Source organism: Sediminibacillus dalangtanensis (genome assembly GCF_017792025.1).
GTDB lineage: Bacteria > Bacillota > Bacilli > Bacillales > Amphibacillaceae > Sediminibacillus > Sediminibacillus dalangtanensis.
In genome coordinates, this window is sequence record NZ_CP046956.1 from 1,843,645 (window position 1) to 1,901,315 (window position 57,671).

Consider the following 57,671-nt stretch of genomic DNA (forward strand, 5'->3'; position numbering starts at 1 on the left):
CCTGTTTTGGGCTGTCAGCCTGATCAGCCAATGCTGCTACTGAAACAGATGCATTATACAGAAAGTGATGAACCAGTATTGTATTCATGTAATTATTTCAGAGCAGACGTATTTAGCTTTTACGTAATCAGGAAGCGCATGTAAAGAGAAGATATTTTAAGGGGGTGATGTGCCGGCGCCGTTTCGCAGGTGAGTTTAGGCAATACAAAATAAAAACTAACATTGATGGGGGTAGGAATGTTGAAAACAAATCGTTTGCTATTATTGATAGCTTTGCTATTTGCAGCGGGAATTATTCTAAGTGCTTGCGGGTCTTCTAATGATGAAGGCAGCGGGGAAGAAAGCGGAGGAGAAGCTTCCGATTCCGGTGAAAACCAGGAAGGTGGAGGAGATTCCGATTTTAAAGTAGGTATGGTAACCGATGTCGGCGGTGTAGATGACAAATCGTTCAACCAATCTGCATGGGAAGGTCTTAAGGCTTTCGGTGAAGAGAACGGGCTGGAAGAAGGCGAAGGGTTCGATTATGCTCAGTCGGAAAGTGATGCAGATTTTATGCCGAACTTGAACAGCTTAGTGAAAGCAGATTATGATTTGGTATTCGGTATTGGTTTTAAACTGACAGATGCGTTAAATAAGGTAGCTGGGCAAAACCCGGATACACACTTTGCATTGGTTGATGCGGTGGCAGAAGCAGATAACATTGCAAACATCACCTTTAAGGAACACCAAGGTTCTTTCCTTGTCGGGGTGGCGGCAGCAATGAAAACTGAATCCGATAAAGTAGGTTTTGTCGGCGGTGAAAACAGTGAATTGATCAAAAAGTTTGAATCAGGCTTTCGGGCTGGCGTTGCTTCTGTAAACCCGGATATCGAAGTCGACGTACAATATGCCGAATCGTTCGGTGCTCCGGATAAAGGGAAAGTAATTGCCTCTAATATGTATAATAGCGGAGTGGACGTCATTTATCATTCCTCCGGTGCAACTGGTAATGGAGTATTTGCCCAAGCTAAGGACATTAAGAAGAATGACCCTTCCAAAAACGTATGGGTTATCGGGGTAGACCGAGATCAATACGAAGAGGGAGCGATCGGTGATGACAATGTCACACTGACATCTATGGTCAAGCGTGTTGATATCGCTGTACAAGAAGTCGCTGCACAATCAATGAACGGTGAGTTTCCAGGTGGAGAGATCCTGGAATTCGGTTTAGAAGATGAGGGTGTTTCAGTAGCTAAGACGAACGAAGAGGCATTGACTGATGAAATGGTAGAGGAAATTGACAATTGGAAACAAAAAATCATTGATGGTGAAGTGGAAGTACCTAGTACAGAAGAAGATTTAGAAGCTTACCTTGATTCTTTATAAGAAAACCAGAAATGTGGATAGAAAAAGGCTAGAAAAATCTAGCCTTTTTCTTCTGAAAACGGAATGTTATAAAGAAGGTTAAACCTCGACCGCATGTTAGGGAGTGAAATACACTTGGAGAATTATGTTGTAGAAATGCTGAATATCCGCAAAGAATTTCCGGGTATCGTTGCGAATGATAATATAACCCTTCAGGTCCGGGAAGGGGAAATACATGCCCTGCTCGGGGAAAATGGAGCGGGAAAATCGACGCTAATGAACGTGTTGTTTGGTTTGTATCAACCTGAAAAGGGAGAAATTCGGGTTAATGGCAAGGCCGTGAAAATTACGGATCCCAACGTAGCCAACAATTTAGGAATTGGGATGGTTCATCAACACTTTATGCTTGTCGATACGTTTACCGTTACCCAAAACATCATACTGGGCAGTGAACCGAAAAAGGGCGGCAAAATAGACCTGAAAAAGGCAGAACAGGAAGTGGCGGAACTTTCCGACCGCTATGGTTTGAAAGTAGATCCCAGAGCAAAAATCAAAGACATTTCCGTCGGAATGCAGCAGCGTGTTGAAATATTGAAAACTCTATACCGGGGAGCAGAAGTCTTAATTCTGGATGAACCGACGGCTGTGCTTACTCCTCAAGAAATCAAAGAATTGATCGAAATTATGAGGTCCCTAATTAAGGAAGGGAAATCCATTATTTTGATTACACATAAATTAAAGGAAATTATGGAAGTTTGCGACAGGTGTACAGTCGTGCGGAAGGGCCAAGGTATCGGTACAGTCAATGTCAAAGAAACAAGCCCTGATGAACTTGCTTCGTTGATGGTCGGAAGGGAAATCAGCTTTACGACAGAAAAGACGGAGGCTGCACCAAAAGGCCAAACTCTTTCCGTGAAAAACCTCCACGTCCAGGACAGCCGGAAAGTAGAAATGGTGAAAGGACTGGATTTGGAAGTTAGAGCGGGTGAAATAGTCGGGATTGCTGGAGTTGATGGCAATGGACAATCAGAATTGATCGAAGCAATCACCGGGCTGCGAAAAGTCGAATCAGGTGCTATTCTTCTTAATGGGAAAGCAATTACCAATCTACCACCAAGAAAAGTGACCGACTCTGGTGTGTCGCATATTCCACAAGATCGCCATAAATTTGGCTTGGTGTTGGACTTTCCAATCGGTGAAAATATGGTTTTGCAAACCTATTATAAAAAGCCTTTTGCAAAGAATAGCGTGCTTTCCTATAAAAATATCTATTCCCATGCTAAAAGATTGATAGAAGAATATGATGTCAGAACACCAAGTGAATACACCAAAGCGAGGTCCTTGTCAGGTGGGAACCAGCAAAAAGCAATCATCGGCCGTGAAGTGGACCGATCTCCTGATTTGTTGATTGCTGCACAGCCGACGCGTGGGTTGGACGTTGGTGCAATCGAATTTATCCATAAAAAATTGATTGAGGAACGTGATAAAGGGCGTGCAGTATTGCTGTTATCCTTTGAACTAGATGAAATCCTCAATGTAAGTGATCGGATTGCTGTGATGTTTGACGGCAAAATAGTGGCAAATGTCACTCCATCCGAAACAAATGAACAGGAATTGGGATTGCTTATGGCTGGAAGTTCCGTAGAGAAGGAAGGTGGGCGTTGATGTTTACCAACCGTATGTTCAATATTCTGGTGCCTGTTATTTCAGTACTATTGGGCTTGATAGTTGGTGCTATTATCATGGCCGCATTCGGTTACAACCCGCTGAGTGGTTATCAAGCCTTATGGGACGGTTCCTTTGGTGACATTTATTACTTCGGAGAGACAGTCCGCCAGGTAACCCCATACATATTTACCGGGTTGGCTGTGGCTTTTGCTTTTCGTAGTGGACTGTTCAATATTGGAGCTGAAGGTCAAGTCATCGTAGGATGGCTCGCCGCAGTATGGGTTGGTGCCGCTTTCGATGCACCGATGATTATCCATCTGCCTCTGGCGCTTTTGGCAGCTGCTTTAGCTGGAGCGATTTGGGGATTTATTCCGGGCTTATTGAAAGCCAAACTCGGTGTTCACGAAGTTATTATCACGATTATGATGAACTATATTGCACTGCATGTATCGAATGGATTGATACGGTCTGTTTTAAGTGAAAACCAGGATTCTTCCGATCCTATCAAAGAATCTGCTTCGCTTGCATCGAATTGGTTGATGGAAATGACCAGCTTTTCCCGATTGCATTATGGAATCCTGATCGCCTTGTTTGCAGCAGTTATCATGTGGTTTTTACTAGAAAAGACAAGTGCGGGTTTTGAATTGCGATCTGTGGGCTTCAACCAGCATGCTTCCCAATATGCTGGCATGAATGTCGGTAAGAATATCATCCTCGCCATGGTGATTTCTGGAGCGTTTGCGGGTCTTGGGGGAGCGATGGAGGGACTCGGAACATTTGGTTATATGCCAACACACTCCGCTTTTACCAATCTCGGTTTCGACGGGATCGCGGTTGCGCTTCTTGGTGGCAATAACGCTTTTGGTGTCGTGCTAGCTGCGTTATTGTTCGGAACACTGAAAATCGGAGCGCTTAATATGCCGACCGCAGCAGATGTTCCTTCTGAGCTTGTAGAAATCGTGATAGCCCTGATTATCTTTTTTGTGGCCTCAAGCTATATTATTCGCTGGGTGCTGCTTCGTTTTAAGAAGGAGGGAAAATAAGTGGGTATCCTGGATATTTTGCAATCAATCATTCCTCCAGCAATGTTCTTCTCCGCTCCACTGATTTTTACAGCCCTCGGAGGTGTGTTCAGTGAGCGCTCCGGTGTCGTCAATATCGGCCTGGAAGGTTTAATGGTAATGGGAGCTTTTGTCGGAGTAGTATTCAACCTTACTTTCGCCGATGTATTCGGTGCTGCTACCCCATGGATTTCCATTTTGGCTGCAATGGTTGTTTCCGCAGTTTTTTCGCTGATTCATGCAGTTGCATCGGTAACGTTCAGAGCGGATCAGGTTGTGAGTGGTGTAGCGATCAACTTTCTGGCACTAGGTTTGGGTGTTTTCCTGACCAAACAATGGTATGACAAGGGACAAACAGATATGGTTTCCCAGCCTTTCTATACCTTGGATATTCCGGTATTAGGCGATATTCCGGTTCTGGGTCCCCTGTTCTTTCAGAACATGTACCTGACCTCTTACCTTGCCATCATATTAGCGATTATCGCCTGGTATATTTTGTATAAGACGCCATTTGGTTTGCGATTGCGTTCTGTCGGCGAGCATCCGATGGCTGCTGACACAAACGGGATCAATGTTTATGCAATGCGTTACGTGGCTGTCATGATTTCTGGAGCCATGGGCGGACTTGGCGGTTCCGTATTCGCTTTGACGATCGCCTTGAACTTTTCGCAATCAACCATTGTCGGACAAGGGTTTATGTCACTGGCTGCCGTGATTTTTGGTAAATGGCATCCACTTGGAGCAATGGGGGCAGCATTGTTTTTCGGTTTTGCCCAGAGTTTAAGTGTGATTAGCTCCAGCATTCCATTGTTAGAAGATGTACCGCAAATTTATTTATTGATTGCCCCGTATGTGTTGACCATTCTGGCCCTCGCAGGATTTATCGGCAGGGCGGAAGCTCCGAAAGCAAACGGAGAACCATATATAAAAGGAAGCAGATAAAAATTCACTTTTTACAAACCTGGTATTTGTTACCGGGTTTGTTTTTCGTTAAACTAGCTAATACAGGGGAAACCATACATACGAGGATAGTTTTAGGCTAAAGTCGAATGCTATACCTATATTTCGCCAAGGGAGGAAAATGAATGGACGTCATTCAAGAAAAACGAGTGGATAAAAAGGGTTACCGTTTACATGTAATTCCTAGTAAAAAATATAAAACAACCAATGTTGTTGTAAAGCTTAAAGCTGGCCTGGAAAGGGACACGATAACCAAGAGGGCGCTGCTTCCTTACATTCTTCAGCAAGGAACTAACAAGTACCCGAGTGCCCGGGAGCTTCGTACAGCGCTTGATGACTTATATGGTGCAGTGCTTGGTGTTGATGGCTCTAAAAAGGGGGAAAACCATGTTATTACTTTACGGTTGGAAACGGCCAATGAGGCATATTTGGCTACCGATGAACAAATATTAGAACGTGCAGTGGAAATGCTGAGCAGTATTTTGTTCGATCCTAAATCAGACGGAAATAGCTTTGATGCTTCGATTGTAAGACGAGAAAAGCAAACCTTAAAGCAGAAAATCGACTCGATAATCGATGACAAAATGAGCTATGCAAATATGCGAATGATCGATGAAATGTGCAAGGATGAAGCATATCGTCTGCATGTACATGGATATGCAGAGGATTTAGAAGACATCAATGAAGAGACCTTGTATCAATATTATCAGAATATGTTGGCGGAAGACCAAATGGATGTGTATGTTCTGGGAGATGTGTCTGTTGAGAAAGCAGAACGTCTGATTGAATCGGCATTTGCTGATAAACAAAAAGCAAGTTCGCCAGAGTCGAAAAAGACAATAGTGGAACAATCAGTTGAAGAAGTGAACACAGTCGTGGAAGAACAAAATGTGCAGCAGGCAAAGCTTCATCTCGGTTATCGCACCAATATTACGTTTGGTGATCCGCTATATTATGCCTTGCAGGTATTCAATGGATTGTTCGGTGGTTTTCCGAGTTCAAAACTGTTCATGAATGTACGGGAAAAACACAGTCTTGCTTACTATGCTGCATCCCGTTTTGAAAGCCACAAAGGCTTGCTGCTCGTTTTCAGTGGGATTGCCCCGAAAGATTTTCAGCAGGCACGAGATATCATCAATAAACAAATGGTATTAATGAAAGAAGGAGAATTCTCTGAAGAAGAATTAAAAGATACAAAAGACCTGGTTGTCAATCAATTGTTGGAAACGATGGATCATCCCCAAGGATTGATTGAAATTCTTTACCATCAAGTACTAGCCGAAACGGAAGTTTCACCTGATCAAATGATTGAAAGAGTAAAACAAGTGACCAGAGAAGATGTATTACATGTTGGCGAAAAAATTGAACAGGATACCGTGTATTTCTTGACTAGCAAAGGGGGAAGCGGAAATGAATAAAACAAGCTACGACCAATTAAAAGAAACGCTATATTCAGAGAAGCTTGCCAACGGTTTGCAGGTGTTCCTTCTGCCAAAGCCTGAAATGGCAAAAACATTCGGTATTTTTTCCACTGATTATGGTTCCATCGATCAGACATTTGTTCCGCTGGGAGAAAAAGACTTCATAACAGTGCCGGATGGTATAGCCCACTTTCTAGAACATAAATTGTTTGAAAAAGAAGATCGAGATGTTTTTCAAGATTTCACCAAACAGGGGGCATCTGCAAATGCCTTTACTTCTTTTACCAAGACAGCTTACTTGTTTTCCGCTACTAGCAATATTAAAGAAAATGTCACAACGCTGCTTGATTTTGTCCAAGATCCATTTTTTTCTGAACAGTCGGTAGAGAAGGAAAAGGGGATCATCGGGCAGGAAATTGAAATGTACAATGACCAGCCGGATTGGCGTTCATTCTTTGGCACGATTCAGAGTCTCTATGAAAACCATCCGGTTCAAGTCGATATTGCCGGAACGGTAAAATCAATCAGTGAGATCACGAAGGATGATTTATACACTTGCTATAATACTTTTTATCATCCTTCAAACATGACTTTTTTCCTTGCTGGAAACTTTGAGCCGGAAGAAATGATGAAATTGATCAAACAAAATCAGGACGCTAAACAATTTGAACCTGCTTCGGAACTAAAGCGTCAGTTTCCTGAGGAACCCGAGCATGTAGCAATGAAAAAAAACGTCATCGAGATGCCTGTCTCTGTAGCCAAATGTATGGTTGGGATAAAAGAGCGAACAGATCGAAGTTCCGACGAAGCTTTCTTAAAGGAAGAATTGCTGACGGAAATGCTGCTTGATTATTACTTTTCCAAAAGCGGTGAATACTATCAGGAATTATATGAAGCGGACTTGATCGATAACAGCTTCCAATTTGAAACCAACATTGAGCGTTCGTTCGGATTTTCCGTTATCGGGGGGAACACAACAAAACCAGACGAACTAGCTGAAAGAGTGAAGCAGATGCTCCACGATTTGAAAGAAAATAAACTAACGGAAAAAGAATTCAACACCATGAAAAGAAAAAAAATCGGCCAGTTTCTTCGGGCGATGAATTCATTGGAGTTTATTTCAAACCAGTTTACCCATTATCATTTGCTAGGCATCGATTTATTCAAAATACTGCCAGTAATTGAAGCCCTGACTGTCAAGGAAGCAAATAAATTTATGGAAAACTGGGTCGATGAAGACCGCATTTCCGTTTGTCAAATCGTTCCTGAGCAAGGGTGAAAGGGAAGAAACGGTGAATATGAAAGGTAATTGTCTGATCATTGGGGCAAGTGGAGATATTGGAAAGGCCATCGCTCTGAGGGTGGTGGAAGAAGGCTATCAAGTGCTTTTGCATTACAACGGTAATAAACAGGCGGTAGATGAACTTGCGTCAACCTTGCCCGACGAGGCGGTACTAGCCGTCCTTCATGGTGACCTGCGCACGAATGAAGGGATCACCATGTTCTTGCATAAGCTTGATTTACCTGTGGACGCCCTGGTGTTTGCAAGTGGAACTAGTCATATCGGCTTGTTTCAGGATACAGAAGAGGCCATAATGGATGTGATGCTGACCATGCAAGTAAAGGCATTGTGGATGATCAGCAGACATGTGATACCTTCCATGATTGAAAAACAATCCGGGCATATAGTGGTTGTGTCTTCGATATGGGGAGATATCGGTGCAAGCTGTGAAGTCGTTTATTCTTCTGTAAAAGGTGCTCAGAACAGTTTTGTGAAATCGCTCGGTAAAGAACTTGCGCCAAGCGGAATCAATGTTAACGGGATTAGTCCTGGTTTTATCGATACCAGAATGAATGAACATTTTTCTTTCGAAGACAGGCAATCAATAGTATCGGAAATACCGGCAAGCAGGGCTGGAAATCCGCAAGATGTCGCCCATGCGGCCGCATTTTTACTGGACTCCCGTTCTAGTTACATTCAAGGAGAAATCATCAATGTTACCGGCGCATGGTAAAGGGCTGAAATTCTTCTTCAACTAATGTATAAAGTTCTGCATAAATCAAATGCTAAGCTTGAAAGTTGAGATTGAAGGAGGAAAAAAGATGTCAGTTCTCGATAATTTTGAATCTTGGAAGGATTTTCTTGGGGACCGTCTTCATCAAGCACAAGGACAGGGAATGGATCAAAACACCATTTCTGATCTCGCCTTTGAGATTGGCGGATACTTATCCAAGCAAGTGGATGCTGAAAATGACCAGGAAGCAATATTGCGTGATTTGTGGAACGCAGCTTCTAAAGATGAACAGCGTGCCATTGCTAATACCATGGTGAAGATGGTCCAAAACGAAGGTACAGGCCAATAACTGATTTTTAAGTAATCAAAAAGCCTGTCGCTACATAGCGGCAGGCAAAAAGCTTGTAGAAAAACGAGTGTTTTCTACAAGCTTTTTACTTTTTTTTTCTTCCACAAAGACAATTCCCGTTATAAGGATGCAGTACCGAGAAATCTCAGAGAAGCAGGCTTCCTCTTTTTTGGAATTTTCAAGTAGATGACGTTATGCAAAAATGATTATTGCCTCAGGTTCTTTCCTCTTATTATTTCTCCTGGTTAAAAGGTTGAATTAAAAAACGATTTGGAGATCACCTAAATGATAAAACTGGTTGGTTTGGTGCTCTTAGGTCGTTTAGGCTGAAAAAATTGTGGAATTTATAAACAGTAAACCGAATAATGTCCTTTTCTAATTGTGAAAAATCATTTATGATAAGAGTAAATCCATTTATAAACAGAATGAATAGCGTCCTGTTATAGATGAAGGAGCTTTTTCTATGGACAAAACCGAATGGTATCTTGAATATGAAATTCAGCATAATCGTCCCGGTTTATTAGGCGATATATCCTCTTTATTGGGGATGTTATCGATTAATATCATATCGATAAACGGTGTAGAAGATTCTCGAAGAGGGATGCTGCTATTATCAAGACAAGACGAACAGATCACTAGGTTGAAATCAATTTTGGACACAATGGAAACTATTAATGTGACAAAAATAAGAAAACCTAAGCTCAGAGACAGGTTGGCTGTCAGACACGGCAGGTACATACATAGTGATATTGACGACAAAAAGACATTTCGCTTTGTGCGCAATGAACTGGGTCTTCTTGTCGACTTTCTGGCGGAATTATTTAAAAAAGAGGGGCATAAGCTAATAGGCATCAGGGGGATGCCGCGCGTTGGCAAGACAGAGTCGATTGTCGCTTCGAGTGTCTGTGCAAATAAGCGTTGGTTGTTTGTATCAAGCACGTTATTAAAACAAACAATTCGCAGCAAATTAATCAAGGATGAATACAACCTGAATAATATCTATATCATCGATGGGATTGTCTCTACCCAGCGTGCAAGTGAAAAACACTGGGAGTTGGTGCGTGAAATCATGCGTCTGCCAGCTGTGAAGGTAGTGGAGCATCCGGATATATTTGTTCAGCAAACAGAATACAGCTTGAATGATTTTGATTACATTATTGAGTTAAGAAATGATGAGAACGAGGAAATTAAATACGAACCAATTGAAAAGTCCAAGTTTGATGATAGCGGGGGCTTTTCCATGTTTGATTTTTAGAATTGGAAGGTGTTTTTGACTATGGAAATTGGAGAACGGCTAAAAGAAGCAAGGGAGGCCAAAAATCTCTCGTTAGAAGAAATACAACAGATGACAAAGATTCAGACTCGTTATCTGCAAGCAATTGAAAAAGGAAATTTCAGTGTCATGCCTGGTAACTTCTATGTTCGGGCGTTTATTAAGGAATATGCCACAGCAGTGGATTTAGATCCGGATGTTTTAATGGAAGAGCACAAAGGCGAGCTTCCGGCTACCAGTGATGAAAGTGCTGTTCAGTACACAAGGGTGCAGCGTAGCAGAAAAGAAAGCTCTGCGTCCACCAAAAGTCCTGCCGTACTTTCTTTTTTGCCGACCGTTATTGTCGTATTACTGGTGATTGGTATCCTTTTCACTGTTTGGTATTTATACCAACAGTCCCAAGGGGATGATCCTAGTCAATCGAATCAGCAGAATGAAGAGCAGGACGAAGTCTATGTTGGCGATCCGGATTCTTCTGAAACAGAAGAGAATGACGATAGCGGGAATAATGATGCTGCTGAAGAACAGACAGAAGAGGAAACACAACAAGAGGACTCAACGAATGAAGAAGAACAAGCAGAGCCGGAACTGAATGTGGTCGATCAGGGCACGCAGGGGAATGATCAGGTGACGAATATCGAACTGGTCAATCCTGGAGAAGATATCGTCGTAGAAGTGGCTTCAGAAAGTGACCATTGGCTGGAAATAACTGAAGGTGAAGACAACGACTTGTATAGTGGCATGTTCGGTGAAAGTGAATCTCCATTGGAAGAGGATTTATCCGGAGCAGATCAGTTTATGATCCGCTTTGGCAATCCAGAGCCGATTGAAATAACAATCGCAGGCGTTCCGCTGGAAATTCCGGAAATGTCTAGTAACACGGTACAACGAGTCTTCGTTGAGGTTGTAGACGAAACAGAACAGCAAGAGTAAGTTATTGGAATGTCGGGGGCTGTTCCCAGTCGATAACTGTCGTCAGTAGACAGTTGTGGTAGGGAATAGTCCTTCTTTTGACTAACAGATTATGTTTACATTGAATTGGAGGATACCATGATGAATATACCTAACAGAATCACGATGTCACGCATTTTTCTGATCCCTATTTTTATCCTGCTTTTGTCCATCCCGTTTGATTGGGGAAGCTGGGACATCGGTAATCAGGAATTGCCTATTTCCCACTTTATGGCAGGTTTGTTGTTCATTTTAGCCTCGACTACTGATTGGGTCGATGGTTTTTATGCCAGGAAGTACAACCTTGTGACCAATTTGGGGAAGTTTTTGGATCCGTTGGCGGATAAGTTGCTGGTTGCCTCTGCTTTGATTCTTTTAGTGGAGATGGGAAGCGCACCTGCTTGGGTCGTCATCATCATTATAAGCCGTGAATTTGCCGTTACCGGTCTTCGACTTGTAGCTGCAGGAGAAGGGCTTGTTCTTGCTGCAAGCCAAATGGGAAAGCTGAAAACAGTGTTACAGATTGTAGCTATTTCCGCCCTTTTGCTGCACAATTATCCATTTTCATACCTGAGTTTTCCATTCGGAATCATTTGTCTTTACGCTGCTATGATTATAACGATCGTCTCCGGTTACGATTATTTCCGCAAAAATTGGCATGTAATGAGGGATTCTAAATGACAAAGAAACAGGTAAGCGCAGAAATTGTTGCGGTTGGGACAGAGCTATTACTTGGCCAAATATCCAATACGAACGGTCAGTGGTTATCCAAACGGCTTGCAGATTATGGTGTTAATGTTTACCACCACAGTGTGGTCGGTGATAATCTAGAGAGAGTCAAACAAGTTTTTACCACTGCTGCAAAACGATCCGATATCGTATTGGTTACCGGAGGTCTTGGTCCGACCGAGGATGATATGACACGAGATGCCTTTCAGGAAATCTATGGGGTGGATGTAGTAACGGATGAACCATCTCTTCAAAAAATTATTTCCTATTTTAAAAATAACCACAGGAAAATGACTCCTAATAATCGTAAACAGGCATTGATATTCAACGGCTCACAAGCGCTGCCGAATCACGTCGGGATGGCTCCCGGAATGGCAATGGAGACAGAGGATGTCACCTGGATTTTTATGCCTGGAGTTCCAAGAGAAATGAAACAAATTGCAGAAGAATATGCATTCCCTTATATCAAAGAAAAATATCAGCTTGATAGAGTAATACAATCACGGATGTTAAGATTTGTCGGTATTGGCGAATCACAGCTTGAGCATCAGTTGCAATCGTTAATTGCCGTTCAAACAAATCCTACGATTGCTCCGTTGGCATTAGAGGGAGAAGTAGCAGTTCGGTTGACAGCTAGCGCCTCAACTAGTCAAGCAGCAGAACGATTGATCAGGGAAGCCGAAAAACAGATTCTGGAACTGGTTGGCGACTTCTTTTACGGATATGATGAGGAGAACTTGGAAGCCAAAACGGTGGAAATGCTGGCGGAAGGTAAATTGAAAATAGCTGCAGCAGAGAGTTTGACAGGAGGAATGTTCACTAGCAAACTTGTTTCTGTTCCAGGTGCTTCCCAAATCGTGGCGGGGAGCGTTGTTTGTTATTCTCCAGAAGTGAAACAATCGGTTGTTAAAGTCCTTCCTGAAACAATTGACAGGTTTGGGACGGTCAGTAAGCAGTGTGCAGAAGAAATGGCGGAAAACATTCTTTCGTCGTTTCATGCGGATATAGGAATTAGCTTCACAGGAGTTGCTGGCCCTGGGGAATCGGAAGGAAATCCTCCCGGAACTGTGTTTATCGGCATTTCCCAACAACAAAAAGAGACGAAGGTTTATCAGTTCCAGTTTAACGGAAATCGTGAGACGATTCGTGCCCGCACTGTGAAAAAAGGGCTGGAGTTATTGTATCGTCTTAATAACAATATGATTTAAAAGGATTGGGCTGACTCAGGCTTGCAGGAAAAAAATCACTTTTTTCTGCAAGCCATTTACTTTTTAACTGTTATAACAAAAATAAGCTGAACATCAAAATTTGAAAGTTGTCGTTTCCTCTGAGCATTAAGATGAATGTTTCCCTAATTAATAAGCCATTTTAGCAATAAATTACTAGTAGAAAAAAAGGGAACATTTATTCGCTTTTCACTTGTTAAATCTCATAAAACGAGTTATGATGGTAATAGCTTAATATTAAGGAGGAAATAATTTGAGTGATCGAAAACAAGCCTTAGATATGGCGTTGAAACAGATAGAAAAACAATTTGGCAAGGGCTCTATTATGAAATTGGGTGAACGTGCGGAGCAAAAAGTTGCCACAGTTCCGAGTGGTTCGTTAGCCTTGGATGTAGCGCTTGGGGTGGGCGGCTATCCAAGAGGACGTGTAGTGGAGATTTACGGTCCTGAATCCTCTGGTAAGACAACCGTTTCCTTGCATGCTATCGCTGAAGCGCAGCGTCAGGGTGGACAAGCTGCATTTATTGATGCTGAACATGCATTAGATCCGGTATATGCCAGAAAGCTTGGTGTAAATGTCGATGAGTTGCTGCTATCTCAGCCCGATACAGGGGAACAAGCCCTGGAAATAGCCGAGGCGCTTGTCCGAAGTGGAGCTGTCGACATGGTGGTAATTGATTCGGTTGCAGCTCTCGTACCAAAAGCAGAGATTGAAGGGGAAATGGGAGATGCACACGTTGGTTTACAGGCACGCTTAATGTCTCAGGCGCTGCGAAAGCTTTCGGGAGCCATTAACAAATCGAAGACGACAGCTATCTTTATCAATCAAATAAGGGAAAAAGTAGGAGTCATGTTTGGTGAGAATGCTGCTTAAGTAAATGTGCGGGAAGCAGGCGGTTTAAATGCCGTCCATTCCGGACAATAAGCAGCTTGCCGTCTGGAAAAGAAATTTTCCAGATTATCAATGCGGAATGAAGCGGGGATACTGAGAAGTAAATCCGAACCGAAGGCTGTAAGTAATAGTACAGTCAGGGGCAACGCATAGAAGGTGAACCTGTCGCAGGCAGAATATAATCCTTCCACGAGTCCGCATCATCTTAACGAGTGAGTCGAAGATGAAAAGATATGCTGAGCTGGGTCAGAAAAGACTGGCCGTATTCCTGTAAAGGATATGAGGGAAAGAAACCTCCAGAAACAAGAGATAAAAAGCTCTTGTGATAACAAAACTGAATCCGGAAACGACTCCTGGCGGGCGTGCTTTGAAATTCTATTCATCTGTAAGACTCGAAGTGCGCAGAGCTGAAACGCTGAAACAAGGAAATGACATGGTTGGTAACAAAACAAAAATCAAAGTAGTAAAAAACAAGGTAGCTCCTCCGTTTAAACAAGCAGAAGTAGACATCATGTACGGAGAGGGTATATCCCGGGAAGGCGAACTATTGGACATTGGTTCCGATCTCGACATTGTACAAAAAAGCGGTGCCTGGTACTCCTATAACGAGGAACGTCTCGGACAAGGGCGGGAAAATGCCAAGCAGTTCCTGAAAGAGAATGAAGATATCCGTATGGAAATCTACAATACTATTCGCAGCCATTATGAAATGGATACTGCCCCGGAAACTTCCGAAGAAACGGAAAACCAGGAAACAATGGACATGTAAGTGATGAATCCCCAAGCCGAGACCGGTTGGGGATTCATTTGTAGGAAGGATCAGTCCCATCTGCATAGTTTGCGCAATTTGCCAAAAGATTATGACATAAATTTGACGGTTCCTTGACAATATAAAATTCCAAGATTAAAATTGATATGTATAATTCTTCTTATTATTATACACTTTTTTGCAAACAAACGATTTTTTTATTGAAAGACACTGTACATGCCGACTAAAAGTGATTGTACAAATTTATAGCAAGAGGAGGTGAACTCATGGAAATAGTTACCTTAATAATCATCTCCATTTTGCTTACCCTTATCGTCGGTATTGTTGTTGGTTATCTGATTCGTAAATCTATTGCGGAGGCAAAGATTTCAAGTGCGGAAGAATTGGCAAAGCAAATAGTAGAAGAGGGTCATCGGAATGCCGATGCAGCCAAAAAAGAGGCGCTTCTTGAAGCGAAAGATGAAAATCATAAGCTTCGTCAGCAGGCGGATCAGGAGCTCCGAGAGCGTCGAGCGGAGCTGCAAAGACAGGAAACACGCCTGATGCAAAAAGAAGAAAATTTGGACCGAAAAAGTGAAACGCTGGACAAGCGTGAGCTGATGTTAGAATCAAGGGAACAAACTCTGACAGAAAAACAACAACAAATTGAAGAAATGGAAAGCAAAGTGGAAGCTATGTTAGGTGAACAGCAAGCTGAACTTGAGCGCATTTCCGGATACACTACTGACCAAGCCAAGCAAGTGATCTTAGAACGAGTCGAGCAAGAGGTTACACATGAATCGGCAATCATGATTAAAGAAGCAGAGAACCGTGCGAAGGAAGAAGCTGATAAAAAGGCTAAAAGCATTTTGTCGCTGGCTTTACAACGTTGTGCCGCAGATCATGTGGCAGAAACAACTGTATCGGTTGTCAACCTTCCGAATGACGAAATGAAAGGCCGGATTATTGGTCGTGAAGGCCGTAATATCAGAACACTTGAAACCTTAACAGGGATTGACCTGATCATTGACGATACACCAGAAGCTGTTATCCTTTCCGGTTTTGATCCAATCCGCAGGGAAACTGCACGGATTGCTTTGGAAAAACTTGTTCAGGATGGACGGATTCACCCGGCGAGAATTGAGGAAATGGTTGATAAATCAAGAAGAGAAGTGGATGAGTATATTCGGGAAGTCGGTGAACAGACCACTTTTGAAATCGGTGTACACGGTTTGCATCCTGACCTTATCAAAATTCTCGGTCGTTTGAAGTATCGGACAAGCTATGGACAGAACGTGTTGAAGCATTCTACGGAAGTGGCGCATCTGGCCGGTTTACTAGCAGCAGAGCTTGGCGAGGATGAAACCCTTGCTAAAAGAGCCGGCTTACTCCACGATATCGGAAAGGCTATCGACCATGAGGTAGAAGGCAGTCACGTGGAGATTGGTAAAGAATTGGCTATGAAATACAAGGAAAATGACGTCGTCATTAATTCTATCGCCTCTCACCATGGTGATGAAGAACCGACGTCCATTATTGCCGTTCTGGTTGCTGCGGCAGATGCTTTATCAGCTGCCAGACCTGGCGCAAGAAGCGAAACACTTGAGAATTACATCAAACGGCTGGAGAAACTTGAGGAAATCTCGGAGTCATATGATGGTGTAGAAAAATCGTTCGCCATTCAGGCAGGACGTGAGGTCAGAATAATGGTGAAGCCGGACGAAATTGACGATCTGGAAGCACTGAAAATAGCAAGAGAAATAAGGAAAAAAATTGAAGATGAACTGGATTACCCCGGTCACATAAAAGTGACGGTCATCCGGGAAACACGTGCAGTGGAATATGCAAAATAAAGCGGCTTTTGGCCGCTTTATTTTTGTGCTTTTTCATAAAAAACCGAGAATCATATATATTATCTACAAGAACCTGCATTTATTGAATGATCTATTTTGACATGGATACACATCTATGTGAAACTGAAACTAACTAACAAGATAGGATGGTTGAAGCTGATGAGGATTTTATTTATAGGCGATGTGGTCGGTTCACCAGGAAGAGAAATGGTACGCGACTATCTGCCTCGTTTAAAGCAAAAATACCAGCCGCATGTAAGCATCGTTAATGGTGAGAATGCAGCTGCAGGAAAAGGTATAACAGAGAAAATCTATAAACAGTTCCTGGAATCGGGAGCACAGGCTGTAACACTGGGGAACCACGCTTGGGATAAAAAAGAAATATTTGAATTCATCGATGAAGCCGAGTATATGGTCAGGCCTGCTAATTTTCCAGAGGGAACGCCTGGGAGAGAAATTGTTTATGTACGCAGCAACAAGGCTGAAGTAGCTGTGATAAATCTGCAGGGGAGAACGTTTTTGCCGCCGCTTGATGACCCTTTTCGGAAAGCGGATCAATTGATTGCTGAAGCAAAAAAAAGAACCAATCTTATATTCGTCGACTTCCATGCGGAAGCTACCAGTGAAAAACAGGCAATGGGCTGGTATCTTGATGGGAAAGTCAGCGCTGTAGTCGGAACCCACACCCATACGCAAACGGCAGATGAGCGGATATTACCAAAGGGAACTGGATATATTACCGATGCAGGAATGACCGGACCTTATGATGGAATTTTGGGTACAGACAAAGAAGCGGTACTGAACCGGTTTCTTACCAATCTTCCGGTACGTTTTGAAGTGACCAAAACGGGAAGAACACAATTAAACGGTTTTATTGTCGATCTTGATGAAAGCACCGGTTTTGCCAAGAAAGTAGAACGGATATTAATCAATGATGACCACCCGTTTTTTGGATGATTATTTGAATTTTTAGAATAATTACCGCATAATAAAAGGGAATATCTATCAACTCCAAGAATATAGTAAAAGTGGAACAACTTTAGTAAACGAAGGAGGTACTAGGAATGGACATATTAAAAGTTTCAGCTAAATCAAATCCCAATTCAGTAGCAGGTGCACTCGCGAATGTGCTAAGGGAACGCGGCTCAGCAGAAATACAGGCAATCGGTGCTGGTGCATTAAACCAGGCCGTTAAAGCGGTTGCAATCGCCCGAGGATTTGTCGCCCCCAGTGGAGTTGATCTAATATGTATTCCGGCTTTTACTGATATAATGATTGATAATGAGGAACGGACTGCTATTAAACTGATAATAGAGCCTAGATAAATCCCTTTACCTGTTTGCCATAGCAAGCAGGTTTTTCTTTTATAGATTTGTGACGAATATCTGTCGTCTAATTTTAATGGACCCGTAAGGAGGAAGAAAATGATAATCGATGCCCATTGTGATGCTTTATATAAGATGTGGGAATATCAGCTGCCCTTCGAATCGAGTGAACAACTGCAGGTGAATTATCAAAAATGGATGGAAAGTCCAGTTAAAATTCAGTGCTTTGCTATTTTTGTACCTCCCGAAGTATCAGAGGAAGCACAATTTTCAGCAGCATTAGAGATGGTGAATTTATTTTATGAACAAATCATCGAGCCTTACGACCATATAAAACGGATTACATCCCGCCGTGATATAGAAACATTAAAGGAGCATGAAAAAGGTGCGATGCTTACACTGGAAGGTTGCCACGTAATTGGGTCTGACATAAACAAATTGAAAACCCTGCTGCACTTAGGAGTCAAAGCGGTCGGGCTTACGTGGAATCAGGCAAATGCGGTATGTGATGGTATTGAAGAACAGAGAGGAGCCGGTTTAAGCTCTTTCGGACACGAAGTGGTCAAGCTACTCAACAAGGAAAAAATATGGACAGACGTATCTCATTTATCCTATCAAGGTTTTTGGGATGTTATCGATTTAGCTGAATTTCCGATGGCAAGTCATTCCAATGCGATCGAACTGGCTTCCCATAAACGAAATTTGGACAAACAGCAAATTCAACAGCTGATTAAAAAGAAGGCATGGATCGGCATCACTTTTGTACCGGATTTTCTGAATGATGGAAAAGAGGCTACCTATCTGGATGTCCTGAATCATATCTCCTATTATATAAGTGAGGGAGCTGAAGACTGCCTGGGCTTGGGTTCAGATTTTGACGGAACCAGTGAGTTTGTAAAAGGTCTTTTCGACCCAACGGACTATCATGCCTTTAATCAGGAGCTTTTACATAGATGGCCTAGAAACGTAGTTCACAAGATAACCAATCAGAATTTCATAAAAAAATTTCCGTGCAACGGTTAGGTGTTTCCTTGCCAGTCTGATGGCAATACAGAATCAAAGGATAAACGGTTGCTTCAGCAGCGCTCAAATGTCCATTCCAAATAGACACAGGAGATTGATTAATATTTTTATCATGTTAAAATATGAATATATCAATCTACAATGTATCTTCATGTGAGGAGTTGTGTTCACAGTGAATGGAACTATGAAAGCGTTAGTGAAAAGCAGAAAGGAAAAAGGTGCGGAAATTCAACAGGTGGAAATACCTTCTATCGGGGATCGGGAGGTGCTAATAAAAGTAAAGGCAACTTCTATCTGCGGCACAGATGTCCATATTTATAACTGGGACGAATGGTCGCAAAGCAGGGTTCATCCTCCATACGTATTTGGCCACGAATTTGCGGGCGAAGTGGTGGAAACGGGTGAAAAAGTGACAAAGGTTGCAGTAGGCGATTATGTCAGTGCAGAGACCCATATTGTTTGCGGACACTGTCCTCAGTGCTTGACTGGAAAGTACCATATTTGCGAAAATACACAAATCATTGGTGTGGACCGGGATGGTTGCTTTGCTGAATATGTAGCTTTGCCGGAAGATAACATGTGGAAGAATCCAGAAGATATGCCAGTGGAAATTGCCTCCGTCCAAGAACCGATGGGGAATGCTGTCCATACTGTATTAAGCGGTGATGTGGTCGGTAAATCAGTGGCTGTCATAGGTTGTGGCCCCATTGGAATGATGGCTGTAGGTGTGGCTAAAGCAGCTGGAGCTTCCCAAGTAATTGCATTTGATTTAAATGATTACCGACTCGATTTGGCAAATCAAATGGGAGCAACGACCATAATCAATTCAGCAAAAGAGAATCCGGTCGATCGGGTCAAAGAGCTTACCGGAGGCCATGGGGTCGATGTCGTTTGTGAAATGAGCGGTCATCCGACAGCGATAAACCAGGGTTTTAAAATGGTGACCAACGGGGGAAGAGTATCGATTCTCAGTCTTCCGACAAAACCGGTTGAAGTCGATATTACGGACGACATCGTGTTTAAGGGAATAACGGTTCAAGGAATCACCGGCAGAAAGATGTTTGAAACTTGGCAGCAGGTTTCTCGTCTGCTTAATTCCGAACAAGTAGATGTCAGTCCGATGATTACACACCACTTCCCTTTAGAGGACTTTGAAAAAGGGTTTAATCTTATGAATGAAGGCAAGTGTGGTAAAGTGGTTTTACACCCATAAAAAAATAGGGAGGCGTTTTGATTGAAAGGTTTTGAATTTCTCCAGGAGCAATTGGAAGATATGAAGAAGGAGGGGACTTTCCGTAACTTGATCCCCCTCGAATCTGCACAAGGGGCAAGAGTTACGATAAAAGGGAAAGAGGTTATTCAATTATCTTCCAATAACTATTTAGGATTGACCTCACATCCCAGAATGGAAAAAGCGGCAGAAGAAGCGATTGAAAAGTACGGAGTTGGTACAGGATCGGTCCGCACGATCGCCGGAACGTTAAAAATGCACGAGGATTACGAAAGAAAACTGGCGGAATTTAAACATACCGAAGCAGCACTGGTCTTCCAATCTGGTTTTACCACAAACCAGGGTGTGCTTTCCTCGATTTTGACAAACGAAGATGTGGTTATTTCGGATGAATTAAATCACGCTTCCATTATCGACGGTATTCGCTTGACTAAAGCAGGCCGAAAGATTTATAAGCATGTCGATATGGATTCTCTCGAACAGGCATTGAAAGAAACGCAAGATTACCGGACAAGATTGGTCGTGACCGACGGCGTATTTTCCATGGATGGTAATATTGCTCCACTGCCTCAAATCGTGGAGTTGGCTGAAAAATATGATGCACTTGTCATGGTCGATGATGCTCATGCCAGCGGGGTTTTAGGGAAAAACGGCCGCGGTACCGTCAACCATTTTGGACTGGATGGTCGTGTTCATATTCAAGTGGGAACATTAAGTAAAGCTATTGGTGTACTGGGAGGATACGTCGCTAGTACGCAGACATTAAAGGATTATTTGATTCATAAAGGCAGACCGTTCCTATTCAGCACTTCCCATCCGCCGGCAGTGACAGCGGCTTGTGATGCATCGATCGATGTTTTACTGGAAGAGCCGGAATTGATTGAAAAACTTTGGGAAAACACGAAATTCTTCAAGAATGGACTGAAGGAGTTAGGATTCGACATCGGCATCAGCGAGACGCCGATAACTCCGGTGATGGTAGGAGACGATGCATTAGCTCACCGCTTTTCCGATCAGTTGTTTGAGGAAGGGGTTTTTGCTCAAGGAATCGCTTTTCCTACTGTGCAAAAGGGAAAAGCACGTGTTCGGACAATTGTAACAGCAGAACATTCCCGAGAAGACTTACAGGAAGCACTGCATGCATTTGAACAAGCAGGAAAAAAACTGAAAATTATTGATTAATAGGACAAGAATGGCGAAAAAGACCATCGTGGTACTTTTTCGCCATTCGTCTATTTCCTTTTTTCATACAAAATCCCTTTATTTTTAGTATTAGTAGTTGATATAATAAGTAAATTGGAGATACCTTTATGGTGATAGGTTCCGGACAGATACATAAAAAGGAACGACAGTTTTTTCAAGGAAGGAGCTTCTGTAAATGAATGAACAGCAGCGGAAAGAAATGAACCAAATAAAACAGGAGAATCCAGCGGACATAAAATCCGACCAGGAGAAGAACCTATCTCGTTTAAAAAATATGGACAGCGATGAACTCATCGGAAAATATTTTCAAACAACCTACGAACCGCCAAATTTAAAAAAGGCCAAAAAACGCCGTAGAGAAGATGTGCAGATTCATTATGACTATGAGGTACCAGAAGATATGCAAAACATCGGCAAAGATAAAAAGTTCTTGATCCGCACTTATGGTTGCCAAATGAACGAACATGATACGGAAGTAATGGCGGGTCTGCTGACCGATATGGGATATGAGTCGACAGACGAAGCAACGGAAGCCGATATTATTTTGTTGAACACTTGTGCTATCAGGGAAAATGCCGAGAACAAAGTGTTTGGTGAAATTGGACATTTGAAAACACTGAAAACGGAAAATCCAGATGTAATTTTAGGTGTGTGCGGTTGTATGTCTCAAGAAGAATCGGTCGTAAACCGGATATTGAAAAAACATCCGTTCATCGATATGATTTTCGGTACGCATAATATTCATCGTCTTCCACAATTGTTGAAAGAAGCTATGTTCGGCAAGGAAATGGTTGTCGAGGTATGGTCAAAAGAGGGAGATATCATTGAAAACCTGCCAAAAGTAAGAAAAGGGAAAATAAAAGGCTGGGTTAATATCATGTACGGATGTGATAAGTTCTGTACCTATTGTATTGTTCCCTACACACGCGGCAAGGAAAGAAGCCGGCGGCCTGAGGATATCATCCAGGAGGTAAGGCAGCTTGCTGCTCAAGGCTACAAGGAAATAACCTTGCTAGGGCAAAATGTTAATGCTTATGGGAAAGATCTTACAGATATGGATTATGGTCTGGGAGACTTGATGGATGAAATCCGGAAAATTGATATCCCGCGTGTTCGTTTCACTACATCACATCCTAGGGATTTTGACGACCGCTTGATCGAAGTTTTGGCCAAAGGCGGCAATCTACTGGACCATATTCATCTGCCTGTTCAATCCGGAAGTTCGGAAGTGCTTCGCGTTATGGCGCGGCGATATACCAGGGAAAGGTACCTTGAGCTGGTCGATAAAATCAGAACTGCAATGCCGAATGCCACTCTTACGACGGATATCATCGTCGGCTTTCCAAATGAGACAGACGAACAATTTGAAGAGACACTGAGCCTTGTGGAAGAAGTAGGTTTTGAGAGTGCCTACACATTCATTTATTCACCAAGGGAAGGTACTCCGGCAGCACGCTGGGAAGATAATGTTCCAATGGAAGTGAAAAAGGAACGTCTGCAGCGATTGAACAAATTGATTAATAAGCAATCAGCAGAAGCAATGAAGAAGTACCAAGGCCAGGTCGTCGATGTTCTTGTAGAAGGAGAAAGTAAGAAGAACCCGGACGTACTGGCAGGTTATACCGAGCGGAACAAATTGGTCAATTTTAAAGCACCTAGGTCTGCAATCGGTAAGATTGTTAAGGTTAAAATAACAAATGCGAAAACCTGGTCTCTTGACGGAGAAATGGTTGAAGAAACTGCAGAGGTGAAATGATTTGGCTCCATATACAAAAAAGCAAGTACTGGACGAAGCGAATAAGTTGGCCCAAATGATGGCTAATACCGAAGAAATCGAGCGTTTTAAGCAATTAGAAGCTAAGTTGAACGAGAACCAGAAGGTACAGATTTTAATTAAGAAATTAAAAGCAATGCAAAAACAAGTCGTGAATCTACAAGCTTATGGGAAAGAAGAAGCCCAGAAGAAAGCGGAAGCAGAACTGGATCGTATCGAAAAAGAAATCGATGAAATCCCATTAGTACAAGAATTTAAAGATTCCCAGTTAGTGATCAATGACATTTTGCAGCTTGTTTCCAATACCATTGCCAGAGAGGTTACCAATGAAGTAATTCGCTCTACAGGCGGTGATTTACTGGCAGGGGAAACTGGCTCCAAACTGGGTAATGGCTCTTCCTGTAGTCATTGACCTTTGGAGAGGACTGTTCCGTGAGACGGAATGGTCCTCTTTCGTTGTATAGGAAATTATAAATTTAACTGTCTGTGGATAATTATTGGCTGAAACCGCCGCGTCCAGCTCCAGCGCCTCCCCCCTCGAGGTTAAGCCCACCCTCTGTGTGGCAAAAAGCGCCACGCCGAGGCTGTTCTTAAGCTTGTCGGAGGCCCCAACGATGTGGGTCATGCAGGCGTTGCCACAGGACGTGGCGGCTTTAGCCTGTACTTCTTTAAACAGGCGCTTGCGCTTTTGTTCATTTTGAGTTGCTTTGTTTTTACGGAAGCCCGAACGAGCCAAGTACAACTGGCGTATATTTTCATATAAAACCGTTTTACTTATTGGAATCTTCCTCTTTTGGTTTATGTACATTTTGCTGGGCATCTGCATAGGATGTTGTAGAGCCTATCATGTCAATTACCGCGGATCAATTGGAAAAAAGGATGCACTATAGGTGATTGCCATGCATAAACTGACTATGAAAAAAGAGGAGGTTTTAGTTCTTATGTCATTTCTGGATCAGGAGTATCGGGAAATCATAACAAAAGCCGTTATCGGAAAAGGCCGGAAATTCATCCAGGATACCAACACGATCACCCCTTCACATAGACCCTCCAGTATTCTTGGCTGCTGGGTGATAAATCATTTATATAACGCCCGGAAAAAAGGTGAAGACACGGTAGAAATCAATGGTAGTTATGATGTGAATATCTGGTATTCTTATAACGATAACACCAAAACAGAGGTAGTTACCGAACGGGTCACGTATTGTGATTTAGTAAAGCTTTCTGTAAAAGATGATCAAACCCTGAATGATGATTATGAAGTGTTTGCTAAAGTGATTCAGCAGCCAAATTGTCTAGAATGCAAGATTGCCAGCCACGATCATAAAATCCTTGTCGAAGTTGAGCGGGAATTTTTAGTGGAAGTTATCGGAGAAACAAAAGTGTGCGTGAAAGTGGATCCACATGGATACGTCGCGGATGACGACGACTGGGACTTTGAATTGTCGGATGAAGAGTTCAAGGACATTAATCCTGACTTTTTAGCGACTGAAGAGGAAGAATAAGTGGAAAACGAGGGAGAAATCTCTCGTTTTTTTGTTTATAGGAAATGATAAATTTAACTGTCTGTGGATAACTATTGGCTGAACCAGCCACGTCCAGCTCCAGCGCCTACCCCCTCGAGGTCTTAAGCCCATCCTTTGTGTGGCAAAAAGCGCCACGCCGAGGCTGTTCTTAAGCTTGTCGGTGGCCCAAACGATGTGGGTCATGCAGGCGTTGCCACAGGACGTGGCGGCTCTAGTCTATACTCCTTTAAACAGACGCTTGCGCTTTTGGCCTTGTTTTCAACTGCCTTCTTTTATTATGATCATTCTGTTATTTCTTCAACTGCGTACTCTTAAGTCCTACAACTGTATTATGATATAATGTAAGATAGATTTTTTAGTTGTGGGGGAAAAAACATGTCGACATATACACCGATGATACAGCAGTATTTGAAAATAAAAGCGCAGCACAAAGATTGTTTTCTGTTTTTCCGTTTGGGAGATTTCTATGAAATGTTTTTTGAAGACGCTCTTGCTGCTTCCAGGGAGCTGGAAATCACGTTAACAAGCAGGGATGGTGGCGCCGATGAAAGAATTCCGATGTGCGGCGTTCCCTACCATTCCGCTGAGAACTACATAAAGAACCTCGTAGAAAAAGGTTACAAGGTTGCCATATGTGAGCAGGTAGAAGATCCCAAAACGGCTAAGGGTGTGGTGAAAAGGGATGTCGTGCAGCTGATTACTCCCGGGACGGTTATGGAAGGAACCATGCTGGAAGAAAAAGAAAATAATTTTCTTGCCAGTGTCAGTGAATTTTCCGGCAATACATATGTGATTACGTATAACGATTTGTCCACGGGAGAAACAAGTGTCGCGCGCGTTTCCTCAGGATGGGACGCTGTACTGAGTGAATTGTTCAACCAGCCTGTAAAAGAAATCGTCGTTTCTCCTGATCTCCCGGAAAACTATCAAACGGATTTACGTGAAAGATTGCAAGTAACGGTATCCTATCAACAAGAATACAGTATCAAAGAAGGTTTTCATGATCTGACAGAACAGTTGACAGAGGATAAGCAGTTATTAGAGGGATTCGGGAGGATGCTGAATTACCTGCAGAATACGCAAAAACGATCACTTGACCATCTGCAGCCAGCAAGAATTATTCAATTACAGGAATATATGTCGTTGGATATGTTTTCAAAACGTAACTTGGAACTGACACAGACTATACTGCGCAAAGGGAAGCAGGGTAGTCTGCTTTGGGTTCTTGATAAGACGGTCACAGCCATGGGAGCACGTATGCTTAAAAAATGGCTTGAACGGCCTTTGCTGAATAAACAAGTGATCAACCAACGTTTTGCTGTTGTCCAGGCATTTTTAGAGCAGTTCTTCGAGCGGGAATCAATCCGGGAGGCACTAAAAACCGTGTATGATTTAGAACGCCTGGCTGGAAGAGTTTCCTATGGAAATGTCAATGCCAGGGATTTGATCCAGGTAAAACAATCTCTTCAAAATATCCCTGCAATCAAACAGCTTTTGTCCCAATTCGAAAATGAGAGTGTCCGTTCGCTGGCGGAGGGAATTGACGAGCTTCGCGGGCTGGCTGAATTGTTGGAGGAAAGCATAAAAGAAGACGCACCATTAACTATTAAAGAAGGCGGAATTATCAAGGATGGGTTCGATCCTACTTTAGATGAGTACCGCGACGCTTCCAAGAACGGTAAAAAGTGGATAACAGAATTGGAGCAGCGGGAAAAGCAGGCGACAAATATCAAATCGTTAAAAATTGGGTATAATCGTGTGTTTGGTTACTATATTGAAGTCACCCGTGCTAATTTGCACTTGCTTCCTGAAGGAAAATATGAGCGGAAGCAGACGCTGACAAATGCGGAACGATTTATCACACCAGAATTGAAGGAAAAAGAGTCTCTTATTCTTGAGGCAGAGGAGAAAAGTGTTGATTTGGAATACCAGTTATTTGTAGAATTGCGGGAAAAAGTGAAACAATACATTCCTGCTCTGCAGGCTTTAGCTGAAAAGGTCAGCACACTCGATGTCCTGCAAAGCTTTGCAGCAGTTAGTGAAGAGAATAACTATGTAAGACCAACTTTTAATGGATCAAGAAAAATCTCCATAAAACAGGGGAGACATCCGGTGGTCGAACAAGTAATGAAAGGCGAATCCTTTGTGCCAAATGATGTGTATATGGATGAGTCTTCGGAAATATTGCTGATCACCGGTCCGAATATGTCAGGGAAAAGTACGTATATGCGTCAACTTGCTCTTACGGCAATCATGGCGCAAATCGGCTGCTTTGTGCCATGTGAGGAAGCGTCTTTACCTGTTTTTGACCAGATTTTCACCAGGATCGGTGCGGCTGATGACCTTGTTTCGGGTCAGAGTACGTTTATGGTAGAAATGCTGGAAGCAAAACACGCCATTACCCAGGCATCTGAAAACAGTTTAATTTTAATGGATGAAATCGGCAGAGGGACAAGCACCTATGATGGAATGGCGTTGGCTCAGGCGATTATCGAGTATGTCCATGACCATGTGAAGGCAAAGACGTTGTTTTCAACCCATTACCATGAGTTGACCAGTTTGGAAAATACACTGGATGCCGTCCAAAATATTCATGTCCGTGCAGAAGAATACCAAGGAAATGTTGTATTCTTGCATCAAATTCAGCCTGGAGCGGCAGACGAGAGCTATGGGATTCATGTAGCAAAGCTGGCCGAATTGCCCGATCAATTAATTTCCAGAGCTTCGGATATTTTAAAGCAGTTTGAAACAGAGCAAAATCATTCCGGCACCCCTGAAAAAACCAAACCAGCCCGTCAGGTGGAAAAGGAACCTGAACAGCAGATGTCCTTTTTTGTACCGGAGGAAGAGCGCCCTTCCAATGTTCAGACACGTTCCAAGCGGGAACAAACACTAGCGAAAGAGTTAGTGGACCTGGATATCATGGAATTGACTCCATTGGAAGCGATGAATATCCTTTATCAACTACAGAAGAAAGCGAAAAAGTAACTGGTGAGGAGGAATAGCATGCGTATAAAGCAAATGCCGGACGCACTTGCGAACAAAATAGCGGCGGGTGAAGTTGTCGAACGTCCGGCTTCCGTTGTAAAGGAGCTGGTCGAAAACAGCATCGATGCGAACAGCAGCTTTATCAAAATCGAAGTGTCTGAAGCTGGACTAGAGAGAATAAAGATAACGGATAACGGGGACGGAATGAGTGAACCGGACTGTGAACGGTCTGTGCTCCGCCACGCTACCAGTAAAATAAGTGAGGAAAATGATCTTTTTCATGTTCGGACACTTGGTTTCCGAGGGGAAGCACTTGCCAGTATCGCGGCCGTTAGCAGGTTGACCGTTAAATCCTCGACCGGAGATGAAGCAGGTACCCTGCTGGAACTTGAAGGAGGAAAACTGGTCAGAAAATCAAAAAGTGATGCCAGGCAGGGTACAGAGATCGTTGTGGAAAATTTGTTTTTTAATACACCTGCCCGTCTAAAATACATGAAGACGATTCATACAGAACTGGGACACATTACCGATGTAATGAACCGGATGGCTTTATCTCATCCAACTATCCGCTTTGAAGTTTATCATAATGAAAAGCAGCTGTTTCGATCGCCCGGGAGGGGAGATTTACTGCAAATCATTGCTCAAGTATACGGAATGAATGTTGCAAAAAAAATGGTCCCGGTTGAGCACTCTACGCTTGATTTTTCCATTAAAGGTTATGTGGCCAAACCGGAAGTGACAAGGGCATCGAGAAATTATATATCCACTATCGTCAATGGCCGGTTTATCAGGAGTATCGCCTTGAACAAGGCAATTGCCAAAGGGTACCATACGCTGTTGCCGATTGGAAGACACCCGTTAGTTGTGTTGAACATCCAAATGGATCCCATATTGGTCGATGTAAATGTGCATCCGGCTAAACTGGAGGTGCGTTTCAGCAAGGAGAAAGAATTGTTTGAAGCAATTGAATCTACCATAAGGGAAGCTTTCCGGAAAGAGACGCTCATCCCTGAGGCAAGTCAACCCAAGCCTAATCGCCAGCCAAGTGTACAAAACAGTTTTGAATTCCATGAACCTGCTCCCTATCCGACGGCAAAGGAAAACACCCAAATGTATGATGGGCAGGAACATGTCGGGATGATTGACGATCGGCTGGCTAAAACAGCGGAAGAAGCATCGGAACTATCAATGGATGAGCGACTGAAGGAAACCTTCCCGGAGGTGGAACAGTATCCTCATCAAGAGGATAGTCGGGATTGGACTGCAGAACCAGTACAGGCCATTGAAGAAGAGCAGGAAACGAAAACCGACCGAATACCAGCTATGTACCCTATCGGACAGCATCATGGCACCTATATTCTTGCACAAAATGAAAATGGTTTGTATATTATCGACCAGCATGCCGCCCAGGAACGCATAAAATATGAATTTTTTAAAGAGAAAATCGGAGAAGTGCCAAATGAAGTACAGGAGCTCTTAATGCCTTTAACTTTTGACTTTTCAAAACAGGAAGCCTTGCTGATCGAACAATACCAGGAAGAATTTAGGAGGATCGGTTTGTTCTTTGAACCATTTGGTGAACAAAGTTACGCAATACGATCGCATCCTCAATGGTTCCCTAAAGGTTTTGAAGAGGAAGTTATCCAGGAAATTGTTGAGCAAGTAATCGCTGATGAAAAAGTGAATATTAAAAAAATCAGGGAAGAAGCGGCCATTTTAATGTCCTGTAAACGATCCATTAAAGCAAACCATTACTTGAATCATGATGATATGTTCCGGTTGCTAGAAGACTTGAGAAAATCGACCGATCCGTTCACTTGCCCGCACGGACGTCCTATTATTGCCCATTTTTCTCCTTATGATATGGAAAAAATGTTCAAGCGTGTGATGTGATTGTTATAAACAGAATGATTGCCAGCTTGTAGAAAATACAGTTTTCTGCAAGCTTTTAATTGTATAGGAAATGATAAATTTGACTGTCTGTGGATCATTATTGGCTGAAACAGCCACGTCCAGCTCCAGCGCCTCCTCCCTCGAGGTCTTAAGCCCACCCTCTGTGTGGCAAAAAGCGCCACGCCGAGGCTGTTCTTAAGCTTGTCGGAGGCCCAAACGATGTGGGTCATGCAGGCGTTGCTACAGGACGTGGCGGCTCTAGTCTGTACTCCTTTAAACAGGCGCTTGCGCTTTTGTCCTTTGGACTGTTTGAACATAGAGAGAAAATACGACATAGTGTTTTTTTAGCGAGACATTCTCTCCTCTGTTGTTTGGGCGGTAGGGATCTAAAATATAGTTTGCAGTTTAACCGCTTATTCGAGAAGCAACAAACTGCGAAATGAAGTTTTCTGCCGTTTCTTTCTTAACGCTTTTCATGTTTGTTATTAGTGTTGGCGGGGTATTTAGATAACAACAGTTAACGATTATGTATAATTCGCGTACATAATAAAAAAATAACCCTATAGAAAGGTGTGATGGAAAATGGCGGAAAACTTAAATGTGCATGTGAATGAAAATATGCCGGAAAATCAACGATTGATCAATTTTTTAAATCAAGAGCTGTCAAATTTTGCGGTGCTATATGTTAAACTTCATCGATACCACTGGTTTGTCACTGGCAGACACTTTTTTAAATTACACGAGGTGTTCGAGGAACTTTATAACGAGGCAGCAGAAGACTTGGATAACATAGCGGAACGGGTACTTGCTATCGGCGGTAGGCCCTTGGCCACTATGCATAAATACATCAAAGAGGCGACCATCCATGAAGCACAGGCAGACGATACAGAAGATGAAATTGTCACCCAGCTTTCTCGCGATTATCAGACGATCATCGATGAAATCAAAGAGAAAGGCGGTAAGTTGGCGGAAGAAGTGAATGACCAGCCATCGCTTGATCTGTTAAACGAACTACAGGGTCGTTTGGAAAAACATGTGTGGATGTTGACTGCTTTTGAAGGCCATCTAAAATAATAAGTTCACATAAGAATAGTGTTAACCATGCATTCAACTTGTAGAGAAACCTTGTGTTTTTCTGCAAGTTTTTTTAATCCACGATTGCTTCTTTTCCAAGTTCTCCTTAGCATAAGCTTTTATTAAAAAGCCTCCACGATGGACAACTGCTTTCAAAGAGATTTAGTTATGAAACATATAAAATACGACATAACGCTCACGCAGTAACAGCTTCCTCCCATCCTATACAGTGCTAATCCGGCGCTGTGGAAAAAACACTCGCTTTCCGTGGGACTGCGATTACTCGTCCCATCGTAAACACTCGTGCTGCGGGAAGAGAGGTACCCGCAGAGCGCTTGTTCTAGTAAGTTCACCAGGCGCCCGCGCAAAAAGCACAAGGTATTTACGCAGCGTTGGTCTACACTGCTTCTATGGAGGGATAGAAGGACTCAATGAGAAAGTTAGTTCGCAGTGTATAACAGCTTTTCTTTACCAAGCAACCCGTGTACGAGCGTATAACAACCGAAAAAGGAGGCGCTGAATGAAACAGCGCCTCCTTTTTATTACCTTCTTACTGCACGGATGATGAGACTTAGTATTAGCACGAAAATAATCGCACCGATTAATGCGGGGATAAGATAAATGCCACCTAGTTCAGGACCCCATTCCCCGAACAATTCTCCTCCAATCCATGCACCGATAATACCTGCGATAATGTTACCGAAAATACCTGCCGGTAAATCCTTTCCGACTACTAAACCAGCAAGCCAACCGATTAGTCCGCCGACTATTAAATAGATAATAAAACCCATATTGTGTTGCCTCCTTTTAGTATTTCGCTATTTTTGCTGTTAAGTTGAAAACTACAGTATAGGATACTGCGTTTATAAAACATGTACCCTGACAAAGTAAAAACCAAACGCTTGCTTAGATTGATTGTCAGACGAGAAGATTGCGAAAAATCAAAGTTGATGTATAATGGTTTATCAAAAGGATAGTATAACCAAAACGTTAATTTATAATCTTAGGAGTATTAGCATGAAACCAGTTGTAGTTGCGGTTGTTGGTCCGACAGCTGTCGGAAAGACCAGTTTGAGCGTAGAAATAGGCAGGAACTTTTCCGGAGAAGTAATCAGCGGCGACTCGATGCAAATTTATCGAGGAATGGATATAGGGACGGCAAAAATAACAAAAGAAGAAACAAAAGGCGTGCCACATCACATGATTGATATAAAGCAGCCCGGCGAGACGTTCTCTGTTGCAGAATTCCAACAAAAAGTAGCGGATTATGTGAGGGAGATCACGGAAAGAAATCATTTACCAATTATCGCCGGAGGAACTGGCTTATACATACAAGCTGCTTTAAACGGTTATATTTTCGCTGACGAGAAGAGAGATGATACCTTTCATGCAAAACTTGAAAAGGATATCAATCAGTATGGAATCGATTCATTCTATGCCAAGCTGCAACGAGTAGATCCGGAACAAGCTGAAAAGATCCATCCCAATAATAAGCGCAGAGTCATCCGTGCCTTGGAAGTATATGAAAAGACAGGCAAAACGATGAGTGAATATCAAGCGGGGCAAAAGGGAGACTCTCCTTATCGTCCTATTATCATTGGTTTGGAAATGGAAAGGGATTTACTTTATCAACGGATCAACGAGCGGGTTGACGTAATGATTGAAACAGGGCTTGTGGAAGAAGTAAAGAATCTATATAATCGAGGTTTTGCAAACAGTCAGTCCATGAAAGCAATTGGATATAAAGAAATAATTCCTTATCTTAAAGGGGAAATGACCCTGGATGAAGCTGTCGATTTGTTAAAGCGAAATTCTCGAAGGTTTGCCAAGCGACAGTTGACATGGTTTAAGAATAAGATGGATATTCATTGGTACACGATAAAAACTGGACAAAAGGAGGAACAATTTGAAATAATTTTATCGGAATTAGCAGGAATGCTAAAGAAAAAATAGAAATTACATAGTACAGATAAAAAGAGGAGGAAAAACTATGTCTCAATCGGTAAATATTCAAGACCAATATTTAAACCAACTCCGGAAAGAACGGATTCAAGTCACCGTTTTTTTATTAAATGGTTTTCAGTTGAGAGGGACCGTGAAAGCTTTTGATAACTTTACCGTTCTATTTGATACGGACGGTAAGCAGCAATTAATTTTCAAACATGCTATTTCGACGTTTGCGCCAGTTAAGAACGTTGCTTTGGAAAAGGAATAATACCAAAGAGGTTCCGTATCGGCTGTAAGGATATAGGTAACAAAAAAGGCGTTCATCGAGCGCCTTTTTTTAATTTTAATCGCGTCCGGTTCCAGGACGATGTTGTTTGCCGCCGGACTATGGGCGAATGTCACACTCGCTGCCCTTTCCACGTATAATATCGTGAATAAGGGGTGGTAATGTGGAATCTCAAGTATCTTTAAAACGAAATGGCCAAATAAATATTATTTTAAACGAAAGAGAAAAACTCTCTACCTCCAGAGAAACAAGGGAAGAAAATAGCTATGACCCATTTGTTGACATCGACCATCAATTTTCATCCTTTATTGGTTTAGCCAACCTGAAGGATACCATGAAAGAAATTTACGCATCGATCACCATTAACCAAAAAAGGGAAAAAGCTGGGTTAAAAGCGGAAAAACAGGTACTGCACATGCTTTTCAAGGGGAACCCGGGAACCGGAAAGACCACCGTGGCAAGGCAGCTTGCCAGAACGTTGTTTGAAATGAATATTTTGTCTAGAGGACATTTTATCGAAGCGGAGAGAGCTGATCTAGTAGGAGAATATATTGGCCATACCGCACAGAAAACAAGAGATTTAATCGAGAAGGCAAAAGGCGGCATTTTGTTTATTGATGAAGCCTATTCACTGGGGCGCGGCGGTGATAAAGATTTCGGAAAAGAAGCGATTGATACACTGGTGAAGCATATGGAAGACAGCCACAATGAATTTATTTTGATTTTGGCTGGTTATCCAAACGAAATGGAATACTTTCTGTCGTTAAATCCAGGGTTGGTTTCTCGATTTCCAATCGTCCTTGAGTTTGAAGATTACTCTGTAGGGCAATTACTCGAAATAGCCAAACAGATGGCCGCTGAAAGGGAATACCACTTTACGAAGGAAGCGGAGTGGAAACTGCAAGATTATTTAATCAAGCAAAAACAGAACAAAAGCCATGATTTCTCAAATGCCCGCTTTGTACGTAATTTATTGGAGAAATCCATTCGAAAGCATGCTGTCCGATTGATGAGAAAGCAAAACCTAACGACCAAAGATCTGACCACCATCACCAAAAGTGATCTTCATTTGGATTAGATGGCAACTAGAACCTTGCTGCGCGAGGTTCTAGTTTTTATTTCGTTATATATCTGATATGATGAAAGCAGAATCAGAGAAAGAGGTTGAACAGATGCAGGAAAAAGTGCTAATCATAGCTGTCCGACAACCAAGACAAGAAGAGGAACGCTTTCAATCTTCACTGAGTGAATTACAGTCTCTTACGGAAACAGCGCAGGGAAATGTCCTGAAAATTATTACACAAAATCGGGAAAGGATACATCCTGCTCTTTACATGGGCGAAGGGAAGGTGCAGGAACTTACTGAAATTGTGGAGGAATGGGAAATAGATTTAGTCATATCCAATGACGAGCTTTCACCAAGCCAGGCCAAAAATCTAGGTGAACGGCTCGGTGTACGAATTATAGATAGAAGTCAATTGATTCTCGATATCTTTGCAAAACGGGCTAATACAAAAGAAGGAAAACTGCAAGTGGAATTGGCGCAGTTGGAATATATGCTTCCTCGTCTTTATGGGCAAGGAAAGTCGCTATCCCGGCTTGCAGGAGGTATCGGTACCCGTGGTCCCGGTGAAACCAAATTAGAGTCTGACCGTAGGCACATTAGACGAAGAATAGACGAAATCAAGGCAAGATTGCAAGCAGTTGTGAACCAACGCGCACAGTATAGAAGCAGAAGAAAAGAAAACAAAGCATTTCAAATAGCGATTGTCGGTTATACGAATGCCGGAAAATCCACTTTTTTTAATCGGATAACCAAAAGTGAATCACTGGAAGAAAATCAACTGTTTGCAACTCTTGATCCGATGACGCGTCAAATTCAGCTTCCTTCCGGGTTTGCTGCCTTAATCACGGACACGGTAGGTTTCATCCAAGATTTACCGACGACATTGATTGCAGCTTTTCGCTCTACGCTGGAAGAAGTAACAGAGGCCGATTTTATCCTCCACATGGTGGATGCTTCCCACCCGGATTTGGAGAATCATTCGAAAACAGTAAACAAACTGTTAGAGGATTTGGGAGCGGAAAAGCTGCCTATGCTAACTGTCTATAATAAAAAAGACATCCTGCAGGAGGATTTTATTCCTTCCGTACATCCATCGATGACGATAAGCGCCCACGATCCAATCGATTTAAAGCGGGTATTGCATGAAGTTGAACAAATACTTATCGAGCAGTGGGAAGCATACCAGACCTTTCTCCCGCCTGATGAAGGTAAGTTACTTCAAACATTGAGGAGAAAGACGATTATGACGGACCGTTATTTTGATGAAGAAAGAGATGGATATCGGGTCAGTGGTTATATTAGCCCTGACCATCCATTAAAATATAGGGTGAAGGAGCAGCACGAGAAAGAATGATTGATTCAACCATCAAAGAAGCAGAACAGGATATACAAAAACAAATACAAGTAACAAACAAGATTTCGGAAACCAATCAAAGAAGTGTGTTGCAGGCTTTTCAGAAACATCGAGTCAGTGACAGCCATTTCCATGCTACAACCGGTTATGGATACGATGATTTTGGAAGGGAAACCCTTGAAGCAGTTTATGCAGAAGTTTTCGGGGGAGAAGACGCATTGGTGCGTCCTCAAATCGTCTCTGGTACACACGCAATTACAACAGCCCTGTTCGGTCTCCTGCGTCCGGGGGATGAGTTGCTTTATATGACCGGCAAACCCTATGATACCTTAGAAGAGGTGATCGGCAGCCGTGGGTCAAATAATGGGAGTCTCAAGGATTTCGGCATCGATTATTGTGCGGTGGACTTGAAGGGAAATGGAGCAATTGATTGGAATAAAGTAAAACAATCAGTGAAGACAAATACAAAAGTTGTAGCTATTCAGCGATCGAAGGGTTATCATGACCGCCCATCTTTTACGATCGACGAAATAAAAGAGATGGTTCAGTTTATTAAACACTTGGACAAGGACTTGCAAGTGTTCGTGGATAACTGCTATGGCGAATTTGTTGAAACGAAAGAACCGCTCCATGTGGGAGCAGATTTGATTGCCGGTTCACTGATTAAGAATCCCGGTGGCGGGATCGTCCGCACGGGAGGATACATTGCCGGTAAAAAACATCTGGTAGAACAGTGTGCCAACCATTTGACAGCACCTGGACTAGGTAAAGAAACCGGTGCGAGCCTCGGAATGTTACAGGAGATGTTCCAAGGACTTTTTTTGGCACCGCATGTAGTTGGAGAAGCGGTGAAGGGCGCCGTTTTCACATCGCGCTTTTTGGAAAAAAAAGGGTTTCAAACAACGCCGGCCTATCAGGCGAAAAGGACGGATTTGATCCAATCAGTTAATTTTGATACAGCAGAACAAATGATCGCTTTTTGCCAGGCTATTCAACAAGCATCTCCTGTCAATTCTTTTGTCACGCCTTATCCTTCCGCGATGCCGGGGTATGAAGATGAAGTGATCATGGCTGCCGGGACTTTCATTCAGGGTGCAAGCCTTGAACTTACAGCTGACGGACCGATTCGTCCGCCATATACTGCTTATGTCCAAGGCGGTCTTACTTATGCACACGTAAAAATCGCGGTAACAGAAGCAGTGAAGACGTTACAAGAAAAAGGGTATTTATTAAAATAATGACATAAAAGAATCAGCCATTGAAGTGGCTGATTCTTTTATATGGCAATATTCAAAAAGAATTTTGTGTTTGGACAAAAGTTGACTATCATTTTCCTATTATAGTGATAGGAGCATTTACTGAAAGCAAAGACAATTAAAAAAGAAGAAAATGAACCCTTAACTCTATTATAAGAAAATTCAAGAAATTAATTATTTTTTGATGTGAAGAAAGTTAACATGCCTTGACAATAATTGTTCCGAAGGTATAATGGAGTTATGGAAAAATAACTGGGAAAGGGGTTTTTACATGAGCGATCTGGACAGACGTTCCATGCCGTTATTTTCCATAGGTATTGTTAAGTCACTGACCGATCTGACAGCAAGACAAATCCGCTATTATGAAGAACATAACTTGGTTCATCCCGCCAGGACAAACGGAAATCAGCGTTTGTTTTCATTCAATGATGTTGACCGTTTACTGGAAATAAAAGAATTGATTGAAAAGGGGATTAACTTGGCAGGCATCAAACAAGTACTTAACATAAAAGATCTCCCAACAACCAAACAGTTGAAGGAAAATGAAAAAGCCCCGGAACTGTCTGAAAAGGAATTGCGGAAAATGCTGCAAAAAGAGCTCTACAGTACCGGACGTATGGGAAAAACATCGTTGCGCCAGGGAGAATTATCACGATTCTTCCATTAAATATATAGGAGGAGAGGAATAAATGGCTGCTAAATTTACGAAAGAAGAGATAATGCAAAAAATCAAGGAGGAAAACGTACGATTCATCCGTTTGCAGTTTACTGACATGCTCGGAACCATCAAGAACGTTGAAATCCCTTTAAGTCAACTAGAAAAAGCATTTGACAATGAAATGATGTTCGATGGCTCTTCTATCGAAGGATTTGTTCGCATTGAGGAATCCGATATGAAACTATATCCAGATCTTGATACATTCGTCGTTTTCCCTTGGACATCTGAAAAAGGAAAAGTTGCACGTTTCATTTGCGATATTTACAATCCAGACGGCACACCTTTCGAAGGGGACCCTCGTTATAACTTGAAGCGCAACCTGAAAAAGATGGAAGAGCTAGGCTTCTCCGCTTTTAATATCGGTACTGAACCAGAATTCTTCCTTTTCAAATTAGATGAAAAAGGCGACCCTTCCCTTGAGTTGAATGACAAGGGAGGCTACTTCGACTTAGCTCCTACTGATTTGGGCGAAAATTGCCGGCGCGATATCGTACTTGAACTGGAAGAGATGGGTTTTGAAATCGAGGCTTCCCATCATGAGGTGGCGCCAGGCCAGCACGAGATCGACTTTAAATATTCTGATGCCTTGAAGCACTGTGATGATATCCAAACGTTTAAATTGGTTGTCAAAACGATAGCTCGTAAACACGGATTGCATGCTACGTTTATGCCAAAACCGCTGTTCGGCGTGAACGGTTCGGGAATGCACTCCAATATGTCTCTATTCAAAGACGGCAAAAACTCTTTTTATGATCCCGAAGGAGAGCTGGAACTTAGCGAAACGGCTTATCAATTTATTGCGGGAATCATTAAGCATGCTACCAACTTCACTGCTGTAACAAACCCGACAATCAACTCATACAAACGTCTCGTTCCTGGGTATGAGGCTCCTTGCTATGTAGCATGGTCGGGTCTGAACCGAAGCCCGCTTATCCGTGTACCTTCTTCAAGGGGGTTAAGCACGCGTGTGGAAGTGAGAAGCGTCGATCCAGCCGCGAACCCTTATTTGGCTATGTCAGTCATGCTTGCAGCGGGTCTTGACGGTGTCAAAAACAAAATGGAAGCTCCAACAGCTGTTGATCGCAATATTTACGTCATGGATAAAGAAGAAAGGGAAGAAAACGGCGTACAAGATTTGCCGGCTACCCTTTACAATGCAGTAGAACTATTGAAAAAAGATGAAATCATCGTAGAAGCGCTTGGAGAGCACCTTTTCGAACATTTCGTCGAAGCAAAAGAAATCGAGTGGGATATGTTTAGAACACAAGTACACCCTTGGGAACGCGAACAGTATCTGCAAACTTATTAATCTATCAATCCCTTGGCGCACAAGCGTCAGGGGTTTTTTTGTCTTTAAAAGAACTTAAAAGTTTTAAGGACAAAAGCGTAAGCGCCTGTTTAAAGGAATACAGGCTAGAGCCGCCACTTCCTGTGGCAACGCCTGCATGACCCACATCGTGTGGGCCTCCGACAAGCTTAAGAACAGCCTCGGCGTGGCGCTTTTTGCCACACAGAGGGTGGGCTTAAGACCTCGAGGGGGTAGGCGTGGAGCTACACGTGGCTGGTTCAGCCAACAATTATCCACAGACAGTTAAATTTATCATTTCCTATACAACAAGAAAAGCCTATGGCATGGCTCCCGTCGTTTTGTCTTTATAAGAAACCAACCTCAGGAAGAATAGAAGTCAAGCAGTTTATAGATCCGCTTCTAGAATGGCTGATAACGTCATAGTTTAATAAGGGGGGTTTTAATTTGGAAAATGTCTTGATGTTTGCTACTGTTTTATTTCCGGTTGTTTCCGCTTTAGTTGAATTGGTAAAAAAAACGTTCGTTCTTCCTAAAAATATTATACCAACCATCAGCTTAGTGATTGGGATGGTGATTGGAGTCATTGCTTATCCATTTAGTGAAATGGATATTGTTTTACGGCTGTGGGCAGGGGGGATCGCTGGTTTGGCAGGTACAGGTTTATTCGAACTTGTCAAAAAAAGAGATGGTCAAACAGATAAAAATAAATAGCCCTCTACACCTGGTAAGAGGGCCACTGTTACTTTTACATTTTCATAGACAAGTATCGGAAAAAGAGTGTGATAAATTCCATAACCAAATAGATAATTTTAGAGAGGCCAGATAATTCGTTGGTTATAGACTCATTCTCTTGCAATTGGATGTCATCTGACTCAGCATTTTCCGCTGTTGTTTTAGTCAGGTCTCCGGATTGAAAGTCGTTTTCTCGTTTCGGCGTTAATTCATCCGTGGGCGGAGGTCCAGCATTATTAATTTTAGCTTTTTCTACGGCATTTGATTCCTCATGGTTAGAAAGTGTAGTGACAATTTTTTCATGATTATTTTGTTGTTTACCACCGCTTGCTTTTTGTCCGGTCAAGGGAGTTGAATTCTCGATCGTCTTGCCAGGATCCCTATCTTCTGTTTCTTTTGCAGGTTGTATTTCTTTCCCTGTATTGCCTGGCTCCGTTTGCTTTTTAGAAGGTAATGATATTTTCGTATTACCTTGTACTTCTTCCGTTCCTTCGGACAACTGTTCTTCTTGCTCCATTTCCTCTTTCTCGGGTGGTTGGGGAAGGTTCTCTAAACTGCTTTCTTCATTGTTTTCAGTTATGGAGGACCCAAGATCAGAATTGGTTTCCGGTTTCGTTTTAACGGTGATTGTTATCCCTGCCGATTCATTTGAAAAGGTGTCAACTGTCGTCAATTTTATTAAGTATGTTTGGTCTGCTTCCAAATTTGAAAACGTAATTTCTGGATTTTCCGAACCATTCACGGATGTAATAAGTTTACTGTCTAAATAGAAGTTCGTCTTTTCAAAGTCAGTATCTTCGGGATTTTCCCACGTTAGAGATAGGGTATTTTGTGTTTTTTCTTTTATAACAACATCAGAAACCTCATGGGGAGCAATTTGGTCAGAACGCCGAAAATCTATCAAACCAGCTCCAAAATAGACATCGTAGCCAGGATCCCCCAAATCAGTTGTATAATCCGCAGCTAGTTTTCTTAATTCTTCGTATGCTAATTCTGGGTATTTTTGTTTTAACAATGCAAGCATACCAGTAACATGTGGAGCTGCTTGTGATGTACCGCTATAGGTAGCGTATGTGTTATTTAAATACGTACTTCTTATATTTACACCTGGTGCGGCTAATTCGACCTCTGGCCCGGTGGAAGAGAAGGAACCTAGTTCGTTATTTTTATTTATGGCAGAAACCGCAATGACTTCTTGATATTTGGAAGGATAAATAACAGAATCGTCTGTCCCTTCATTACCACTGGCCCCAACGATAAGAATTCCTTCCTCGTAAGCTTTTCTCATCATATCCTTTAATATTTCGCTATTGAATGAAGTTCCCAAAGAAAGATTGATTATATCTATATCCTGCTGAATTGCCCAATCAATCGCCTCAACAATATCCGCAAGACTACCTTCTCCATCATGGTTTAATGCCTTAACAGCATATAGGTTTGCGTCCGGAGCTATTCCGGATATACCAGTTTTATTATGCTTTGCCCCTATGATTCCTGCTATGTGGGTACCATGACCATTATCATCGACCCATTCAGGATTCTTATTCATTGTTGAATAGCCACCTTGAATGTTAAGATCTGCATGCTCGGCTATACCAGTATCGATGATGGCTATGTCGACTCCTTTTCCGGTGATCTTTTCCGACCAGGCAAGAGGAGCTCCAATTGTATCCATATTCCACTGATTTTCAACGGATGCCGCTTGATTGATTTCTCGTGCAGTTTCTCCAGATAATTTAACTGGACTATTCTTCTCTATGTATGAAATATCATCGTGATTCCGCAATAATTCTTTTTTGTTAGGGTTTATCAAGACGGATAGGACAGGAAGATTCTCATATTGATTGATAACTTCATAGCTTTCATTCATGATTTCATGTTTGCTTTGCTCACTCTGATAACGGATAAGTACTTCTTCCTTTTCCAGTGCAGCTCCGTCCACTTTTATAAAATCAAGGGAGCTGAGGATAAGTAGCAAAGAAAAGACAAAAAGCCATTTATTCACAGGCAATTACTCCTTTACGAATTAATACAGAATTATATTTTACCAGCATAACAACGATTTGTCCTTAGTATTTTTTTTAGTAGTTCCATAAAGTGCATAAAGGAGCAGTTTTGTTAAAAGGAAAAAACTTTGGACATTTTCATGGAAATTTAATAAAATTATGAAAGGGAGGTGTTATTTATCAAGTATGTAGGTTTTGTGCTGATAGCCGCTTTGGTATTGGCCGTCACAAAGAATTTTCAAGAGATATACGATTTTTCTTCCATATGGTTATTTGTTTTCAATGTTTTATTGTTGGGGTATTTCGCATTCTTGGTAGTATTTCCGCTTCCTGAAAACAAAAAGCGAAACACTGCTAACTAAATTTATGGATAACGTAAACACATATAGATAGAAGATCATTCTAGAAAGAAAAAAACCAAATCTGATGATTTGGTTTTTTCTTTACTTTTTACTGGATATGTCGATATAGACCTATTACTTTTCCTAGGATCGAAACATTATTGAGAATGATTGGTTCCATTGTTGCATTTTCAGGTTGTAAACGAATATGGTCTTTTTCTTTAAAGAAGCGCTTAACGGTGGCCTCTCCTTCTTCAGTCATGGCCACGACAATTTCCCCATTTTGAGCGGTTTGCTGTTGTTTGACAATTACCATGTCCCCATCCAGTATTCCTGCTTCAACCATACTTTCTCCCTCGATAATCAATACAAATATATTATCATCCGGATTAGCTATTGTGCCGGGGAGTGGCACATACTCTTCGATGTTTTCCACTGCTGTTATTGGTATCCCTGCCGTTACCTTCCCGATAACGGGAGCGAAAGTGGCTTCCCCGGCAGGAATTTCGTTTGCCTCTTCCAAACTGAGCACCTCAATGGCGCGAGGTTTGGTAGGATCTCTTCTGATAAACCCCTTTTTTTCCAACCTCGATAAATGGCCGTGCACAGTAGAACTCGATGCAAGTCCGACAGCCTCTCCTATTTCCCTTACAGAAGGCGGATAGCCTTTATCCAAAACCTGTTCTTTAATATATTCTAAAATTGCCTGCTGCCTTTTTGATAGTTTTGTCATTTGTGTAACACCTCGGACATAGTATTTATTGTGAATATTATACCATGCATGGCATGTATATACAAACACTCGTTCGAAAAAAATGTTGACAAGAACCTATGTTCGTATATAATAAAAGTATAAACACGAACATAGGTTCTAATTATTTGGGAGGCGTATAAAATGTTTCAAAAACTTTCGAAACTAGACCTTTTCTATTTAACCTTATTTATTTTGACTTTAGGATTAATGTATTATTCAATGGTCACCATCTAAGTAACTTACAAGCAAAAGCATTATAAGAGGTGTCAGATTGTGGAGACAACAAAACAGCAAAAAGCAGTTATATATTGTAGAGTAAGCACAGCTAAAGATGAACAGGAAACCTCTTTGAAGCGTCAAAGGCAGGAGTTAACTAATATGGCTGTTAATCATAGACTAGAGATTGTATCGGTTATAGAAGAACAAAAGAGCGGATACGAGATTGAGCGGGAAGGCGTCTTCCAGATGCTAGACCTTTTTTCCTCACAGCAAGCCGACTGTCTCCTCATTCAGGATGAGACACGGCTTGGAAGAGGTAATACAAAAATCGCTTTGTTTCATCAGCTAAACAAATTGCAAATCCCCGTGTATTCCCTGACACATCAAGGACAGCTGCAATTGTCGGAATCGGACTCTATGGTACTGCAGATCGTCGGAATTGTAGAAGAATATCAAAGAAAAATCCATAATATGAAAATTAAACGGGGAATGCGAAAAGCCATGGAACGGGGATATGATCCGGGCAAAAACTTAGCGAAGCAGCATGAATCCTCCGGTAGAGATAGAATAGAGTTCCCGATTGATGAGGTGGTTAGACTAAGGGCGAGTAAGCTGACTTTCGAAGAAATAGCTGCGACCTTGAAAGGGCTTGGCTATCCAGTTTCGAAAGCCACCGTCCACCGCAGGTTTCAAGAGTATGTTTCCCTTGATTCCAACTCTGACAAACGATAAGATATGTACAAGACAAGTTCGGTTCTGTCTGAACTTGTTTTTTTGTTTCAAGAATCTGTTTTATGGAAAAACAAGAACTATAAATTAATTTAAAGGAGTATCTTATGCTTTCAAAAGATAAGTTGAATAGAATCAATGTACTTGCTAAAAAGGCAAAAGAAGAAGGGTTGACTGCTAAAGAAAAGCAGGAACAACAATCATTGAGGGAAGAGTACTTGAAAAATGTCCGGAAATCCTTTAAAAACCAATTCAAGAGCATGACAGTGGTTGATCCGGAAGGAAAGGATGTCACTCCCCAAAAAGTAAAAGATTTAAAACAGCGGGAGAAAAACAATCATTGAGAAGGAAGCCTTTTTTGACAAGCATTCCAGCATGAAATTATAATGGACATGTTGAAATGCTTGTTTGTTTTGTTTTTTCATTATAGGATATGAGGTGTACATAATCCGTAAATCAGAAAGGGGTTACAACAATACATGGTAAACCAAACAGAAAAACTATCCATTAATACCATTCGTACACTATCAATCGATGCAATTGAAAATGCGAATTCCGGTCATCCAGGACTGCCTATGGGAGCTGCTCCGATGGCATATACACTTTGGACAGACTTCATGACCCATAATCCGAAGAATTCGCACTGGTTCAATCGTGATAGATTTGTACTATCGGCTGGACATGGGTCAATGCTGTTATACAGCCTTCTCCATCTTTCCGGTTATGGATTGACGATCGATGATTTGAAAGGTTTCCGGCAATGGGGGTCAAAAACTCCAGGCCATCCGGAAGTTCATCATACAGAAGGGGTAGAAGCAACGACTGGACCACTCGGACAAGGACTGGCAATGACGGTCGGAATGGCAATGGCCGAACAACATCTTGCTGCCAAGTACAACAAGGAAGGCTATCCGATTATTGATCATCACTCTTTTGCTCTTGTCAGTGATGGTGATTTAATGGAAGGTATCTCGCATGAAGCAGCATCGTTGGCTGGTCATTTAAAGCTTGGCAAGTTGGTCGCTTTATATGATTCGAATGATATATCGCTGGACGGTGAGTTGTCCCAATCTTTTTCTGAAAACGTAGAAGAAAGGTTCAAAGCATACGGCTGGCAGGTTATTCGGGTGGAAGATGGCAACGATTTATCCGCTATCCGAGATGCAATTAAAAAAGCGAAAGCAAACACAGAACAGCCCACATTGATCGAAGTGAAAACGGTTATCGGTTATGGATCACCCAACAAATCTGCTTCGTCGGCTTCCCACGGTGCTCCCCTTGGTGCTGATGAAATCAAGCTTACCAAACAGGCATATGAATGGGAGCATGAGGAATTTCATGTGCCGGAAGAAGTCTACCAGGATTTCGATAAAAAAATCGTACAACAAGGCAAACAGGCTGAAGATGAATGGAACGCTCTTTTCGACAAGTATAAATCGGAATATCCAGAGCTTGCCAAAGAACTGGCAGAAGCCATTGCCGGCGAACTGCCTGCTAACTGGACAGAGGAGCTTCCAGCTTACGAGACGGGAAAAGATAAGTTAGCTACTCGTGCTTCTTCCGGCGAAGTAATCAATGCTATTGCCAACAAAGTACCTTACTTCTTTGGGGGGAGCGCTGATTTAGCTGGATCGAATAAAACGAATGTAAAAGACGCCGGCGATTTCTCGAGAAATAACTATTCCGGCAGAAATATTTGGTTTGGTGTGCGCGAGTTTGCTATGGCTGCAGCTTTGAATGGAATGGGACTACACGGCGGATTAAAGGTCTATGCTGGTACCTTCTTTGTGTTTAGTGATTACTTGCGTCCGGCAGTAAGGCTGTCCGCGATTATGAATCTTCCGGTAACATATGTCTTCACGCATGATTCCATCGCTGTGGGAGAAGATGGACCGACCCATGAGCCGATCGAACAGTTGGCATCTCTTCGTGCAATGCCGAATTTGTCTGTGATTCGTCCGGCTGATGGAAACGAAACCAGTGCTGCGTGGCGGCTAGCGTTAGAATCCACAAAAACTCCAACAGCGCTTGTTCTTACCAGACAAGGCCTTCCTACTTTGGAGGGCACAAAAGAACAGGCATATGAAGGAGTCAAAAAAGGTGCTTACGTCATTAGTCCTGCTGATAGTGACCAACCGGACGGTTTGCTTCTTGCTTCTGGATCTGAAGTACAGCTGGCCGTCAACGCGCAGAAAGAACTGAAAAACAAGAATATTCATGTCAGTGTGGTCAGCATGCCTTCCTGGGATCGGTTTAAACAGCAGGATAAAGCTTATCAGGAAGAAGTTCTTCCGTCTACTGTGAAAAAACGTCTGGCAATTGAAATGGCTTCTCCTTTCGGATGGGAACGTTATGTAGGAGATGAAGGCAAAATGTTGGGTATAGAAACCTTCGGCGCTTCCGCTAACGGAGATAAGATTTTGGAAGAGTACGGGTTTACCGTAGAAAATGTAGTCAACCAGGCAGAGAGCCTCATCAAAGGTTAAATGTCAATTCCCCCCCAGGCTGTTATCCAGCCGGGGGGGTCTATTATGGCCTCATATTTTTCTTGTGCGACAAAAATCGCGGAATTCTCCACCATCGTTTGACAACCGTTTCGCATTGGATTGTGTATAATTGTTCCTAGCAGGGAGGGACAAGCCAATGCCTAATTACTCCATTTTTTTGGTGAACAGTGAATTCGCGAATCATTACTATTATCGTTCTGAAATTTTATATCGTTTTTTACGCAAGTTTGATGTTTATCCAGTAGATAGTATCAACTATAAACAATCGAGATACGTTACTTCTGAAATTCCTGTACGAGAATTAATGGACTATCTGGCACTTTGCCATTCCGGCGAAAATGCATTTGAAAAGAAGGGGAACGTACTGCGTATTGAAGGTCAATCAGACGTTGCGGAACTACTGATTGCCGGGACTTGCATATATGGAAGTTCCTCTAGCTTTTCCGGAGCGGAAAAGCTGTTGTTTCAATATTTCAGGCGATTTAACAGCCGCTTTTTTATTATTGAATATGATTCTGACAATTATGGATGGATCTCACCGATAGGTAAACGTCATAAGGACTTGAATACAAGGCTATTGTATTCTCTATTATGATTTACTATACTGTATGAGAGACAACTTGAAGGAGGAAGACGTGACATGGGCACGATTTGGGTAGTATTGATTGCCATTATTGCTTTGATTGCCGGTGTTGCTCTGGGGTTTTTCATTGCGAGAAAGTATATGATGAATTACCTTAAGAAGAACCCGCCGATTAATGAACAAATGCTCCGTACATTGATGATGCAAATGGGACAAAAGCCGTCGCAGAAAAAAATCAATCAAATGATGCGGGCGATGAACAACCAGTCAAAATAATGAATGAACCCACTTATTAGTGGTCAATGGTATCTAAAATAGATTCTATTTGATAACTATACATATAAATCCCTTGTCACTTAGCGGCAAGGGATTTATATGTAAGAAAGTGATAATTTCACTTAGTTGTCACAATGGCGGTTCTATCTTCTGCTACACTTAAGAGGACGGATTTATCGGTTATGTTTAGTGGGAACTTCGATGCAATTACAATATAACGGGGTGATTCGCACTCTTAGACACTTACTATGTCAGGACTTTAATTGAATTCATTGGATGCTTAGACATACAGAAGCGAGCACTGTTACAAATAAGTTACAAAAGAATTATGTTAATGAAGGAGGGAGAAAAATGGCAGCAGAATTAAATATATTTATTGCCTTTGGAGCAGGCTTCCTATCGTTTATCTCTCCATGTGTTCTGCCATTATATCCAGCTTTTTTATCTTACATAACTGGAATGAGTGTGAACGAAATAAAGGTTGAAAACGGAATGCTGAATAGCAAAAGTATTTTCCATACATTATTGTTTTTGCTTGGATTTTCGAGTGTTTTTGTTTTACTCGGTTTTTTCACCACCTTTATAGGGGAGTTTTTATTAACTTGGCAGGATGCAATACGGCAGCTTGGAGCAATTCTAATTGTATTTTTTGGATTGGTTATCATAGGAGTATTCAATTTTCAATTTCTGATGAAGGATCATAAAATCGTTTTCCGCAATAGACCTAGCGGATTTATCGGTTCCTTTTTTATCGGAATGGCTTTCTCCATGGGATGGACGCCATGTACGGGACCTATACTTGGTGCCGTTATCTCGTTATCTGCAGATAAGCCGGATCTTGGAATGGTGATGATGAGTGCTTATTCGTTGGGATTCTCTGTTCCGTTTTTGATCCTTTCCTTTTTTGTGGGAAAGATGAAATGGATAAAAAGGAACGGTCCACGATTGGTGAAAATCGGGGGTTATGTCATGATATTTATGGGAATCGCCCTTTTTTTCGACTGGATGACGGCGTTAACTTCCTATCTTGCTGGGTGGTTTAATTTTTACGGGTTTTAACCGATGGAAATCACTGCACATTTATATTATGATAGAATTACGGAAATGGAAAAGGAGTTATGAAAATGCACGGAACGAATGACTTGATTTTAAGAACGGCGACAGTGCTAATATCATTCATCTTATTCGCTTTCTCGATTTATTTATTTCTTGCAGGGCATAACGCGCCTGGAGGTGGATTTGTCGGTGGATTAATGACCGCTTCGGCGATTGTACTTATGTATATGGCATATGGAGAGAGAGCTGTCAGCAAAATTATACCAGTTAATTTTCGTTTTCTAGTACCGACTGGACTTATGATCGCCTTGTTGACAGGTGTCGGTTCCTTCGCTTTTGGCGAACCGTTTTTAAATCAAACTTTTGGCCACTTCCATATTCCGTTACTGGGGGATAAAGAACTGGCCACAGCACTTTTATTTGATTTGGGTGTATATCTTACGGTGGTAGGGATAACCATGACAATCATTCTTTCGATTGCCGGCGATCGTGACTAGTAAGGGGGAATTTGATGGCAAACATATTAGTGGTTGATGATGCAAAATTTATTCGTGTAACGCTGTCGGGGATTTTAGAAAACGGGAGCCATACCGTTGTAGGGGAAGCAGAAGATGGTGATCAAGCAGTTGAGATGTACAAGCAGTTATCACCGGATTTAGTTACAATGGATATCACCATGCCGGGAAAAAACGGTATGGACGCGATGCAAGAGATCAAAGCGTTTGACGGTCAAGCAAAAGTAATTATGTGCTCAGCGATGGGACAACAAAAGCTGGTAGTGGAAGCGATCGAAAAAGGTGCAAAAGACTTTATTGTAAAGCCTTTTGATGAAAACAGAGTACTTGAGGCGGTTAATCGGGTGCTGAGCTGACAACAGTTGCTACATACATATAGATAAGATGGAAGAGTTGATAATATGCTGATCACAGCAACCACAATCGTAGGAATTCTGATGGCAGTTACCATGATTTTTGTCAGAATGAAAGCTTCGAGGAGACCAGCAAGTAAAGCCAGAATCATTTTGCCGCCTTTATTTATGAGTACGGGTGCATTTATGTTTTTGGTACCTGCCTTTCAGGTGTCGTGGGCACAAGTATTGGAAGCTTTTTCTGTCGGAGTGGTATTTTCTCTTTTTTTAATCAAAACCTCCAATTTTGAAGTGAAAAATGGATATATTTATTTGATTCCTTCGAAAGCATTTGTATTTATATTGTTTGGATTATTAATCGTCCGGATCACCCTAAAGGTGATCATCGGGAAAACTATTTCCGTGGGAGAAACAAGCGGTATGTTTTTTTTACTGGCATTCGGGATGATATTATCCTGGAGGATTGCCATGCTGTGGAAATTCATCAGAATTGAAAAACGCTTGAATAGCTCGGTAACATCCTAAAATCAACACCCCGCAGTCGATTTGATTATTGGCTGCGGGGTGTTGATTTATTAGCGGGAACCTTTTCCAACTCAAATAACTCAGCATAAGGTTCCATGTCAATTTGTTTTTCGTTCAGCTTTTTTCGTAAGAATTTATGGTCGCGCTTAGGCGTCGCGATAATATATCCTTCGATTAATATGTCTTGCGTTATTTTCTTTCGTTTCTTTTCCAAAGCAATTTCACCAATCTTCCCCGCTATCTTTTGTCGTGCAATATCCCGGAATAATTCGGGCACGGGAGAGACCAGTTCTTCTAGCAATGCCAATTCTTTTTTGCCCCACATATGGCGTGTTTTTTTTACGTAATATTCTTCCCAGTCAAGAATGGACTTGCCATCTTCTTTAGGGAGCCGTTTAAGGAATTTGCGGAACATAAAGAAACCGCCAATCGCCATCAAACCAACAAGCAGGAACACCCAGGCAACGATGAAATAAGCAAAACCGCCTGTCATGTCGATCACCAATCTTTCTATTTTTGTCATATTGTATTCAAGTAAAGAAATATAGTGGAAATAGAGAAAAAATAGTGCAAAAGTTTAATTTTTTTGATATTTATAGTAATATTACTAATAATTGTTTAATCATTTTACGGAATGGAAATAGGCTGCTCTATTTTTTTATCTGCAAGCTTTTTATCATCGGAATCAGCTATGGTAATTATAAAAGGATATTTTTATAAATACAAGTTTTCATACTGGATATAGGAAAAAGATAGAAGAAAGGCGGACTTTTTGAGATAATCATCCTAGTAGTCGGTACATGAGATAGGGGGATAAAAGGAATGGATTCAGAAGAAAGAAACAAAGAGACGAATATCCATCTCACGCATACTATGGAATTAAACGAACATCATCATCCTGCTACTGATTATTTGCTGAGCAGCTTGCCGGATAACATGCTCGAATGGATTGAGAATAACGGATATGATTTAATAACTGTATGCAATCTGGATGGCAGGGTCTTATATATTTCTAAGTCAGTACATCATATGCTCGGCTTTAAAGCGGAAGAATTGATTGGAATCTCTGTATTAGAGCTTTTATCGCCGTATGATCAAAACCTTCTGAAGTCTAAATTAAGCCAATATGCCGCTGAATCCCAAAAGGTTCATTTGAGTATTCGCAATAAAGAAGGAAAATACATTTGGGCAGAAAGCGTTATAGGAAGATTAAGAGATGAAGAGCATGCAGCTGACTTATTGATTTCTGTAACAAAAGATATACAGGACAAAAAGGAAGCAGAGGAAATGATGATCCGCTCAGAAAAAATGTCCGTGGCAGGACAGCTAGCTGCAGGGGTAGCTCATGAGATCCGTAATCCGCTAACGTCCATCAAAGGATTTCTCCAATTGCTTCAGGCAGGCATCGACCGGAAAGAGGAGTACTATAAAATAATGGTGGATGAGATCGAAAAAATTGAAACCATTACTTCTGAATTGCTTTTCATTTCGAAGCCCATGACGGATGACAAAAAAATGGAGAGGATATCTGAATTGTTGGGCGATGTCATTGTGCTGCTCCGTTCTCAGGCCAAGTTGAAAAATGTCGATATATACCTGGACCTTGATAAAGAGCAATCTGTATTTTGTGACCGTTCGCAAATTAAACAAGTCTTTATAAATTTAATTAAAAACGCGGTTGAGGCAATGAAAGATGGAGGAAGCGTCTTCGTGAATGGAAGAACGAAAAAAGGATCGGTTGAGATCGATATTGTCGATGAGGGTCCCGGCATACCGGAAAACATTCTTCATAAATTGAAAGAACCTTTTTTCACGACGAAAAAAGATGGCACAGGACTCGGCTTGATGATATCCAACCAAATCGTCGAAAAACACCAGGGTAGACTGGAAATCTATCGTAACCCCGAGAAAGGGAGCACCTTCAGGGTGATCCTGCCAACCAAACAGGAATACTAAACAGAAACCCCTGCAAAAACGTCCTGTAGAAAGTATGGTGAAAAGGGAGCAAGAAGACTTTCTACAGGAGATGCCCGACAACAACTTTTCCTGGTAATAAATAGTAACGTCTTGAAGGGCTTGCGTTTCCTATCCTTGCTAAAACTCCTATTGTACTAGCAATCTTCAAAACTTAAAACTTTCTAAAAATATGTTCAAATGTTTTACTTATAAATCGATTTCATTTAAAATATATTGTGGATTCAAACAATAGATTTTGTCGAAGGCTGTTTAAAAGGGGATTGGAGGATCCTTCGACAATTCATAATCTTTAAAGGGGGTAACATAAAGTCTTATGGCAGCAAACAATACTTATAATGCAAAAAAGCAATTTGAATTGAATGGTAAAACGTATAACTATTATCAATTAAAAGCCCTGGAAGACGCAGGACTAGGCGAAATTACCCGCCTTCCTTTTTCTATCCGTGTGTTGCTTGAATCCCTTGTGAGACAACACGATGGCTTTGTTATCAAGGATGAACATGTTGAAAGCCTGGCGAAATGGGGGAAAGCGGAAGGAAAGGATGTTCCGTTCAAGCCATCGCGCGTTATATTGCAGGACTTCACTGGGGTACCTGCAGTGGTGGATCTCGCTTCCTTACGAAAAGCAATGGTCGACATGGGAGGAGCACCTGATAAAATCAATCCGGAAGTCCCTGTGGACCTGGTTATCGACCATTCTGTCCAGGTAGACAAATATGGAACACCTAATGCATTACAAGCGAATATGGATTTGGAATTTGAGCGGAACATGGAGCGATACGAATTTTTAAATTGGGCTCAAAAAGCATTCGATAACTATCGCGCTGTTCCACCTGCAACAGGTATTGTCCATCAGGTCAATCTCGAATATATCGCGAATGTTGTCCATGCACTCGAAAATGAAAGCGGTGAATATGACGCTTTTCCTGATACCCTTGTAGGCACGGATTCCCATACCACCATGATCAATGGTTTAGGAGTTCTAGGCTGGGGTGTTGGCGGTATCGAAGCAGAAGCAGGAATGCTTGGCCAGCCATCATACTTCCCGGCACCGGAGGTTATCGGTGTTAAATTCACCGGCAGTTTCCCAAATGGAACAACTGCCACCGATTTGGCATTGAAAGTGACACAAGTACTAAGAAAACGTAATGTTGTCGGGAAATTTGTGGAATATTTCGGACCGGGATTGAAGGATATGCCATTGGCTGATCGTGCCACCATTTCCAATATGGCTCCTGAATATGGCGCTACGTGCGGTTTCTTCCCTGTTGATCAGGAATCCCTGAATTATTTGCGACTGACAGGAAGAAGCGAGGATCATATTGCTTTAGTCGAGAAATATTGTAAAGAAAATAACCTTTGGTATTCATCCGACCAACCGGATCCAGAATTTACTGAACTAGTTGAAATAAATCTTTCAGAGCTTGAGCCGAATTTATCTGGACCGAAACGTCCTCAAGATTTAATTCCGCTTTCCAAAATGAAAGAGTCATTTAACGAGGCAGTAACAGCACCGGCAGGCAACCAAGGTTTTGGTTTGGATGCAAAAGAATTTGAAAAAGAAGCAGCGATTGATCATCCAGATGGAAAATCGTCCGTGATGAAAACAGGTGCTGTGGCAATCGCAGCCATTACTTCTTGTACCAACACTTCCAATCCTTACGTTATGCTGGGGGCAGGACTCTTGGCTAAAAAGGCTGTAGAAAAAGGACTCGAAGTACCGGCCTATGTAAAAACATCACTTGCCCCGGGTTCGAAAGTGGTTACCCGTTATTTGGAGGATTCCGGACTAATGCCTTATCTTGAACGGTTAGGTTTTAGCCTTGTAGGTTACGGCTGTACGACTTGTATTGGAAATTCTGGTCCATTGTCTCCAGAAATAGAGGATGCAATCGTGGAAAACGATCTCACTGTTTCTTCCGTGCTATCAGGGAACCGTAACTTTGAAGGTCGAATTCATCCACTGGTGAAAGCGAATTACTTGGCTTCTCCTCCACTTGTGGTGGCTTATGCGCTTGCAGGCAGTGTCGATGTTGACTTATACAATGAACCAATCGGCACCGACAACGATGGAAATGCCGTTTATTTCAATGATATTTGGCCATCCATTGACGAAATCAAACAGGAAGTAGCTAAGGCAGTAACACCTGAAATTTTCCGGAAAGAATACGAAAACGTATTTGATTCTAATGAGAAATGGAATGCTATCGATACGACCGATGAACCATTGTATAAATGGAATGATGAATCAACCTATATTCAAAATCCGCCGTTCTTTGAGGGATTATCTAAAGAAGCGGGGGAAGTCCACCAGCTTAATAATTTACGGGCAATCGGTAAATTCGGCGACTCGGTAACAACGGATCACATTTCTCCAGCCGGGGCGATTGCAAAAGACATGCCTGCCGGTAAGTATTTACAGGAAAAAGATGTTTCCCCTAGAAACTTTAACTCGTATGGTTCTCGTCGTGGTAATCACGAAGTCATGATGCGAGGAACATTTGCGAATATCCGGATTCGTAACTTGCTGGCTCCGGGAACAGAGGGTGGATACACAACGTACTGGCCAACCGAAGAAGTGATGCCGATTTATGATGCTGCAATGAAATATCAAGAAGACGAAACAGGTCTATTGGTTATTGCTGGGAAAGATTATGGCATGGGTAGCTCTCGCGACTGGGCAGCCAAGGGTACAAACTTGCTAGGGATTAAAACAGTTATTGCAGAAAGCTTTGAACGAATCCATCGTTCCAACTTGGTGATGATGGGAGTACTTCCGTTGCAATTTGCCAAAGGTGAAAGTGCTGAATCCCTAGGATTGACTGGAAAAGAAACATTTGACGTAGATATTGATGAAACGGTCAAACCCCATGACCTTGTGAAGGTAACCGCAACCGACGAGCAAGGCAATAAAACAGAGTTTGAAGTCATTGCACGCTTTGATAGCGAAGTTGAAATTGACTACTATCGTCATGGCGGCATCCTGCAAATGGTGCTTCGAAACAAATTGAAAACGAACTAATGGAGATTAAAACAGTCCGGCGTTGCCGGGCTGTTTTTCATTTGGACAATTTTCAACAGCATGGCACTTTTTTTGCGGATAAGATGTAAACTGCGCAGTAACTGTGATTGGAAGTTTCATTTCCTATTCAAAAAAATTGGTAACCACCGCTTCGGTAGCATCCTTCGCTTTCCGCGGGCACGGCTTCAGCTAACTTGGTAAAGAAAACCGATTTACCAAGTGGATTCAGCTCGCGCTTTTCCCGCAGGAGTCTGCGTATGCTCCCTGCGCTAAGAAGCATGCTGATTAACGCTAGCATAGAAATTTTTTTCCTTGACCCAACAGATGCATCGCCGCCGCAGCCTTCCTTGGGACTGCGGTTACTCGTCCCACCGAAAACACTTGTCCTGCGGGAGGAAAGGTCTCGGTGAGATCCGCAGAGCGTTCGTTCGAGGAAGCTTACCAGCCGCCCGCGGAAAGCCCAGGGTATTTCCGTAGCGCTGGACTACACCACTACTATAAAAAGGCCCAAGGACTACAAAGGAAATTACTGCCTTTTTTATCAAAGGTGTTTAAAGGTAATATGTTTTCTCTGTTGATCTTTTTAGGAAGTATGCTCTTTTTACAGAAGGACGAATAACAATAGTATGAACAATTTCCCGTAATTCTTTACATATTATGAGAAACAAATTAAGATTACAGAGTAAACAAGGCTTCTAAATCAATGATTTCCTACATAGAATGAAACGGGATCTGTACAAGCTGCAAAATTTTTAGAGGAATGGTGAAAATGATTAAAAAAGCGACTGCTGCAATTTTGTTACTAACCTTGATTGTCATTTTTATCTATAATGTGACTGATAATGGAACGGAGAAAGAAATGCAGCAGATGGCCAATAACCAAGCATCTGCGAACAATTTGAAAGCAGGACAGGCTGCTCCTGATTTATCGTTGAAATCGCTTGAAGATAAACAAATAAATTTGTCCGATTTTAAAGGAAAAAAAGTATTGTTGAATTTTTGGGCAACCTGGTGCGGACCGTGCAAAGAAGAAATCCCCGCTTTAGAACAGCTGAAGCAGGGACATGGTGAAGAAGTGGAAATATTGGCAGTCAACGCCACAGCGACAGAAATCGAAGGAATCGAAAAAGTTAAATCGTTTAAAGAGCAGGCAAATGTTACTTTCCGCATTCTTTTGGATAAGGATTCGAAAGCAGTAGATAGTTACCGTGTCTTGAATATCCCGACATCCTATTTCATTGGCAGCGATGGAAACATCAAGCAGACAGTGACGGGCCCGATGTCCTACGAATTTATGGAAAACACACTAAAATCTTTCGATTAGCTTATATTTTTTGAAAAATTAGGCAATCCTCCTATTAATGGAATCAGAGGAGGGATTGACCATTTCTTTAAGAAAACGTAAATCACTTGAAGATCTAATAAAGGAAAACAGGGAAGCCATTTTAAACGACAGTAGATTGCTGAATCATATTGAAGACAGGCTCGATAGTCGAAGGAATGTCATTTCGTCAAAACAGGATGACTGATTTTACTGGTCATCCTGTTTTGTATAACTGCATTTATTTAGCCAATAATAATGGTATCCTTTTGAAAGGAGGACTCGACGTGGGTAATCCTAAAAAGGACAGCAAACATTTCCGGCCCAGACATCTAGGAACGCAGCCGTTGGAGGCTGGGGGAAATAAGGGAAAACAAATGCAGGTAAAAAGTGACCAAAAGCCTCAAGTGATTCAAACCAAAGGTGAATAGGAGGGCTTCTCAATGGATAAACATCGACCACAGCCGAATCCTGATGATCGCTCTGACAATGTGGAAAAGTTACAGGATATGGTTCAAAATACAATTGCCAATCTGGAAGCTGCTCATGAAACGATGAAGTTCGCATCTGGAGAGGAAAAGGAACAAATCAAAGCTAAGAACGCTCGCAGAGAAGAATCTATCCGCGGCTTTCGTGACGAAATAAAAGACGAATATCATGACAGACAGCAACATTAAGAACCTGGGACAAAAGCATCGTGACCAAAATAAAAACCGAACGATACCTCCATTCGTTCGGTTTTTATTTGATTAGCAAAAAGCAAACTGTTCTACTCTTCTCTCATGAAAAGTGCAACTTCCCACTCCGGCAAGGTACTTCGCTTTCCGTGGGCACGGCTTTAGCTAACTTGACAAAGAATATCGCTTTGCCAAGTGGATCTTCAGCTTGCGCTCATCCCGTTGGAGTCTGCTTAACTTGCCTCCGTTGAATGGAGATATCTTCTCTTCTGGTGTGTTTTTCGTGTTGCCTATTGCCGTTACGGATAGAAAGCGAAGCCGCATGGAAACCAGGAGTACTTCTTTATCCTTATGCTATTGTCCAATTTTCAAAGAATAAAGGAGCCCCCATGCCGATTTTTCGTCTTCTTCCCTGTTTAGATATTTATCAGCCAATAGAAGAATACGATTCATCTTGGCTTGATCGTGTGGAAATCAGACCACGAAAACATAGCGATTCGAAGCACGCATCAACCAACAGGATAAAAAGAGAATATACAAATACAAACCGAACGAATTTGATTGGAATTTTGAATTCGTTCGGTTTTGACTTACTGGCCATGTTTTTGTCCAAAGATAAGAAAGTATAAACTTCAGAGATGTCTAGCTCCAGCGCCTACCCCTCGAGGTCTTAAGCAAAACCTCTGTGTGGCAAAAGGCCGCCACTTCGAGGCTTTGCTTAAGCTTGTCGGAGGCCCAAACGATGTGGGTCATGCAGGCGTTGCCCCAGGACGTGGCGGCTTTAGCATGTATTCCTTTGACCAAGGCGCTTGCGCTTTTCTTTACGGCCTTTTTATATAGCGCTATTTTTGGGAAGGTTGATCCTTCAGCCATTAGAGGAACGAGAATAATTGGACATTTTATGATCATTATCGGCGGAAAAGCATGAAAATCTACAACATAGGATGCCTGTGATAAAATAGGTTTGGAAAGAAGGGAGCGGAATCGAAAGTGGCATTTACTGATAGAGATAACACAACAATTAGCGGACATCTTGAGCAATGGACGACGATAAACCAACATCCCCCTTTTAGCGAGGTAGAGGCACTGCGACTTATTAACGACTGGCAAAACGGAACAATAGAGCTTTCAGAATTTTATAGAGCAGTTGTTTACATGATCATTGCCTTTCATCGGTTAAAACGAAATCAAGAAAATGACCACATTGTTGATCTCCTTTTGAAAGAAACAGGTGAATTGAGTGAAAAGCCTGTGGTATTGCAAGAATTAAAAAGTATCAAAGCATATTTAAATTTTTATTCCGAACTGGAAAAGCTCCCGATAGCCGAATGGGCTATCAGGGAAACCGATTTTGATCCTGCTAAGTTAAAAAAAATACGTGAACTGGCAGAGGAAATTGATGAATTTTTGAATAAAACCAGCTTGGTTCAAGCAGAATTCACTGACAACCCTCTTTCACAAGTGGGCTCTCAAATCATTGATCGATTATCACGTTTACTGGATATGCTAAAAGAGACTGGAGATGCGATTGAAAATAAAAAAACCGGGCTCGCGGTTCAACAATTGAACCAGCAAGTAAAAGAAATCGTAAAATGGAGAACGGAACTGGCCACTC

At 42.0% G+C, this 57,671-nt stretch carries 55 protein-coding genes and 2 pseudogenes (2 of these 57 only partly in view); 53 read left to right on the forward strand and 4 right to left on the reverse strand.

The genetic code is table 11. The features are described 5' to 3' along the window. The 27 genes and pseudogenes from ERJ70_RS09275 to ERJ70_RS09405 all read left to right on the forward strand — a co-directional run. Nucleotides 1–144, forward strand: partial view of a GntR family transcriptional regulator gene (locus ERJ70_RS09275; protein WP_209368809.1) — the final stretch only. Its footprint begins 582 nt before the window's first position; 144 of the gene's 726 nt are visible here — the last part of the coding sequence; its start codon lies off the left edge, out of view; the stop codon is at nucleotides 142–144. A 93-nt stretch (nucleotides 145–237) separates the two neighbouring features. Next, the gene (locus ERJ70_RS09280; RefSeq protein WP_309507413.1) at nucleotides 238–1,365 is read left to right on the forward strand and encodes a BMP family lipoprotein; all 1,128 of its coding nucleotides are present in this window, start codon (nucleotides 238–240) and stop codon (nucleotides 1,363–1,365) included. A 135-nt stretch (nucleotides 1,366–1,500) separates the two neighbouring features. Then, on the forward strand, nucleotides 1,501–3,009 hold the full coding sequence (locus tag ERJ70_RS09285) for an ABC transporter ATP-binding protein (RefSeq protein ID WP_245208194.1): 1,509 nt from the start codon (nucleotides 1,501–1,503) through the stop codon (nucleotides 3,007–3,009). Next, complete coding sequence (locus ERJ70_RS09290; protein WP_209368811.1) at nucleotides 3,009–4,055, forward strand: ABC transporter permease; 1,047 nt, start codon at nucleotides 3,009–3,011, stop codon at nucleotides 4,053–4,055. Before ERJ70_RS09285 ends, ERJ70_RS09290 begins: the two co-directional genes overlap by 1 nt. A 6-nt stretch (nucleotides 4,056–4,061) precedes the next feature. Next, the gene (locus tag ERJ70_RS09295; protein ID WP_309507450.1) at nucleotides 4,062–5,015 is read left to right on the forward strand and encodes an ABC transporter permease; all 954 of its coding nucleotides are present in this window, start codon (nucleotides 4,062–4,064) and stop codon (nucleotides 5,013–5,015) included. Nucleotides 5,016–5,158: 143 nt separating this feature from the next. Next, entirely contained in the window at nucleotides 5,159–6,451 is a 1,293-nt protein-coding gene (gene yfmF / locus ERJ70_RS09300) for an EF-P 5-aminopentanol modification-associated protein YfmF (protein WP_209368815.1), read from the forward strand. Next, the gene (gene yfmH / locus ERJ70_RS09305; RefSeq protein WP_209368817.1) at nucleotides 6,444–7,733 is read left to right on the forward strand and encodes an EF-P 5-aminopentanol modification-associated protein YfmH; all 1,290 of its coding nucleotides are present in this window, start codon (nucleotides 6,444–6,446) and stop codon (nucleotides 7,731–7,733) included. Before yfmF ends, yfmH begins: the two co-directional genes overlap by 8 nt. Before the next feature lie 19 nt (nucleotides 7,734–7,752). Continuing rightward, nucleotides 7,753–8,469, forward strand: a complete 717-nt coding sequence (gene ymfI, locus ERJ70_RS09310) for an elongation factor P 5-aminopentanone reductase (RefSeq protein ID WP_209368818.1) — start codon at nucleotides 7,753–7,755, stop codon at nucleotides 8,467–8,469. An 88-nt stretch (nucleotides 8,470–8,557) separates the two neighbouring features. Continuing rightward, complete coding sequence (locus tag ERJ70_RS09315; RefSeq protein ID WP_209368819.1) at nucleotides 8,558–8,818, forward strand: DUF3243 domain-containing protein; 261 nt, start codon at nucleotides 8,558–8,560, stop codon at nucleotides 8,816–8,818. 463 nt (nucleotides 8,819–9,281) lie between these two features. Then, nucleotides 9,282–10,073: a YmfK family protein gene (locus ERJ70_RS09320; protein WP_074597312.1), complete on the forward strand. Its 792-nt coding sequence runs from the start codon at nucleotides 9,282–9,284 to the stop codon at nucleotides 10,071–10,073. A 21-nt stretch (nucleotides 10,074–10,094) separates the two neighbouring features. Further along, the gene (locus ERJ70_RS09325) at nucleotides 10,095–11,024 is read left to right on the forward strand and encodes a RodZ domain-containing protein (RefSeq protein ID WP_209368820.1); all 930 of its coding nucleotides are present in this window, start codon (nucleotides 10,095–10,097) and stop codon (nucleotides 11,022–11,024) included. Between the two features lie 120 nt (nucleotides 11,025–11,144). Beyond that, a complete protein-coding gene (gene pgsA, locus ERJ70_RS09330) occupies nucleotides 11,145–11,723 on the forward strand; it encodes a CDP-diacylglycerol--glycerol-3-phosphate 3-phosphatidyltransferase (RefSeq protein ID WP_209369254.1) in 579 nt (192 codons plus the stop codon). After that, nucleotides 11,720–12,979 carry a competence/damage-inducible protein A gene (locus tag ERJ70_RS09335; protein ID WP_209368821.1) on the forward strand — a complete coding sequence of 420 codons (1,260 nt, stop codon included), beginning with the start codon at nucleotides 11,720–11,722 and terminating at the stop codon, nucleotides 12,977–12,979. Before pgsA ends, ERJ70_RS09335 begins: the two co-directional genes overlap by 4 nt. A gap of 271 nt (nucleotides 12,980–13,250) precedes the next feature. Beyond that, nucleotides 13,251–13,856 (forward strand): annotated as a pseudogene (gene recA, locus ERJ70_RS09340) (recombinase RecA); the annotation flags it as partial. Nucleotides 13,857–14,226: 370 nt separating this feature from the next. Further along, a pseudogene (locus ERJ70_RS09345) lies at nucleotides 14,227–14,658 on the forward strand (recombinase RecA family protein); the annotation flags it as partial. Nucleotides 14,659–14,924: 266 nt separating this feature from the next. Further along, the gene (gene rny, locus ERJ70_RS09350) at nucleotides 14,925–16,490 is read left to right on the forward strand and encodes a ribonuclease Y (RefSeq protein WP_026570296.1); all 1,566 of its coding nucleotides are present in this window, start codon (nucleotides 14,925–14,927) and stop codon (nucleotides 16,488–16,490) included. 159 nt (nucleotides 16,491–16,649) lie between these two features. Beyond that, complete coding sequence (gene ymdB / locus ERJ70_RS09355) at nucleotides 16,650–17,447, forward strand: 2',3'-cyclic-nucleotide 2'-phosphodiesterase (RefSeq protein ID WP_209368822.1); 798 nt, start codon at nucleotides 16,650–16,652, stop codon at nucleotides 17,445–17,447. A gap of 107 nt (nucleotides 17,448–17,554) precedes the next feature. Next, nucleotides 17,555–17,815: a stage V sporulation protein S gene (locus tag ERJ70_RS09360; protein WP_026570294.1), complete on the forward strand. Its 261-nt coding sequence runs from the start codon at nucleotides 17,555–17,557 to the stop codon at nucleotides 17,813–17,815. Nucleotides 17,816–17,875: 60 nt separating this feature from the next. Beyond that, the gene (locus tag ERJ70_RS09365; RefSeq protein WP_508493498.1) at nucleotides 17,876–18,838 is read left to right on the forward strand and encodes a dipeptidase; all 963 of its coding nucleotides are present in this window, start codon (nucleotides 17,876–17,878) and stop codon (nucleotides 18,836–18,838) included. A 172-nt stretch (nucleotides 18,839–19,010) separates the two neighbouring features. Next, nucleotides 19,011–20,051 carry an L-threonine 3-dehydrogenase gene (gene tdh, locus ERJ70_RS09370; protein WP_209368825.1) on the forward strand — a complete coding sequence of 347 codons (1,041 nt, stop codon included), beginning with the start codon at nucleotides 19,011–19,013 and terminating at the stop codon, nucleotides 20,049–20,051. A gap of 21 nt (nucleotides 20,052–20,072) precedes the next feature. Continuing rightward, nucleotides 20,073–21,251 (forward strand): glycine C-acetyltransferase, encoded by a 1,179-nt coding sequence (locus ERJ70_RS09375; protein ID WP_209368827.1) that lies wholly within the window; start codon nucleotides 20,073–20,075, stop codon nucleotides 21,249–21,251. A 196-nt stretch (nucleotides 21,252–21,447) separates the two neighbouring features. Continuing rightward, entirely contained in the window at nucleotides 21,448–23,028 is a 1,581-nt protein-coding gene (gene miaB, locus ERJ70_RS09380; RefSeq protein ID WP_209368829.1) for a tRNA (N6-isopentenyl adenosine(37)-C2)-methylthiotransferase MiaB, read from the forward strand. Nucleotide 23,029: 1 nt separating this feature from the next. Next, a complete protein-coding gene (locus ERJ70_RS09385) occupies nucleotides 23,030–23,458 on the forward strand; it encodes a YlbF/YmcA family competence regulator (protein WP_209368831.1) in 429 nt (142 codons plus the stop codon). A gap of 529 nt (nucleotides 23,459–23,987) precedes the next feature. Beyond that, the gene (gene cotE, locus ERJ70_RS09390; protein ID WP_209368833.1) at nucleotides 23,988–24,551 is read left to right on the forward strand and encodes an outer spore coat protein CotE; all 564 of its coding nucleotides are present in this window, start codon (nucleotides 23,988–23,990) and stop codon (nucleotides 24,549–24,551) included. 396 nt (nucleotides 24,552–24,947) lie between these two features. After that, entirely contained in the window at nucleotides 24,948–27,560 is a 2,613-nt protein-coding gene (mutS, locus tag ERJ70_RS09395) for a DNA mismatch repair protein MutS (RefSeq protein WP_209368835.1), read from the forward strand. 18 nt (nucleotides 27,561–27,578) lie between these two features. Next, a complete protein-coding gene (gene mutL / locus ERJ70_RS09400; RefSeq protein ID WP_209368837.1) occupies nucleotides 27,579–29,453 on the forward strand; it encodes a DNA mismatch repair endonuclease MutL in 1,875 nt (624 codons plus the stop codon). Between the two features lie 582 nt (nucleotides 29,454–30,035). Further along, on the forward strand, nucleotides 30,036–30,527 hold the full coding sequence (locus ERJ70_RS09405; RefSeq protein ID WP_245208160.1) for a Dps family protein: 492 nt from the start codon (nucleotides 30,036–30,038) through the stop codon (nucleotides 30,525–30,527). 542 nt (nucleotides 30,528–31,069) lie between these two features. On the opposite strand, the gene ERJ70_RS09410 is transcribed toward ERJ70_RS09405, so the two are convergent. Next, nucleotides 31,070–31,318 (reverse strand): GlsB/YeaQ/YmgE family stress response membrane protein, encoded by a 249-nt coding sequence (locus ERJ70_RS09410; RefSeq protein WP_209368839.1) that lies wholly within the window; start codon nucleotides 31,316–31,318, stop codon nucleotides 31,070–31,072. A gap of 226 nt (nucleotides 31,319–31,544) precedes the next feature. Here ERJ70_RS09410 and miaA point away from each other — a divergent pair, with 226 nt between their 5' ends. The 8 genes from miaA (at nucleotide 31,545) to ERJ70_RS09450 (ending at nucleotide 39,174) form a co-directional block, all read left to right on the forward strand. Continuing rightward, a complete protein-coding gene (gene miaA, locus ERJ70_RS09415) occupies nucleotides 31,545–32,480 on the forward strand; it encodes a tRNA (adenosine(37)-N6)-dimethylallyltransferase MiaA (RefSeq protein WP_209368841.1) in 936 nt (311 codons plus the stop codon). Between the two features lie 37 nt (nucleotides 32,481–32,517). Continuing rightward, on the forward strand, nucleotides 32,518–32,742 hold the full coding sequence (gene hfq, locus ERJ70_RS09420; protein WP_074597300.1) for an RNA chaperone Hfq: 225 nt from the start codon (nucleotides 32,518–32,520) through the stop codon (nucleotides 32,740–32,742). Between the two features lie 181 nt (nucleotides 32,743–32,923). After that, nucleotides 32,924–33,838 (forward strand): stage V sporulation protein K, encoded by a 915-nt coding sequence (gene spoVK / locus ERJ70_RS09425; RefSeq protein ID WP_209368843.1) that lies wholly within the window; start codon nucleotides 32,924–32,926, stop codon nucleotides 33,836–33,838. Between the two features lie 94 nt (nucleotides 33,839–33,932). Beyond that, complete coding sequence (gene hflX / locus ERJ70_RS09430) at nucleotides 33,933–35,180, forward strand: GTPase HflX (RefSeq protein ID WP_209368845.1); 1,248 nt, start codon at nucleotides 33,933–33,935, stop codon at nucleotides 35,178–35,180. Beyond that, nucleotides 35,177–36,418 carry a methionine gamma-lyase family protein gene (locus tag ERJ70_RS09435; RefSeq protein ID WP_209368847.1) on the forward strand — a complete coding sequence of 414 codons (1,242 nt, stop codon included), beginning with the start codon at nucleotides 35,177–35,179 and terminating at the stop codon, nucleotides 36,416–36,418. The genes hflX and ERJ70_RS09435 overlap by 4 nt, the downstream gene beginning before the upstream one ends. Nucleotides 36,419–36,707: 289 nt before the next feature. Next, complete coding sequence (locus tag ERJ70_RS09440) at nucleotides 36,708–37,103, forward strand: MerR family transcriptional regulator (protein WP_053219578.1); 396 nt, start codon at nucleotides 36,708–36,710, stop codon at nucleotides 37,101–37,103. A 22-nt stretch (nucleotides 37,104–37,125) separates the two neighbouring features. Then, nucleotides 37,126–38,463: a type I glutamate--ammonia ligase gene (gene glnA, locus ERJ70_RS09445; RefSeq protein WP_209368848.1), complete on the forward strand. Its 1,338-nt coding sequence runs from the start codon at nucleotides 37,126–37,128 to the stop codon at nucleotides 38,461–38,463. Nucleotides 38,464–38,907: 444 nt separating this feature from the next. Further along, the gene (locus ERJ70_RS09450; protein ID WP_209368850.1) at nucleotides 38,908–39,174 is read left to right on the forward strand and encodes a holin; all 267 of its coding nucleotides are present in this window, start codon (nucleotides 38,908–38,910) and stop codon (nucleotides 39,172–39,174) included. Nucleotides 39,175–39,208: 34 nt separating this feature from the next. On the opposite strand, the gene ERJ70_RS09455 is transcribed toward ERJ70_RS09450, so the two are convergent. Together ERJ70_RS09455 and lexA are read right to left on the reverse strand one after the other, a co-directional pair. After that, on the reverse strand, nucleotides 39,209–41,200 hold the full coding sequence (locus ERJ70_RS09455; protein ID WP_209368851.1) for a S8 family serine peptidase: 1,992 nt from the start codon (nucleotides 41,198–41,200) through the stop codon (nucleotides 39,209–39,211). 451 nt (nucleotides 41,201–41,651) lie between these two features. Then, nucleotides 41,652–42,275 carry a transcriptional repressor LexA gene (gene lexA / locus ERJ70_RS09460; protein ID WP_209368852.1) on the reverse strand — a complete coding sequence of 208 codons (624 nt, stop codon included), beginning with the start codon at nucleotides 42,273–42,275 and terminating at the stop codon, nucleotides 41,652–41,654. 294 nt (nucleotides 42,276–42,569) lie between these two features. Here lexA and ERJ70_RS09465 point away from each other — a divergent pair, with 294 nt between their 5' ends. The 9 genes from ERJ70_RS09465 (at nucleotide 42,570) to ERJ70_RS09505 (ending at nucleotide 49,059) form a co-directional block, all read left to right on the forward strand. Continuing rightward, nucleotides 42,570–43,247, forward strand: coding sequence for a YneB family resolvase-like protein (locus ERJ70_RS09465; RefSeq protein WP_209368853.1), 678 nt, complete (start codon nucleotides 42,570–42,572; stop codon nucleotides 43,245–43,247). 104 nt (nucleotides 43,248–43,351) lie between these two features. Continuing rightward, nucleotides 43,352–43,588, forward strand: coding sequence for a DUF896 domain-containing protein (locus ERJ70_RS09470; RefSeq protein WP_209368854.1), 237 nt, complete (start codon nucleotides 43,352–43,354; stop codon nucleotides 43,586–43,588). Nucleotides 43,589–43,723: 135 nt separating this feature from the next. Then, the gene (gene tkt / locus ERJ70_RS09475; protein WP_209368855.1) at nucleotides 43,724–45,730 is read left to right on the forward strand and encodes a transketolase; all 2,007 of its coding nucleotides are present in this window, start codon (nucleotides 43,724–43,726) and stop codon (nucleotides 45,728–45,730) included. A gap of 157 nt (nucleotides 45,731–45,887) precedes the next feature. After that, complete coding sequence (sirA, locus tag ERJ70_RS09480; RefSeq protein ID WP_209368856.1) at nucleotides 45,888–46,346, forward strand: sporulation inhibitor of replication protein SirA; 459 nt, start codon at nucleotides 45,888–45,890, stop codon at nucleotides 46,344–46,346. Nucleotides 46,347–46,391: 45 nt separating this feature from the next. After that, nucleotides 46,392–46,610 carry a YneF family protein gene (locus ERJ70_RS09485; protein WP_026570271.1) on the forward strand — a complete coding sequence of 73 codons (219 nt, stop codon included), beginning with the start codon at nucleotides 46,392–46,394 and terminating at the stop codon, nucleotides 46,608–46,610. A 351-nt stretch (nucleotides 46,611–46,961) separates the two neighbouring features. Further along, the gene (locus ERJ70_RS09490; protein ID WP_209368857.1) at nucleotides 46,962–47,669 is read left to right on the forward strand and encodes a cytochrome c biogenesis CcdA family protein; all 708 of its coding nucleotides are present in this window, start codon (nucleotides 46,962–46,964) and stop codon (nucleotides 47,667–47,669) included. Nucleotides 47,670–47,728: 59 nt separating this feature from the next. Next, entirely contained in the window at nucleotides 47,729–48,163 is a 435-nt protein-coding gene (locus ERJ70_RS09495) for a Na(+)/H(+) antiporter subunit B (RefSeq protein ID WP_074597284.1), read from the forward strand. 14 nt (nucleotides 48,164–48,177) lie between these two features. Beyond that, a complete protein-coding gene (locus ERJ70_RS09500; RefSeq protein ID WP_309507419.1) occupies nucleotides 48,178–48,537 on the forward strand; it encodes a response regulator in 360 nt (119 codons plus the stop codon). 45 nt (nucleotides 48,538–48,582) lie between these two features. Further along, complete coding sequence (locus ERJ70_RS09505) at nucleotides 48,583–49,059, forward strand: CcdC family protein (protein ID WP_209368861.1); 477 nt, start codon at nucleotides 48,583–48,585, stop codon at nucleotides 49,057–49,059. 25 nt (nucleotides 49,060–49,084) lie between these two features. Here ERJ70_RS09505 and ERJ70_RS09510 read toward each other — a convergent pair whose 3' ends face one another. Continuing rightward, on the reverse strand, nucleotides 49,085–49,582 hold the full coding sequence (locus ERJ70_RS09510; RefSeq protein ID WP_309507421.1) for a DUF2621 domain-containing protein: 498 nt from the start codon (nucleotides 49,580–49,582) through the stop codon (nucleotides 49,085–49,087). 299 nt (nucleotides 49,583–49,881) lie between these two features. On the opposite strand from ERJ70_RS09510, the gene ERJ70_RS09515 reads away from it, so the two are divergent. The 9 genes from ERJ70_RS09515 to ERJ70_RS09555 all read left to right on the forward strand — a co-directional run. After that, nucleotides 49,882–51,015 carry an ATP-binding protein gene (locus ERJ70_RS09515; RefSeq protein WP_245208161.1) on the forward strand — a complete coding sequence of 378 codons (1,134 nt, stop codon included), beginning with the start codon at nucleotides 49,882–49,884 and terminating at the stop codon, nucleotides 51,013–51,015. A 334-nt stretch (nucleotides 51,016–51,349) separates the two neighbouring features. Further along, on the forward strand, nucleotides 51,350–54,058 hold the full coding sequence (gene acnA, locus ERJ70_RS09520) for an aconitate hydratase AcnA (protein WP_209368863.1): 2,709 nt from the start codon (nucleotides 51,350–51,352) through the stop codon (nucleotides 54,056–54,058). 769 nt (nucleotides 54,059–54,827) lie between these two features. Then, nucleotides 54,828–55,382: a TlpA family protein disulfide reductase gene (locus ERJ70_RS09525; RefSeq protein ID WP_309507422.1), complete on the forward strand. Its 555-nt coding sequence runs from the start codon at nucleotides 54,828–54,830 to the stop codon at nucleotides 55,380–55,382. 37 nt (nucleotides 55,383–55,419) lie between these two features. Beyond that, entirely contained in the window at nucleotides 55,420–55,587 is a 168-nt protein-coding gene (locus ERJ70_RS09530; protein ID WP_245208162.1) for an FbpB family small basic protein, read from the forward strand. Nucleotides 55,588–55,666: 79 nt separating this feature from the next. Then, nucleotides 55,667–55,810, forward strand: coding sequence for an acid-soluble spore protein N (locus ERJ70_RS09535; protein ID WP_026570263.1), 144 nt, complete (start codon nucleotides 55,667–55,669; stop codon nucleotides 55,808–55,810). A gap of 12 nt (nucleotides 55,811–55,822) precedes the next feature. Beyond that, nucleotides 55,823–56,056 (forward strand): small acid-soluble spore protein Tlp, encoded by a 234-nt coding sequence (gene tlp, locus ERJ70_RS09540; protein WP_209368865.1) that lies wholly within the window; start codon nucleotides 55,823–55,825, stop codon nucleotides 56,054–56,056. A 389-nt stretch (nucleotides 56,057–56,445) separates the two neighbouring features. Then, entirely contained in the window at nucleotides 56,446–56,685 is a 240-nt protein-coding gene (locus ERJ70_RS09545; protein WP_209368866.1) for a hypothetical protein, read from the forward strand. Between the two features lie 113 nt (nucleotides 56,686–56,798). Next, a complete protein-coding gene (locus ERJ70_RS09550) occupies nucleotides 56,799–56,984 on the forward strand; it encodes a hypothetical protein (protein WP_209368868.1) in 186 nt (61 codons plus the stop codon). 62 nt (nucleotides 56,985–57,046) lie between these two features. After that, a protein-coding gene (locus ERJ70_RS09555) for an AAA family ATPase (RefSeq protein ID WP_245208163.1) crosses the window boundary here: on the forward strand, nucleotides 57,047–57,671 show its 5' end (the start). 1,673 nt of this gene lie beyond the right edge of the window; only the first 625 of its 2,298 coding nucleotides appear in the window; its start codon is at nucleotides 57,047–57,049; its stop codon lies beyond the right edge, outside the window.

Bases quoted from the DNA above. Each gene is read 5' to 3' on its own strand.
- miaA (WP_209368841.1), top strand. From the start codon at position 31,545: ATGAAACCAGTTGTAGTTGCGGTTGTTGGTCCGACAGCTGTCGGAAAG.
- ymfI (WP_209368818.1), top strand. From the start codon at position 7,753: ATGAAAGGTAATTGTCTGATCATTGGGGCAAGTGGAGATATTGGAAAG.
- ERJ70_RS09545 (WP_209368866.1), top strand. From the start codon at position 56,446: ATGCCGATTTTTCGTCTTCTTCCCTGTTTAGATATTTATCAGCCAATA.
- ERJ70_RS09360 (WP_026570294.1), top strand. From the start codon at position 17,555: ATGGACATATTAAAAGTTTCAGCTAAATCAAATCCCAATTCAGTAGCA.
- sirA (WP_209368856.1), top strand. From the start codon at position 45,888: ATGCCTAATTACTCCATTTTTTTGGTGAACAGTGAATTCGCGAATCAT.
- mutS (WP_209368835.1), top strand. From the start codon at position 24,948: ATGTCGACATATACACCGATGATACAGCAGTATTTGAAAATAAAAGCG.
- glnA (WP_209368848.1), top strand. From the start codon at position 37,126: ATGGCTGCTAAATTTACGAAAGAAGAGATAATGCAAAAAATCAAGGAG.
- hflX (WP_209368845.1), top strand. From the start codon at position 33,933: ATGCAGGAAAAAGTGCTAATCATAGCTGTCCGACAACCAAGACAAGAA.
- ERJ70_RS09405 (WP_245208160.1), top strand. From the start codon at position 30,036: ATGGCGGAAAACTTAAATGTGCATGTGAATGAAAATATGCCGGAAAAT.
- ERJ70_RS09510 (WP_309507421.1), bottom strand. From the start codon at position 49,582: ATGACAAAAATAGAAAGATTGGTGATCGACATGACAGGCGGTTTTGCT.
- ERJ70_RS09490 (WP_209368857.1), top strand. From the start codon at position 46,962: ATGGCAGCAGAATTAAATATATTTATTGCCTTTGGAGCAGGCTTCCTA.
- ERJ70_RS09320 (WP_074597312.1), top strand. From the start codon at position 9,282: ATGGACAAAACCGAATGGTATCTTGAATATGAAATTCAGCATAATCGT.
- ERJ70_RS09315 (WP_209368819.1), top strand. From the start codon at position 8,558: ATGTCAGTTCTCGATAATTTTGAATCTTGGAAGGATTTTCTTGGGGAC.
- ERJ70_RS09525 (WP_309507422.1), top strand. From the start codon at position 54,828: ATGATTAAAAAAGCGACTGCTGCAATTTTGTTACTAACCTTGATTGTC.
- rny (WP_026570296.1), top strand. From the start codon at position 14,925: ATGGAAATAGTTACCTTAATAATCATCTCCATTTTGCTTACCCTTATC.
- yfmH (WP_209368817.1), top strand. From the start codon at position 6,444: ATGAATAAAACAAGCTACGACCAATTAAAAGAAACGCTATATTCAGAG.
- ERJ70_RS09470 (WP_209368854.1), top strand. From the start codon at position 43,352: ATGCTTTCAAAAGATAAGTTGAATAGAATCAATGTACTTGCTAAAAAG.
- lexA (WP_209368852.1), bottom strand. From the start codon at position 42,275: ATGACAAAACTATCAAAAAGGCAGCAGGCAATTTTAGAATATATTAAA.
- tkt (WP_209368855.1), top strand. From the start codon at position 43,724: ATGGTAAACCAAACAGAAAAACTATCCATTAATACCATTCGTACACTA.
- ERJ70_RS09285 (WP_245208194.1), top strand. From the start codon at position 1,501: ATGCTGAATATCCGCAAAGAATTTCCGGGTATCGTTGCGAATGATAAT.
- ERJ70_RS09500 (WP_309507419.1), top strand. From the start codon at position 48,178: ATGGCAAACATATTAGTGGTTGATGATGCAAAATTTATTCGTGTAACG.
- ERJ70_RS09505 (WP_209368861.1), top strand. From the start codon at position 48,583: ATGCTGATCACAGCAACCACAATCGTAGGAATTCTGATGGCAGTTACC.
- ERJ70_RS09495 (WP_074597284.1), top strand. From the start codon at position 47,729: ATGAAAATGCACGGAACGAATGACTTGATTTTAAGAACGGCGACAGTG.
- ERJ70_RS09325 (WP_209368820.1), top strand. From the start codon at position 10,095: ATGGAAATTGGAGAACGGCTAAAAGAAGCAAGGGAGGCCAAAAATCTC.
- ERJ70_RS09485 (WP_026570271.1), top strand. From the start codon at position 46,392: ATGGGCACGATTTGGGTAGTATTGATTGCCATTATTGCTTTGATTGCC.
- tlp (WP_209368865.1), top strand. From the start codon at position 55,823: ATGGATAAACATCGACCACAGCCGAATCCTGATGATCGCTCTGACAAT.
- pgsA (WP_209369254.1), top strand. From the start codon at position 11,145: ATGAATATACCTAACAGAATCACGATGTCACGCATTTTTCTGATCCCT.
- ERJ70_RS09335 (WP_209368821.1), top strand. From the start codon at position 11,720: ATGACAAAGAAACAGGTAAGCGCAGAAATTGTTGCGGTTGGGACAGAG.
- ERJ70_RS09410 (WP_209368839.1), bottom strand. From the start codon at position 31,318: ATGGGTTTTATTATCTATTTAATAGTCGGCGGACTAATCGGTTGGCTT.
- acnA (WP_209368863.1), top strand. From the start codon at position 51,350: ATGGCAGCAAACAATACTTATAATGCAAAAAAGCAATTTGAATTGAAT.
- mutL (WP_209368837.1), top strand. From the start codon at position 27,579: ATGCGTATAAAGCAAATGCCGGACGCACTTGCGAACAAAATAGCGGCG.
- cotE (WP_209368833.1), top strand. From the start codon at position 23,988: ATGTCATTTCTGGATCAGGAGTATCGGGAAATCATAACAAAAGCCGTT.
- ERJ70_RS09550 (WP_209368868.1), top strand. From the start codon at position 56,799: ATGTGGGTCATGCAGGCGTTGCCCCAGGACGTGGCGGCTTTAGCATGT.
- ERJ70_RS09440 (WP_053219578.1), top strand. From the start codon at position 36,708: ATGAGCGATCTGGACAGACGTTCCATGCCGTTATTTTCCATAGGTATT.
- ERJ70_RS09530 (WP_245208162.1), top strand. From the start codon at position 55,420: ATGGAATCAGAGGAGGGATTGACCATTTCTTTAAGAAAACGTAAATCA.
- miaB (WP_209368829.1), top strand. From the start codon at position 21,448: ATGAATGAACAGCAGCGGAAAGAAATGAACCAAATAAAACAGGAGAAT.
- ERJ70_RS09290 (WP_209368811.1), top strand. From the start codon at position 3,009: ATGTTTACCAACCGTATGTTCAATATTCTGGTGCCTGTTATTTCAGTA.
- ymdB (WP_209368822.1), top strand. From the start codon at position 16,650: ATGAGGATTTTATTTATAGGCGATGTGGTCGGTTCACCAGGAAGAGAA.
- yfmF (WP_209368815.1), top strand. From the start codon at position 5,159: ATGGACGTCATTCAAGAAAAACGAGTGGATAAAAAGGGTTACCGTTTA.
- ERJ70_RS09435 (WP_209368847.1), top strand. From the start codon at position 35,177: ATGATTGATTCAACCATCAAAGAAGCAGAACAGGATATACAAAAACAA.
- hfq (WP_074597300.1), top strand. From the start codon at position 32,518: ATGTCTCAATCGGTAAATATTCAAGACCAATATTTAAACCAACTCCGG.
- ERJ70_RS09515 (WP_245208161.1), top strand. From the start codon at position 49,882: ATGGATTCAGAAGAAAGAAACAAAGAGACGAATATCCATCTCACGCAT.
- ERJ70_RS09280 (WP_309507413.1), top strand. From the start codon at position 238: ATGTTGAAAACAAATCGTTTGCTATTATTGATAGCTTTGCTATTTGCA.